Here is a 50494-nt window from a genome sequence, read left to right on the forward strand (position 1 = left end):
CCGATCCATCCCCCCGATCTCTCCAGCGCGTTCATCAAAGTAAAGTTCATCAGGCGGTGAAAAAGCTGGTCGATGACGTGCGCCCCAAGACCGACGGCATCGAAAAGGCGCGAAAAAGCGAACCATCGTGAATTGAACGGGATAGTTCGGCTCGGAAGGATGGACATTGCCCGCGCCCGATGGGCTCCCGGCCGTTTGTGGCGGCACGTTGGTATAATTGCTGGCGTAGGATACATTTACCGCATTCGGATTGCCCGCGGTGATCAGGCTGTTGATGAAGGGCGCGGCGGGATTGCCGAAAATTTGTTGCGTGGAATGATAGGTCGAGGGCTGGGTGAAGTTGTGGTTTTCCAGCGCAATGACGAAAACATCGCCGATTTGTCCAGCCTGAGCGGCGGAAGCGGCGGCGACAAGCGCCAAAAATGAAAGCGAAGCGGATTTGAACATGAGCGAACCCTGATTAAGGACGGGACGCCGGAAGCTTGGCCGCTAACGATGACAAGAAATTGATGTTTTCTTAATATTTAAGTGAAGCCCCAATGGAACGGCGTCGGAAAATGAATTCGCCGAACAAATCGCGATGATGGTATTTATATATCTGTATTATTAAGGTCTTCTGGTTTTTGGAGCCGGATCGAATGCTTCAGCAGGACGACGGCGACGACCAGCAAGGTCGCGGCGAGCGCGAACCAGGTCAGGGCGTAGGACAGGTGGTTATTGGGGATTTTGAGCACCGTTGCGCCGCCTTTCGGCCAGCCGCCGGGGTTTGGCGCCGCGTCGGCGTCAATCGAAAAAGGCGCGACGCCGGCAAGGCCCCAATGCGCGGCCAAAGCGGTGGGATCGCGGGTGAACCAGAGATTCTTGTCGGGCTCGTCGGCGGGCGTGAACCAGTTGCGCGCCTCGGGTCGGCGCATCAGCCCGGTGAGGGTCGTCTCTCCGGCGATCTGGCCGGCTGTGCGGCGCTCGGGGTCCCGCAGTTCGGCGGGAACGAAGCCGCGATTGACGATGACTGCCGAGCCATCCGCCAGTCTGAGCGGGGTCAGGATTTCGTAGCCCGGCCCATCGCCCGCCGCGCCGGTGGCGGAGGCGCGGAACAGATAGGATTCTATGGCGTGATCGAAGGTTCCGGTCAGGCGGACGCGGCGGTAATCGTAATCATCGGGATCGAGCCGCTCCCAGTTCTCGCGATCGGGCGGCGCGGTTGCGGGCGCGTCGAGACGGGCGGCGATTTGCGCCAGCACCGCTTCCTTCCAGTGCAGTCGCTGCAATTGCCAGATCCCGAGGCCGCACAGCAAAGCGACGCCGAGCAGGGTCGAAAGCAACAGCGCCCAGTGGCGGCGCAAAGTCGCGCCAAAACTCATTTCTCCAGCCGGCCCTCTTCGGCCTTGTGGTGATATTGCAAAGCCACCATGAAACTTTTGAGCGGGCGTAGCAGGCCGAGGCAGACGATGACGGTGAGCGGCAGGAAAATCGCCAGATGGACCCAGAACGGCGGCTCATAGGCCAGTTCGACCCACAGCGCGAGGCCGAGCACGAGGAAGCCGGCCAGCAGGATGACGAAAACCGCGGGGCCGTCGGCGGAATCGGCGAACCCATAATCTAGCCCGCATCGGTCGCAGGCCGGGGCGAGGGTCAGGAAGCCGTCGAACAGCTTGCCGTCGCCGCATCGTGGACATTTGCCGAGCAAGGCGGCGCGGGTGGGGAAGGGCGGCGCGGTCATTGGGTGTGCCTTCCTCCTCTCCCCGCCCTGCGGGGAGAGGGAATCGAGATCGAAACCTCACTTCTCGGCCATCACCGCGCCCCAGGAGCCCCAGACATAGATCGCCGAGAACAGGAACAGCCAGACCACATCGACGAAATGCCAGTACCAGGCGGCGAATTCGAAGCCGAGATGCTGGGTCGGCGTGAACTGGCCGGCTTTGGCGCGGATCAGGCAGACGATCAGGAAAATCGTGCCGACGATGACGTGAAAACCGTGAAAACCCGTCGCCATGAAGAAGGTCGCGCCGAAGATCGAATCCTTGAAGGCGAAGGGCGCGTGATAATATTCATAGGCTTGGATGCTGGTGAACAGCAGGCCGAGCAGGATGGTCAGCGTCAGGCCTTTCTTCAGCCCCTCGCGGTCGTTTTCGAGCAGCGCGTGATGCGCCCAGGTGACGGTCGTGCCCGAGGTCAGCAGGATCAGGGTGTTGATCAGCGGAAAATGCCACGGATCGATCGCCTCAATGCCCTTGGGCGGCCAATGGCCGCCGGTGAAGGCGACGCGCGCATATTGCTTGGCCTCGCCGGTAAACAGGCTGGCGTCGAAAAACGCCCAGAACCAGGCGACAAAGAACATTACTTCCGAGGCGATGAACAGGATCATTCCATAGCGCAGGCTGATCTGGACCACCGGCGTATGGTCGCCGGTTTCGCCCTCATGGATCACATCGGTCCACCAGAAGCCGAAAATGGCGAGCAGCGCGATGAAGCCGAAGCCGAAGATCAGGCCGCCGAGCTTCAAGCCGCCGATATCGATATGCTTCATCCAGAAAATCGCGCCGATGGCGGTGATGAGCGCGAACAGCGAGCCGAGGAACGGCCAGGGACTGGGCGCCACCAGATGGTAATCGTGATTGGGCTTGGCGTGACCGTCGGCCATGTTCATTCTCCCCTTACGCCCGATCTGGCGGGCGTATGATCAAAATTTCGCGTTCAGCTCTTGCCCGGCGGGCCGGGCGAAATCTCCGCCGCGCCGGAGTCTGCCGCCTTTGGCGGCGCAAAAAAAGTGTAGGACAGCGTGATGGCCTCGATCGACGCCATGGATTCGTCCTGTTCGAGCTTCGGATCGAGGAAGAACACCACCGGCCATTCCGCCGACTCGTGCGGTCCGAGTTTTTGTTGCGTGAAGCAGAAACAGGAAATCTTGTCGAACCAGGCGCCGGCCTGATCGGGCGTGACGTTGAACCGCGCCAGCCCGGAACTGGCGTGGCTTGAGAGATTTTCCGCCTTGAAGAACACCGTCACGGTCTCGCCGGGGCGCACCCGCACCTCGGCGGTTTCCGGAGTAAAGCGCCAGTCGAGGCCGGGCGCGACATTGGCGTCGAAACGCACCGAAATCAGGCGCAGGCCCCGCGTTGGCGGCGCGCTTTCGGCGGTCCGGGTCGCGCCGCCATAACCGGTGGCGGCGCAAAACAGCCGGTAGAGTGGAACCGAGGCAAAGGAGGCGGCGAGCATGACCAGCGCGAGCGCGCCAAGCGCGGCGGCGGTTTTCCGCGGCGCGCTGGATGGGTTGTTTGGACCGGGCTCGCGCTTCATGAGGGTCAGTCCGGCCGGATGAAGACGTTGGGGCCGAGCTTGACGATGGTCATGGCGTAGAAAATGGCGATCAGCGCCGCCAGCGTCACGGCGATGGCGATGTTGCGCTGGCGGCGGCGCTTCTCCTGCTCGGGCGTCAGCGGCTTGACGATAAATTCGGTCGGCATCACCAGACGACTCCGGTCCAGATCGCCACAATCCGCTCGAGCACCAGCACGGCGAACAGCGCGAAAAGATAGAGGATCGAAAAGCTGAAATTGCGCAGGGCGATCTTCTTCGCCCGATCGCCGTCCCGGACCCGGAACACCATGAAGCTGCCGAAAATCATGCCGGCGCCGCCAAGGGCCGCGACCGCGCCATAGGCCGATCCGGCGAAGCCGAGCATCCAGGGCAGCAGACCGACCGGCGCCAGCGCCAGCGCATAAAGCAGGATCTGCGTGCGGGTGGCGTTCGGGCCCCAGACGTTGGGCGCCATGGGTACGCCGGCGCGGCCGTAATCGCGCGACTTGACGAGGGCCAGCGACCAGAAATGCGGCGGCGTCCAGACGAAGATGATGGCGAACAGCACGAGGCTCGACAGGCTCAAGGAACCCGTCGCCGCCGCATAGCCGACCATTGGCGGCAGCGCGCCGGCCGCGCCGCCGACCACGATGTTCTGTGGCGTCGCGCGCTTGAGCCAGATTGTATAGACGACGAGATAGTAGAAAATGGTCAGGGCGAGAAGGCCGGCGGCCAGCCAGTTGGCGCAAAGGCCCAAAGTCAGCACCGAGAAAAACGACAGCACCAGTCCGAAGGCGAGCGCCTCGCCGCCGGCGAGCCGCCCGGAGGGGACCGGACGGCCGGCGGTGCGCGCCATCAGCCGGTCGATGTCGGCGTCATACCACATGTTGAGGGCGCCGCAGGCCCCGGCGCCGACCGCGATCGCCAGCAGCGAAATCAGCCCGAGCACAGGATGGACCGGTTGGGGCGCCATCAACAGCCCGGCCAGCGCGGTGAAGACCGCCAGCGACATCACGCGCGGCTTGAGCAGGGCCAGATAATCGGAGGGGCTGGCGCCGGAGGAGGCGAGGCCGACATCGCTTTCGGTAACGAGACTCATTTAACTTTCGCTCCGTTGGCGAAGGACGCGAAGTGGCCTTTTGCCGCTTGCGAAAACTTAATGGGCCGCGTCTTCGGCGATGCGCGGCAGGTCGCTGAACTGATGGAAGGGCGGCGGCGAAGACAGTGTCCACTCCAGAGTCGTCGCGCCGACGCCCCAGGGATTGTCGCCGGCCGGGACCTTGCGTTTGAAGGCGTCGTAGACGCAATAGAAGAAGATCAGCATCGAGCCGCCGGAAATAAAGGAGCCGATTGAGGAGACCTCGTTCCACAGGTGGTAGGCGTCGGGATAGTCGATATAGCGGCGCGGCATTCCGGCGAGGCCAAGGAAATGCTGGGGAAAGAAGGTCAGGTTGATGCCGATGAACAGCACCCAGAAATGCCATTTCGACAGCGACTCGTTATACATGTAGCCGGACATTTTCGGGAACCAGTAGTAAAAGCCCGCGAAAATGGCGAACACCGCGCCGAGCGACATCGTGTAGTGGAAATGCGCGACGACATAATAGGTCTCGTGCAGCGCGCGATCGACGCCGGCGTTGGACAGGACCACGCCGGTGACGCCGCCGACGGTGAACAGGAAGATGAAGCCGATGGCCCAGATCATCGGCGGGCGCAGGCTGATCGAGCCGCCCCACATGGTGGCGATCCAGGAAAAGATCTTGATGCCGGTCGGCACCGCGATGACCATGGTGGCGAAGACGAAATAGCGCTGGGTGTTGAGCGACAGGCCCACCGTATACATGTGATGCGCCCAGACGATGAAGCCGACGAAGCCGATCGCCACCATGGCGTAGGCCATGCCGAGATAGCCGAAGATCGGCTTGCGCGAAAAGGTCGAGATGATGTGCGAGATGATGCCGAAGCCCGGCAGGATCAGAATATAGACTTCCGGGTGACCGAAAAACCAGAACAGGTGCTGGAACAGAATCGGGTCGCCGCCGCCGGCCGGATCGAAGAAAGTGGTGCCGAAATTGCGGTCGGTGAGCAGCATGGTGATGGCGCCGGCGAGAACGGGCAGCGACAGCACCAGAAGGAAGGCGGTGACCAGCACCGACCAGGCGAACAGCGGCATTTTATGCAGGGTCATGCCCGGCGCGCGCATGTTGAAAATGGTGGTGATGAAATTGATCGCGCCGAGAATCGACGAGGCGCCGGCGAGATGCAGCGACAGGATGATGAAGTCCATCGCCGGGCCTGGCGCGCCGGCGTTGGAGGAAAACGGCGGGTAGATCACCCAGCCGCCGCCAAAACCCTTCATGCCGGGCGAACCCTCGAAGAACAGCGACAGGAACAGCAGCGTGAACGACGCGGGCAACAGCCAGAACGACACATTGTTCATGCGCGGAAAGGCCATGTCCGGCGCCCCGATCATGATCGGCACGAACCAGTTGCCGAAACCGCCGATCAGCGCCGGCATGACCATGAAGAAGATCATGATGACGCCATGGGCGGTGATGAAGACATTGTAGAGATTCTTGCCCGCGTCGACCGCCATGGACGGATCGGCGCCCTGCAGAAGGTGCGCGAGCGCCGGGAAAATCTGGATGCCGGGGTTCAACAGTTCGGCGCGAATGGCCATCGACATGGCCCCGCCGATGACGCCGGCGATCACCGCGAAAATCAGATAAAGTGTGCCGATATCCTTGTGATTGGTCGAATAGACGTAACGCCGCCAGCCGGTCGGATGGTCGGGCGCGGCGTGGGCGTGCAGGTTCAGGCCGTCGTGCAGGGAGTCGAATTGGGCCGACATGGTGGATTACCTCGAATTCGGTTCTCGGACGGCGCGCGCGCGGGCGCCGGCCCATTCAATGTGGGCGCGTTCAGTTGCCGCTCTGCAAGGCTTCGGCCACTTGCCCCGGCGCGGGCATGGAGTTGGGGACCTGGGCGAATTTCTTCTGCGCCTGCGCCAGCCAGAGGGCATAGGCCTGTTCGCTGACCACCCGGACGGCGATGGGCATGAAGGCGTGGTCCTTGCCGCAGATTTTGGAGCATTGGCCGTAATAGACGCCTTCGCGCTCGGCGCGGAACCAGGCGGTGTTCAGGCGTCCGGGGACCGCGTCGATGCGCACGCCGAAAGCCGGAACGGTGAAGGAATGGATGACGTCGGAAGCGGTCATCTGGATCAATACATTCTTGCCGACCGGCACGACGGCCTCGTTGTCCACCGACAACAGCCAGATGTCGCCTTTCGACGGGTCGATCTGGTCTTCGGGCTTGAGGAAGGAATCGAAGCCGAAACCGCCGCCCTGGTCCTTGGGATAGGCATAGGACCAGTACCATTGATTTCCGGTGACCTTGATCGTCACGTCGGGTTGCGGAATCACCAGCTGATGGGTCAAAAGGCGGAAGGAGGGGATGGCGATCACCACCAGAATCATCACCGGAATGATGGTCCAGGCCACTTCGAGCAAAGCGTGGTGGGTGGTGCGCGATGGCGTCGGATTGGTCTTTTCGTTGAAACGCAGCACCACATAGACCAGCAGCGCCAGCACGAACAGGCTGATGATGGTGATGATCGGCATCAGGATGTCATTGTGCAGGAACTGGATTTCCTCGGCGATCGGCGAATTGGGCGTCTGCATCCCGAGTTGGCCGGGGGCTGGAAACCCGTCGCCGGGCGCCTGCACAATGACTTTTTGGGCGTTTTGGGCTTGTTGCGCCAGCGCCGCAAAGGGCGAGCAGGTCGCCAGACTGAAAAGGCCGAACCCGGCGGCGAGGGAGTAGCGCCTGAGCGCGGACATCGCCGAATGAGCGCCGGAAACCGGACTTTTATTGCGCATTGCCATTTCCGTTCCGCTGGCGCGCGCCGCTGTGGCCGCGTGATCCCGCCGCCCGACGGCGGACTTTAAGACTTTCAGCCTTCCTCGACCCAACCACAAACTTTGATCTGGATCAATATGCCTTGCGGAGGAAGGCAGGGCGCCGAAGTCAGGTTGACAACGCCGTCACGCCCTTGTGCGCTGCCTGCATCCGCGCCAAGCGGCGGCGATGCCGGGCCTCGTCGCGCAAAACCGACCTGACTTTCGAGCCCTGCGGCAAAAGGTCGCGCCTGTCGTTGCGGGGCGCACGCCAATTCTCTCTCAAATCTCCCGAATCCATTCGCGGCGCTTGACAGGCGCGGCTCTTTTGATAGGCGTGTGGCCTCGGTCGCAGGAGCCTGAATCGCCAAGGGTCTGGCCGGTGCGGAAAATCGGAGGAATTATGGCGTTCGATCGCAACGGTCGCGGATCGGTCTTGAGATCTGTTTACGCGGCTCTGTTGGCGCCGGGTCCTTTTCCCGGTCCCTTTTTGCGTCCGATTTTCGGTCTCGCTTTCGGCATGGCTTTGGCCTTGGCCGCCTCGGCGGCCGACGCCCAGGGCGTGGTCAAGGGCAAATATGGCGATTGGGAAATGCGCTGCGAAACGCCGCCCGGCGCCGCGAAGGACCAATGCGCCTTGATGCAGAGCGTCGCCGCCGATGACAAGCCCAACGTCAATCTGGTGGTGATCGTGCTCAAGACCGCCGACGGCAAGAGCCGTCTGCTGCGCGTCATCGCGCCGCTCGGCGTCCTGCTCCCGTCGGGCCTCGGCCTCAAGGTCGATCAGGCCGATATCGGCCGCGCCGGTTTCGTCCGCTGCCTTCCCTCCGGTTGCGTCGCCGAAGTGGTGATGGAAGACAAATTGCTCGACCAGTTGCGCGCCGGCGCCAGCGCCACTTTCATCATTTTCCAGACCCCTGAAGAGGGAATCGGCATTCCGCTGGCGCTCAAAGGTTTCAAGGAAGGTTTCGACAAGCTGCCGTGACTGGAGCCGGCGCGGCCGAAATGGGGCTCGACCGGAAACCTGGGCTCGATAGAAACCCGGCTTGACTTGCGTGCGGCGCTCCTCAATGGTGGCCGCGTCAGATCAAGACCCTCCGCGGAAGAGTCCGCCGTAAATCGCCAGCAGGCGAAACCGGCGGCGCCGAAGGCGCAACCGCCCCGGAAACGCTCAGGCCCAAGGACCGCGAAGGGGTGACGCTCTGGAAAGCGGCGCCATGACAGGCGCCCACCGACGGGGGTAACCCGGTCGCCCGTTCAGGCGCGCCCGGGGAAATCTTTCAGGTCTCGAGACAGAGGGGGCGACTCGCTCCGCCGGTTTCGCCGGCGGCGACTCGCTCTGTGCCGGAGACCGCATGACCCATCCAGAAAATGAAAAGCCCGCGCGCACGCCGCTTTATGCCCGCCATCTCGCCCTTGGCGGCCGCATGACGCCTTTCGCTGGCTATGAACTGCCGGTCAATTACGTCGGCGGCATCCTTGGCGAGCATCTTTTCACGCGAGACAGCGCCGGCCTGTTCGACGTGTCCCACATGGGCCAGGCGATTCTCAAAGGGCCGGACGCGGCGCGGAAATTCGAGCGCCTCGTTCCCGGCGATATTCTGGGGCTTGCGCAGGGCCGAATCCGCTACACCCAGTTCACCAACGCGGAAGGAGGCATTCTGGACGACCTGATGGTGACCAGGCTCGCGCCGGACGCGCTGGGAGAACGCCTGTTTCTGGTGGTCAACGCCGCCTGCAAGGCGCAGGATTTTGACCGTCTGCGGGAAAGCCTGCCCGACCTCGCTCTCGAAATCCTCGACCAGCGCGCCCTTCTGGCCCTTCAGGGGCCGCTCGCCGCGCGGGCGCTGGAGCGTCTCGTTCCCGGCGTCGCGGCAATGGATTTCATGTCGGGAGAAAATTTCGCCTGGAACGGCGCCGACCTGTTCATCACCCGCTCGGGCTATACCGGCGAGGACGGCTATGAAATCTCGGTCCCGGCGGAACAGGCCGACGTGCTCGCGGGCGCCCTGCTGGCCGACGAAACGGTGCGCGCCATCGGCCTCGGCGCCCGTGATTCGCTTCGGCTCGAAGCCGGGCTCTGTCTCTATGGCCATGACATCGATCCGACTACGAGCCCGGTCGAGGCGGCGCTGGCCTGGTCGATTTCGCGCCGCCGCCGCGAGGAGGGCGGATTCCCGGGTGACGCGCGCATCAAGCGCGAGTTGGCGGAGGGCGTGACGCGCCGGCGCGTCGGCCTCGCGCTCGACGGCAAGGCCCCGGCGCGCGAAGGCGCGGAGATCGCCAATGCGCGCGGCGAGATCGTCGGCATCGTCACCTCGGGCGGCTTTTCGCCTTCGCTCGGCCGCCCGATCGCCATGGGCTATGTCCCGCCGACTTTTTCCGCGCCGGGAACGGCGCTGGCGCTGATGGTGCGCGGCCGGCCGCTGGCGGCCCATGTCGTCGCCCTGCCCTTCGTTCCCAACCGCTTTCACCGCGCCCCGAAAAACCTTTGAGTCCCCAAAACTTCAGATCCTGGAGGCCCCGATGTCCAAAACCTATTACAGCAAGGATCACGAATATATCCGCGTCGATGGCGACATCGGCGCGGTCGGCATTACCGATTTCGCGCAAGGCCAGCTCGGCGACGTGGTCTTCGTCGAATTGCCGCAGATCGGCGCCCGTCCGAAAAAGGGCGAACATGCGGCGGTGGTCGAAAGCGTCAAGGCGGCGAGCGAGGTTTATGCGCCGGTCGGCGGCGAAGTGGTCGAGGTCAATGGCGAGCTGGAGGATAATCCGGCGCTGGTCAATGAAGAGGCTCTGGGCAAGGGCTGGTTCTTCAAGATCCGAATCGCCGACGCCGCCGAGTTCGACGACCTGCTCGACGAGGAGGGCTACAAGGCGCTGATCGCCTCGCAGGCGTGAGGAGGTTCGGCGGGCCACCCTTCTTTCTCCCCGCCTTACCCCTTCATGGTGGGAGCGCGCCGTTTTGGCGCGCGGCTCGAACCAGGGGCCAACGCGTAATCCTGAAGCGCACGAAGCGCCATAGTCGCTGCCAACGATCCCCTCGCCCTCCAGACAGCCGCCCATAGACCGTCGTGAGACGGGCGTCTTTCGACGCCCTATGGGTCGCCTTCCTGAGGGCGCGGGGCATCAGGGTGGCGGGGCCGTTCAAGGCGAGGGGGTTACTGGCGCGACGTCGCCGCGCCTGGCGAGCAGGTCGCGGATTTCTTCGAGCAGCACGACCTCGCGCGGCGGTGGCGGCGGCTCGGCGGGCTTGGCGGCGACCAGCCTGTTGACGGCGCGGATCAGCAGAAACAGGGCGGCGGCGACAATCAGGAAATTGAGGGCGGCGGTCAAAAACGAGCCGAAGCCGAACACCGCGCCGAGTTTTTTGGCGTCGGCATAGGCCGGATGGCCGTCGATATGGCTGAGCGGGAGGTAGTAATTGGAGAAGTCGAGCCCGCCGAAGACGGCGCCGATCACCGGCATGATCAGGTCGCTGACGATGGAATCGACGATCTTGCCGAAGGCGGCGCCGACGATCGCGCCGACGGCGAGTTCGAGCACATTACCGCGCATGGCGATTTTTTTAAAAAACTTCTAACATGTGGCGCCTTCCCCCCGGGGCGGAGCGCCAAAACAGGGCGGTCGGCGAAAATTAATCTGTGGGCGAACGTCGGGTCAATCGCCTGAACCGTCCATCGTTCCCGTGGGAGAAAGGCGCAATCGACGCGGGACGCGCGCGTTATAAGGAGGCTTATGCTCGCGATCTGGATCAGCGTTTCGGCGACCTTGCTGTATTTCGGGTGTCTTCTGGCCCTCGCCTTCTATGGCGACCGCCACGCCGCGCGGTTCCAGCGCGGACCCGCGCGCAAGGTCGTTTATGCGCTCGGTCTTTGCGTCTATTGCACGTCCTGGACCTTTTTCGGCTCGGTTGGCCTCGCTTCGTCGAACGGCCTGGATTTCCTGCCGATCTATATAGGCCCGATGCTGGTGTTCGGCTTCGGCTGGCCGCTGGTGGCGCGGGTGGCGCGGCTCGCCCATGCCCAGAATTCCACTTCCATCGCCGATTTCCTTGCCTCGCGCTACGGCAAGTCGGAGTCGGTCGCCTCGGTGACGGCGCTGATCTGCGTGATCGGCGTCGTGCCCTATATCGCCTTGCAGCTCAAGGCCATCGCCGCGACCCTGAGCAATGGCTTCGGCCTTGTCGACCCCCTGGCCTCGGTCTCGGCCCAGGGGCCGGAGCGGCTGGCGTTCGGCGTCGCGATCCTGCTCGCCGGTTTCGCCATGGCCTTCGGCACACGCCGCGTCGACGCCGGCGAACACCAGAACGGGCTGATGCTGACCATCGCCGCCGAATCGATGATCAAGCTGTTCGCCTTTCTCGTCGTCGGCGTCTTTGTTGTCTGGTGGATGTTCGACGGTCTGGGCGATATTTTCCACCGCGCCGTGTCCATCCCGCGCATTCGCGCGGTTTTCGCGGCGCCGCCGGATTTTTCCGTCTGGTTCACGCTCACCCTGTTGTCCAGCGGCGCCATTCTGTTTCTGCCGCGCCAGTTCCATGTCGCGGTGGTGGAGAACCGCGACGAGGCCGACATTCGCGCGGCGGCGCTGACCTTTCCGCTTTATCTGGCGGCGACGGTGTTCTTCGTCGCGCCGCTGGCCATCGCCGGCCTGGTGATGTTTCCGCAGGCCATCGACCGCGACATCAGCGTCATGGCCTTGCCGATCCACGCCGGAAACGGCGTGGTGACGCTGATCGCCATGCTCGGCGGCCTTTCCGCGGCGACCGCCATGGTGATCGTCGAATCCGTCGCCCTGTCGATCATGGTGTCGAACGATCTGGTCATTCCGCTGCTGCTGCGGCTCGGCCGCTGGCGCACCGGCGCGGCGTCGGGCGAGGCGGGCCTGCGCATCCTGATCGTGCGCCGGCTGGCGATTCTGGTCGTGCTGCTGCTGGCCTATGGCTATTACCGGCTGTCGGGGGACACCCTGCTCGCCTCGATCGGCATATTGTCCTTCTCCTGCGTCGCCCAGCTGGGGCCGGCCTTCGTCGGGGCGCTGGCCTGGCGGCGCGGCACGGCGCTCGGCGCCATAGCCGGCCTGTTGACGGGCGTGACCATCTGGGCCTTCACCATGCTCGCGCCGTCGATCGACGCCGGCATGATGCGCGCGATCGTCGCTGCGGCGCAAATTCCGCCGCGCCCCGAGCTGTCGCCGCCCGATTTTTACAATTTGCAGATGTCAACCCTGACCCATAGCGTGTTCTGGAGCCTGCTCGGCAACACGCTCGCCTATGTGGTGTTTTCGCTGGTGCGCCGCCCGACGCCGCTGGAGCGGCTGCAGGCCGATATTTTCGTCAACCGCAATGCGGCGCCGATGGCGCAGGCGTTCAGGCTGTGGCGCTCCGCCGTGCCGGCCTCGGAAGTCGAGGCCGCCGTCGCCCGTTATCTCGGGGCCCAGCGCACGCGCGAGGCCTTCGAGACCTTTTTCGCCGGCCGGGGATTGAGTTACGACCCGCGCGCCGAAGCCGATATTCATCTGTTGCGCATCGCCGAGCATCTGCTCGCCTCGGCGATCGGCGCGGCCTCGTCGCGGCTGGTTCTGTCGCTGTTGTTGCGCCGTCGCAATGTCTCGAGCGCGGCGGCGCTGCGCCTCGTCGACGATGCTTCCGCCGCCCTGCTCTATAACCGCGATATGCTGCAACATGCGCTGGATTTCGCGCGCCAGGGCATTTCGGTGTTCGACGCCGACTTGCGGCTGACCTGCTGGAACCGCGAATTCCGCGACATGTTCGAACTGCCGTCGAGTTTCACCCGCGTCGGGGTGGCGATCGACGATATTTTGCGCTTCAACGCCAGGCGCGGCCTTTACGGACTCGGTCCCTCCGACGAATTGGTGGCGGGCCGGCTGGAGCGGCTGACCCATGCCGAGCCGTTCCGCGTTCCGCTGCCCTCTTCCGGCAAGGTGATCGAGACGCGCTCGGCGCGGATGCCCGACGGCGGCCTCGTCGTCACCTATACCGACGTCACGGAACAATTTGCCGCCGAACAGGCGCTGGAGGCGGCCAACGAGACGCTGGAGCGCCGGGTGCGCGAACGCACCGAGCAATTGACCCGGCTCAACCTCGAACTCGGCCGCGCCAAGGGCGAGGCCGAGGAAGCCAATATTTCCAAGACGCGCTTTCTGGCGGCGGCGGGCCACGACATCTTGCAGCCGCTCAACGCGGCGCGGCTCTACACCGCCTCGCTGCTGCAAAGGACCGAGGCCGGCGCCGGGAATGCCGAGACCGGGTCGCTGGCGCGAAATGTCGATTCCGCGCTCGAAGCGGTCGAGGATATTTTTACCGCCCTGCTGGAAATGTCGCAACTCGACGCCGGGGCGATGAAAGTGGAGTTTTCGAGTTTCCGCATCGACGAATTGTTCCGCCAGCTCCAGATCGAGTTCACGCCGCTCGCCGAGAAGAAGGGGCTCAAGCTGACCTTCGCGCCCTCGTCGCTGGCGGTGCGCTCGGACCGGCGGCTGTTGCGGCGGCTGTTGCAGAATCTGATCTCCAACGCCCTAAAATATACCCCGCGGGGCCGCGTGCTGGTCGGCCTGCGGCGAACCGCGCGCGGCAAGGCGCGGCTCGAAGTCTGGGACACTGGCATCGGCATTCCCGCCGACAAGCAGAAAGCGGTGTTCCGCGAATTCGAGCGGCTCGATTCCGGCGCCGGCGCCGCCCCCGGCCTCGGTCTCGGCCTGTCCATCGTCGAGCGCATGGCGCGGGTGCTCGGCCATGCCATCTCGCTGCGCTCGACGCCCGGCAAGGGCTCGGTTTTCACCGTCGCCGCGCCGATCGCCGCGCCGACGCCGGAAACGCCGCGTCGCAACGCCTCGCCGGCTCCGGCGCCGCGACTCTCCCCGCTGGTCGGGATGGTGGTGGTGGCGATCGACAACGATCCGCGTATTGTCGAGGGCATGAAATCGCTGCTCACGGCCTGGGGCTGCGTGCCGATCGTCGCGCAGGGGCAGCGCGAGGCGCTGACCGAACTGGCGCGCGAAAAATGCGTTCCGGACGCCGTGCTCGCCGATTATCATCTCGACGAAGGCGACGGCGTCGATGCGATCGTCGCCCTGCGCTGGAAATTCGGACCGCAATTGCCGGCGGCGCTGATCACCGCCGACCGCTCCGACGACATGCGGCTGCGGGCCTATGAAAAGGACGTGATGGTGATCAACAAGCCGGTGAAGCCGGCCATCCTGCGGGCGATGCTCGCGCAATGGCGCGCCTCGGCGCCAGTGGGCTCCTGAAGCAGGTTTTGGCGAGAACCGTGTTCCCCTTTTCGGCAATCCTGCTCTGGCGACCGTGCAAAAATTCCACCGATTTTCTTGCGCAATGTGCGAAGACGTGGACGCTGGTTTTTCACAAAAAACATTGCGAAAACAAAGCAATCTAGCGTCTATTGCGATTCGAGCGAATCGCAATAGACGCCAGAGCAGACGGCGGCGGTCCAACGGCGCGTTCAGACCGCTCCCGTTGCGTTAGCGTGTTGCGCCACCAAGCTGATTGACCGTTCATTCAAAAAAATAAACGAAATCATGGAATTAGTATTGATCGAAGATACTCCAGCTAATCCTGAAGCGGCGCCGTAATCGACACAACCCGTCTTCCCAAGGCTCCGTAATTTCCGCAAATACTTATTGCCAAGTTTGCATGACGCTGCGTGAATATGTAGCATTTTCCTTCTAGCGTGAGGTTACTGCCTAAGCGCTTGAAATACTTAAATTTCTCGCTCAAGGGGGGCGAAATGAAAAAGTTTCTGATTGGCTGCGCTTCATTTATTGCGATCGCGGCCGGGTCTTCGATCGGCGCGAACGCTGCGAACGTGACCGTTACCGATGTCGGATTCACGGGCGCCTCGGTGACGGTGTCCGGATCGATCAATGGTAATCCCATCAACAAGAGCGAGAATTCGGGGCTGATTACCCTGACCACCTCGGGTGGCCCCATTATCCCGGTGTTCTGCATCGACCTGTTCCACAATATCGGAATCGGCAGTCAAAACCCGGCGCTTCCCTATACTTTCGGGACGATCGTCGCGGACTCGTCCATCAATCCGGCCGGCTTGGGCGGCAATCCGCTCGTTGCGCCGATCCCGGGACAGATCCAGACCTTGGCCAATATAGGCTATTACGATTACGTGCATAACCTGGGGTCGAACGACATCTACGCCGCCTTGCAGGGCGCGATCTGGACAATCGAGTATAATACGAACGGCAATAATCTGACGGTCGTTGGCAGCCCGACAATCAACACCCTGATCGCCACCTACCAGGCTTACGCCGTGGCGCATCCCGCGCCTTACAGCGTCAGCCTGTTCCCGGGCGCGGATGGCCAGGCCTTCGGTTCCGGCCAGGCCTTCTCGCCTGGTGTGCCCGAACCGGCCACCTGGGCGATGATGTTGCTTGGCTTTGCCGGTCTCGGATTTGCCGGCTATCGCCGCAACCAGGGCGATCGGGTCAAGCTCTCCGCCTGACCATTGTTAATTCCAATATTCAAAAGGCCGCCGTAAGGCGGCCTTTTTTGTGCTCGTTTGTTCCGGCAAGATGCGACGGCGCTTGTCAAAACGCCGTCCAGACCCGTTCTGGCCCGTCCGTCCTTTGGCGGCGCAAACCGGCGCCAGACGCTTTCTGGCAGACGGGGACGGCCCGAAAACCGTCCCTCAATCGTCCCGGAAGGCCTCGACCCTGGCGTGGAAGTCGCAGACGCGCGGCGCGATTTCCTTGCGGAAGCGCGAGCCGTTGAACACGCCATAATGGCCGACGTCGCTTTGCACATAATGCAGGCGCAGTTCCTGCGGAATATTGATACAGAGTTCCTGCGCCGCCTCGGTCTGGCCGAGCCCGGTAATATCGTCCTTCTCGCCTTCCACCGTCATCAGTCCGACCCGGCGGATCGCGGTCGGGTCGACGGGGTGGCCGCGATGCTTCATTTCGCCCTTCGGCAGCGCATGATGGACGAAAACCGTATCGACGGTTTGCAGATAGAATTCGGCGGTCAAATCCATTACCGCCAGATATTCGTCATAGAAGTCGCGGTGCTTTTCCGCCGAATCGCCGTCGTTCTCGACGAGATGGTTGAACATTTCGAGATGGGCGTTGACATGGCGGTCCAGATTCATCGCCATGAATCCGGAAAGCTGGAGAAAGCCCGGATAGACTTGGCGTCCCATGCCGGGAAAGGGGAAGGGCGCGGTATGGATGCAATTCTTGCGGAACCAGTTCGGCCCGCGCTTTTCCGCCAGCTTGTTGACCGCCGTCGGGCTGCGGCGGGTGTCGATCGGGCCGCCCTTCAGGGTCATCGAGGCGGGCACATGCGGGCTGTTCTCGGCCTCCATCCGCGCGACCGCCGCCAGAACCGGGACCGAAGGCTGGCAGACCGCGAGCAGATGGAACGGTTGGCCGCCCGCCTCGCTCAGATGCTCGCACATGGCTTTGACATAGTCGATGAAATCGTCGAGATCGAACGGACCGAAGCTCATCGGCACCTGGCGGGCGTCGATCCAGTCGGTGATGTATACGTCATGGGTCTGGACGAAGGCCTCCACCGTCCCGCGCAGCAGCGTCGCGTAATGGCCCGACATCGGCGCGACGATGAGCAGGCGCGGCTGGCCGACCGCTTCAGGCGGCAGGAAATGGCGCTTGAAATGCAGCATATGGCAGAAGGGCCGCTGCCAGACCACTTCCTCTTCGATCTCGATTCCCTGTCCTTCGACGAAAGCGGTTTCGATGCCGAAGGCCGGCTTGCCGTAGCGGCGCGTCAAACGTTCGAACAATTCGGCGGAAGCCGCGAGATTGCGGCCGACCGCCGTGTAGGTCAGCGGATTGACCGGATTCTTGAAGGTCAGCCGGGTGACATCCGAAAGGGCTCGCGACGGCGCCATCGCCAATTGAGCCAACTCAAAGAAATGATAGGCGTAACGGTTCATTATGGGAGCCTCATACCGACGGACGTCCGGACTCGATTCGTCTTCGCGCGAAATTTTTCCGCCCATCCCCCGGACAAGGTCCCAAGGAGCAGGCAAAACAATGCTAATGGAGAAAAATCCGTCGTGCAATTGAGCCTTTCGACGCGGTGCAGCAAATGGCCTAACCTTGACCTTGACTGGCGCTCGGCGAAAGGCTTCGTCGAATAGTCAGGCTTGCGTTTTATCGCCGCCAGCCTGCAAAAACGAAAAATGCGCGTATTTTCTAGGCGCCGCGCGCGGCGCCCGCTATCATGGTCTTGTCGAGGAGTGCGCCATGTCGCAGATCAAGGTAGCCATTGTTCCGGTGACGCCTTTCCAACAGAATTGCACGATCCTGATGTGTACGGCGACCAACAGGGCCGCCGTGGTCGATCCGGGCGGCGATGTGCCGCTGATCCGTCGCGCCATCGACCAGATCGGCGCGAAAGTCGAAAAGATTTTTCTCACCCACGGCCATGCCGACCATGCCGGCGGCGCGGCGGAACTGCGCGAGATTTTCGGCGCGCCGATCGAGGGGCCGCATGTCGGCGACAAATTCCTGCTCGATGGCCTGGAAGCGGCCTCGTCGATGTTCGGTTTCGCCTGCCGCAACGTTGCGCCGGACCGCTGGCTCGTCGAGGGCGATGCGGTGACCTTCGGCGAGGCGAGGCTCGACGTGCGCTTTTGTCCCGGCCACACCCCCGGCAGCGTGGTTTTGATCAACGAACCGATGCAATTCTGTCTGGTGGGCGACGTGCTGTTCGAGGGCTCGATCGGCCGCACCGACCTGCCGGGCGGCGATCATGCGGCGCTGCTCCGCTCGATCGAGAACAAGCTGATGACTCTAAACGACAACATGACTTTCATCAGCGGCCATGGCCCGCTGAGCACCATCGGCGCCGAGCGGGCGCATAATCCGTTTCTCCAGCGACAGGCCTGATCGCGCGGCCCGCGCGGTCCAGAGAAAGTGTGTTACAATCATGGCTCTTTGCAACTTACTGGTCCACCTGACCGGCGACGAGAAATCCGACATCCGGCTGCGGTTCGCGGTCGATCTGGCGCGCAGCCGGGGCGCGCAACTGACCGGACTATTCGCCCGTATCGCGGCGCCGCATGCGGTGGGGCTGGTGAACGAATGGCCGAGCGCCGACTATAGCGCCGCCGCCGCCGCGAACGCCTTGGCTTTCGCCGCCGCGACGCAGGGAATCAAAGCCGAATGGCGGGATCTCAATCGCGGCGACGAGGCGGAATTCCTCCCGCAATTCGTCGATTTCAGCCGCCATTTCGACCTGATCGTGCTGGGCCAGCCGCGCGGCGACGACCCGCTGACGCCGGTCGCTCTCGCCGAGGAAGCCATCGTCCAGTCGGGTCGGCCGGTTCTGGTCCTGCCTTTCGCCGGGCAATTCGACCGGGTGGGAACGAGGCCGATTTTCGGCTGGTCGGATTCGCGCTCGTCGGCGCGCGGCTTTTACGACGGCATGACCCTTGCCCTGGACGGGGCCGAGGCCCTCGTCGTCGGCCTGTCGACCCCCGGCGATGATCAGGCTATCGCCTATCAGAAGGAGTCCCTGCGTCTCGCCGCCGCCCACCTCGCCTCCCACGGCATCGCGGCGCGGCCCGAGCAATTGGCGCTGAGCGAAATCGGCCTGATGGACGCTCTGCTCAACCTCGCCGCCGACCACGGCGCCGACCTCCTGTCGATGGGCGGCTTCGGCGGCTGGCGCTATCCGCTGTTCGCGCGCGGCAGCGGCTCGCGCTACATGCTCAAGCACATGACCCTGCCGGTCCTGTTCTCGCATTAATTGTATTTTTCCAGCCGCGACAAGCGTCGGCGGACGCGTTTCCCGCGTCAGCCGAAAGGACTTCTCTCGGAGTTCGTCTTCCGACGGGCCTGCGGCCGCGTTCGCTCCCGGGCGTTCCTGCGCGACGGCAAGACGACCCGGCGCAAGCGGGGCCTTGTTCAAATGGCGCTGAAAGGTCACTCGCAGACGCGGATGCGGCGGCGGCCAATGTAATCGCCATTTTCGTCGAACACCGCCCGGCGCTCCAACCAGCAGGCGGGGCCGGGTTCGGGACCGTAATAGGGGCCCTGGGCGGCGGAGGCCGCCGCCGCGCCGAGCGCCAGGCCGCCGAGCACGCCAGCCGCTGCGGCGGCGCCAGGGTTCCAGCCGCCGCCGCCGGCGCCATGGCCCCAACCGCCGGGACCAGGGCCGGGGCCGGGGCCGCGACCGGGGCCAGGCCCGGGACCGCGTCCCTGCTGCCAGCCGCCGCCATATTGCGCCTGGGCCGGTTCGGCGAAAGACAGGCCGAGGGTCAGCGCCACCAGCGCGCCCGCACAGCCGTTTTTCCAGAAAACCTTCATCTCTCTCTCCTGCGAAACCTTGCGTCCCGGCTTGAAACCAGCTTGATGCGCAGCATGATGCGATCCGCCTGAACAATGTCTGAACGCATGACGCCGCATATTGGTCCTTTCAAGACCGAATCGGTTCTTTTCAAGCAAAGCCCGGTCCGCCCATGACGCTCGAACAATCCTCCGGCGATCTCGCCGCCGACCGCCGCTTTCAATGGGGACTTGGCGCCGCCGGGCAGGGCGACTTCGAAGCCGCGCGCGATCTTTTCGCGCAGACTCTCGAACGCGTTCCGATGTGGGCGCCCGGCTGGTTCGCCATGGCGCAGGCGCTCGAATCGCTGGGTCGCCGCGCGGAGGCGGCGGGCGCCTATGAACAGGCGTTGGCGCTCGATGAGGACGACGCCCAAGGCGCCGCTTTGTGCCTCGCCCACCTTGGCGCCCGCGCGGCCCCGCCAGTTGCGCCGCGCGCCTTCGTCAAAATCCTGTTCGATCAATATGCGCAGAATTTCGATCGGCATCTCGTCGGCGCGCTCGGCTATCGCGGCCCGGAAATCCTGTGCCAGGCGGTCGAGCGCGCGGCGCCGGGCAAAATTTTCGCCCATGCGCTCGATCTGGGCTGCGGCGCCGGCCTGTTCGGCGCGGCGTTTCGCGACCGGGCGCGCGTCTTGACAGGCGTGGACCTGTCGCCGGCGATGATTTTTGAGGCCCGCGAAAAAAATCTCTACGATCGGCTGGCGGCGGCTGAAATCGTCGAATTTCTGCAAGCCGAGCCGGGCTCAAGCGCCGATTTCGCCGCCGCCGCCGATGTCTTCGTCTATTTCGGCGATCTCGCCCCGGTTTTCGCCGCCGCCGCGCGCGTGCTCGCGCCGGGCGGGCTTCTCGCCTTCACCGTCCAGAATGGCAAGCGCGAGGGTTTTTCCATTGGCCCCGACCGGCGTTTTTGGCATGGACGCGGCTACGTCGCCGCCTGCGCGCAAGCGAACGGGTTCGAGGTCGTGGAAATTTCCGCCGCCTCGACGCGCAAGGATGGCGGCGTCGATGTCCCCGGCTGGGTCGCGGTTCTAAGTCGAGTCTAGACCGGAACGAATCGCGGCTTTATTATCGTTCTCCTCGATCGCGTCGCGATCAAGGAGAGTCCCTCGCATCAGCTCGGCGGCGCGTTCGCGTCTAACCAAATCCCGCAGGTTTTCACCTGCGGGATTTGGTATATGGTGGCCGGGCAAAAATTTCCTGGAATAGGGATGAAGACATGAAGAAAGTTTTTCCGGACGCCAGTTCCGCGCTCTCAGGGCTGGTGAAGGACGGGATGGTGCTGATGGCCGGCGGTTTCGGCCTTTGCGGCATTCCTGAAGCCCTGATCGAGGCGGTGAAGGAATCGGGCGCGAAAAACCTCACCGTCATCGCCAATAACGCCGGCATCGATGGGGTCGGCCTCGGCGTGTTGCTGGAGACGCGGCAGGTCAAGAAGATGATCTCGTCCTATGTCGGCGAGAACAAGCTGTTCGCCCAGCAATTTCTCGGCGGAGAGCTGGAAATCGAATTCAATCCGCAGGGCACGCTGGCCGAGCGCATTCGCGCCGGCGGCGCCGGCATTCCCGCCTTCTTCACCAAGACCGGCTATGGCACGATCATCGCCGAAGGCAAGGAAATCCGGGTTTTCAACGACGAACATTATGTCATGGAGACAGGCCTCGTCGCCGATATATCGATCATCCACGCCTGGAAGGGCGACACCGAAGGCAATCTGGTGTTCCGCAAGACCGCGCGCAATTTCAATCCGATGATGGCGACGGCGGGAAAGATCACCGTCGCCGAGGTCGAGCATCTGTTCAGGGCCGGCGAGTTGAACCCGGACGAGATCCACACGCCCGGCATCTTCGTCAAGCGCATCGTGCATGTGCCGAACCCGACCAAACATATCGAGCAGCGCACCACGCGCAAGCACACCAGCCCGGCCGCCGCCGCCGGAGGAGACATCTGATGGCCTGGACACGCGAACAAATGGCCGCCCGCGCGGCGCAGGAGCTGCGCGACGGTTTTTACGTCAATCTCGGCATCGGCATTCCGACGCTGGTTTCCAATTTCATCCCCGCCGGGGTGAGCGTGCAATTGCAGAGCGAGAACGGCATGCTGGGCATGGGTCCCTTCCCCTATGATGGCGAGGAGGACGCCGACCTGATCAACGCCGGCAAGCAGACCATCACCGAACTGCCGACGACGAGCTATTTCTCCTCCGCCGACAGTTTTGCGATGATCCGCGGCGGCCATATCGACCTGTCGATTCTCGGGGCGATGCAGGTGGCGGAAAACGGCGATCTCGCCAACTGGATGATTCCCGGCAAGATGGTCAAGGGCATGGGCGGCGCGATGGACCTCGTCGCCGGGGTGAAGAAGGTCGTGGTGGTGATGGAGCATGTCGCCAAGGACGGGCCGAAATTCCTGCAGAAATGCAACCTGCCCTTGACCGGTTCGCATGTGGTGGACCTGCTGATCACCGATCTTGGCGTCTTTTCGATCGACAAGCACGGCAAGGGCGGCGCGAAACTGATCGAACTGGCCGATGGGGTCACGGTCGACCAGATCAAGGCCAATACCGAGGCGAAGTTCGCGGTGGCCCTCTGACGCATTACGGCGGGGTTTTCGCCCCGCCGCATTCCTGGAGCCGCTCTTGCGGCGATGATTTCTTGGATTTCTTGAGGATTTTCAGGCAAGACCGCTCCAGCATCGGCGTTGCAAGAGATGATCACGCGGCTCGCGATTTCCGGCTATCGTTCGCTGCGCAACGTCCTTCTGGAACTGTCCCAACTCAATGTCGTTTGCGGCGGCAATGGCGTCGGCAAATCCAGCCTCTACCGCTCGATCCGCCTGCTGGCCGACTGCGCGCAGGGGCGCGCCGTCCGCTCGCTCGCCCTCGAAGGCGGCCTGCAATCGACGTTATGGGCCGGACCGGAAGTTTTCTCGCGCGGCATGAAGCAGGGGAGCATCCCGGTTCAAGGCGTCGTGCGCAAAACTCCGGTCAGCCTGCGGCTCGGCTTCTCCTCCGATCTGTGGGGCTACGCCATCGATCTCGGCCTGCCCACGCCCGATGGGCGCTCCATGTTCAACGCCGATCCGCAGATCAAGGCGGAGGCCATGTGGACGGGCGAAAAGCTGACCCGCGCCAGCCAGTTCGCCCATCGGCGCGGTCCGTCGGTGCGTTTGCGCGATCCCGCCGGCGCCTGGCGGCAGGCCTATACGCAACTGGCGGGTTTCGACAGCATGATGACCCATTGCGCCGACCCTTCCGACGCGCTCGACCTATTGCTTCTGCGCGAACACATGCGCGCGTGGCGGTTCTACGACCATTTTCGCACCGACGCCGAGGCGCCCGCGCGCCGCCCCCAGGTGGGCACGCATACGCCCATCCTCGCCTCCGACGGCGCCGATCTGGCGGCGGCGATTCAGACCATATGCGAAGTCGGGCGCGGCGATTGGCTCGCCGAGGCGGTGGAGGACGCCTTTCCCGGCTCGAAGCTCGGCGTTGAAACCGAACGCGGCCTGTTCGCCTTGACCATGTTCCAGCGCGGCCTGTTGCGGCCTTTGCAGGCGGCGGAGCTTTCGGACGGAACCTTGCGCTATCTCCTGCTGGTCGCCGCGCTGCTGACGCCGCGCCCGCCGCAATTGATGGTGTTGAACGAACCCGAAACCAGCCTCCATCCCGATCTGCTGCCCTCGCTCGCCCGCCTGATCGCGCAAGCCGCGCGAGAGACCCAGTTCATCGTCGTCACCCATTCGCCGGCATTGACGCGGGCTTTGCTGTCCGGCGCGGCGGCGCGAGAGATTCGGCTGGAAAAGGAACTTGGCGAAACCATCGTCAGGGATCAAGACGCCGCGCCGTGGCATTGGCCGGAGCGATAAGGAGGCTGCAATGCTGTTTCCGCTCTATGTTTTCGACGCCTACGGCACTTTGTTCGACGTGCATTCCGCCGTCGCGCGCCACCGGGATTTTTTAGGGCCTTCGGCGGAGCGCCTGTCGCAACTCTGGCGCGCCAAACAGCTCGAATATAGCTGGACGCGTTCGCTGATGGGGGCCTATCGCGATTTCGACGCCTTGACCCGCGACGCGCTCGATTTCGCCGCCGCGAGTCTTGGCGGCATCCCTGCCGGGGCTCGGGAAAAACTGCTTGGCGCCTATGAAACGCTCGACGCCTATGCCGACGCCGCGCCGGTTCTCGCGGCGCTGCGGGCGAAGGGCGCAAAATGCGCGATTCTGTCGAACGGAACGCCGAGAGCGCTGGAACGCGCCGTCCGCTCGGCGGGGCTGGCGGATTTTCTCGACGATTCGCTTTCGGTCGATGCGCTGAAAATTTTCAAGACCGCGCCTGCGGTCTATGAAATGGCTTGCGCGCGGTATGGCTTGCCGCCCGAAAAAATTTCCTTTCAGTCGTCCAACCGCTGGGATGTCGCCGGCGCGACCAAATTCGGCTTTCGGACCTGCTGGATCAACCGGACCGGCGCTCCCGACGAATATGCCGATCTGCCGCCAGCGCGGGTCGCCGCGAGCCTGTCGGCATTGGTCGAGGAATAAAAAGAGGCCGCCGGAGTTACCCAGCGGCCCAAGTCTAGGGAGGAAACGCCCAAGGAGGGCATGCGGAACGGGCAAAACCCGTTCCACAAGTCAATGTTTATGCTGCGACGCACAAAACGTCAAGCGCTTTGCTGCAATGCACCATAAAATTTTAGGCGCGCCTTAGAGTGTTTGAATAAGTAGCTTATAAATCAAAAAGCTACAAGGAGGCGGCCCGCGACCGGCCCGCGCCCGGATGGGCGTCCTCTCGCCGCGCTTGTCGCCATGCGGCGGACGATGGACGCCTATTGCTGGGAAATCACCCGATATTCCTCGTCATTATAGCCGCGCTGGATCATGATCGCATGTTCGGCGCCTTTGCTGTCGCGCCATTTCGCCTTGCACAATTGTGGGCCGCATAAAACTTCGGGAAAGCGGTAGAGCGGCTTGCCGGAATTGATCATTTTGAGGCCATAATTGACATCCGGCTTCCAGCCCTGCGCCAGCAGGGATTCGCGCAATTCGCGATAGCTCTGCCCGGCGGCCTGTTGTGCGGCGCAGGCGAAGGCGACGAGCGCCAGTGAAAGACCGCAGGCCAGAGCCGCCCCAGTTTGCCGATTCGTCTTCATGCTGTCTCCCGATGCAGGTTTCATTTCAGTGAAGCACAAAAATCCTGGATTTTCGCGCAGGCTTTTTCGAGCGCCGCATTGGAGGTGGCGTAGCTGACGCGGAAATTCGGCCCCATGCCGAAGGCCGAGCCCTGCACGACCGCCACGCCCTGTTCTTCGAGCAAGGCCGTGACGAAATCGACATCGCTGGCGATTTTCCTGCCACCGGCGGACGTCCGGCCGATGGTTTCCGCACAGGAGGGATAGACGTAAAAAGCGCCTTCCGGGCGATGAACGGACAGATGGCTGGCCTGGTTGAGCATGGAGACGACGAGATCGCGCCTTTCCTCGAAGATTTTGCGGCTCGATGCGATGAAATCCTGCGGTCCATTAAGGGCCTCGACCGCCGCCCATTGCGCAATCGAACAGGCGCCCGAGGTCTGCTGGCCCTGGATCATGTCCATCGCCTTGATCAGCTGTTCCGGCCCGCCCGCATAGCCGATGCGCCAACCGGTCATGGCATAGGCCTTGGAGACGCCATTCATCGTCAGCGTGCGCTCGTAAAGGGCCGGCTCGACCTGTGCCAAGGTTTTGTAGACGAAATCGCCGTAGACGAGATGTTCGTAAATGTCGTCCGTCAAAATCCACACCTGCGGATGGCGCAGCAGCACATCGGTCAGCGCCTTGAGTTCGGCCTCGCTATAGGCGGCGCCCGAAGGGTTCGAAGGCGAATTGAGAATCAGCCATTTGGTGCGCGGCGTGATCGCCCGTTCCAGCGCTTCCGGTTGCAGCTTGTAGGCCTGTTCGGCGCGTGTCGCGACGATGACCGTCTCGCCGCCGCACAGCGCGACGATTTCCGGATAGGACACCCAATAAGGCGCCGAGACGATGACTTCATCGCCGGGATTGAGGCTGGCCATCAGGGCGTTGAACAATATCTGCTTGCCGCCCGTGCCGACAATGCATTGCGCGGGCTTGTAATCGAGCCCGTTCTCGCGCCGGAATTTCCTGGCGATGGCCTCGCGCAGCGGCGCTATGCCGGCGACCGGGCCATATTTGGTCTCGCCGCGCCGGATGGCGTCGATCGCCGCCTCCTTGATATTGTCCGGCGTGTCGAAATCTGGCTCGCCGACCGACAGGCTGACGATCTCGCGCCCCTGCGCCTTCAACTCGCGCGCCTTCTGCGTCACGGCAATGGTGGCGGAAGGTTTTACCCGGGAAAGCGCGTCGGCGATGAAAGCCATTTCTTGTCCTGAACAGCGGCAATTTTCCGCGCGACCTTAATGCGGGGAGGGAAAAAGGGAAGGTGGAATTTTCAGGCTCTGAACGCAGCTAAACAACGCCGTCATGCCCGCGCTTGTCTGGAGGAAGGAGCAAACGCCGAAGTCGGCGGCTTCGCGCTATTGGTATTGGCGGGAATCGGCTCATTTGAGACGCTCGGTCGTTGCCGTGATCGGCTCGTCATAAGGCAGAAGCAGTCGTTCCCGTGATGCGGCGAGCGGAGGCCCTCCAAAGGAAACCGTGGCCCGTAACGATAATTCCCTCTTGCAAAAGACCCACGGCGGAAAGAAGCTCACTCACGGACAATCGCGGTTAATAGATTTTATTGCGGTCCTCAATCCTGGCGCTGATCTGATCAGCCGCACTGCAAGCGCTGCTCTGCGTTCGCCTGCGAGTGCGGCCCGAAGCAATGGTCGGGCGGATCGCGGTGGACAAATTGTCCGATGCGTCCCGTCCCGGCGCCCGCAGTCGCCCGGGGCTCCCTATCGATCAGCAACACGGGAACCACCTGCGCGGCGACGGGCTTCGGCGCTGCGACCTTGGCCGGCGGGGCCGGCTGATAAGCAAGCATCGCCAGGCCGCCCAACAGGCCAGTGACCAGGAATAAACGATTCAACGGCGCTGATTGCCTCATGTCTTTTCCTCCATCCTCAAGTCGGGCGCCGTAGATGCGTCCACATGTAATTGCTCTGGATTGCTACAGCAACGTCATGGAAAGCAGCATCACGCCGCCATCCGAAGTGCGCCGGCCGCCGTCTAAATCGGCTGTGACTTTCTTGCGTTTTTCCTGATCTCGGCCACGCCAACCACTTGACCTGTTTGCGCCGCCGTTATTCGTTTGATAGCACTGACGGCGCTCGCGCAGGTGTGACATCGATCACAGCGTCGGCGCCGTGATCGGACCTGCGGCGGATGCCGTCTTGTTCCGGCGATAGCCGAGGAAACCGAGACCAGCGAAGCCGAGCCCCATCATCGCCCAGGTCGCGGGTTCCGGAACTCCGGCGACCGTGCTGATTTGGAAGTTCGAAACGGTTTCGACGGAAGTCCAGGCGCCCGAGCCACCAGTAAAACCGATGAAGACCTCCGGTCCAAGCTTTCCGATGTCAAAGATGCTGTTGCCCTTGACGGATTGCCCCGTGGTGCTGTTGAGCGCCGAATAGCTCAATTTGTCGTTGGCATAATTGAATTCTACATGCACCCTGTCGACGGATTGCGAGCCTAGATTGAAATTGCCGAGAGGTTGCGTTCCAGCATAGGGGCTATTGCTCGACGAAAAAATCGTCGCATGATTATTGATATAGCTCTGGAACCCGATGCCGACTGCATTCTGGATTCCGTAGGTTCCGATCGATCCGCCGCCGTTGCTGGTATTGCCTCCGGCTTCGGCGCCATGCGGATCGTTCTGAATCATGAACGAAAGACCATCAGATGGGGTAGAATACCATTTGTACTGGCTCAGCGTGAAGTCGAACGAGCCCGAAAACTGGCTGGGCGTAGGAACAGCCGCCATGAAGGCGCTGCTTGCCATATTGGTCTGGCCATCGATCAAAGTCAGTTCGTTGGCTGTCGCCGTGGCGCCCCCATTAAGAGTCAGCCGTGACAGGTCGATTGCCGCCGCTTGGGCCGTCAGCGGCGACAGAAGCGCTGTTGCAGCCGCAAAAATTAGACGTTTCATTTCAAGCCGCCAATCGTTTGATTTTGTCTGAGAGGTTCCCGCGATCAAGGAGTCCACTGCGGTGTTGATGATGTTCCGCAAGGTCGGCGCCATGCGCGGCGATTGGCTCGGAAATTTATAAATATATGATTTTATTAGGATTTTTTGTGGCTTGGCTCCCGGAAGAGTTTGTGCAATCCAAAATCGTTCGTGCGCGAATTGCATTTTGCAAACGCCTTGCCTCGAATTTGCGAATACATGAAAAATACGGTCGGCAATGTTGACCGACGTCGCCTCGGGAACCCTGCCGTCCTGTCCCGGTCCGTTCTCCGTCCCGAACCAGACCTTCAGCCTATGCCCGCAATCCGAAGTAACTCGCCATCCTTTGGCGCTTCTTCCGTAACCTCACGCCACCAGCCCCGCGATCGGTTTCACCGCAGCGCTGTCGGGAAAAATCGTCGTTCCCAGGAGCCCCGCCGGCGCCTCGAAATGTTCGGCCAGAATGCCCTTGAGCACGGCGCGCAGATCGGTGGTCGGCGCGAGGTCGCGGTTCTGGTAGAGTTTGGAATCCGCCAGCCCCGGCCAGTCGTAAATCCCGCGTCCGCCCTTGACCGCGCCGCCCGCCAGTAAAGCCACGGTTCCGACGCCGTGATCGGCCCCCGCCGTGCCGTTGATGCGCACGGTGCGGCCGAATTCGGTGATCATGACCACGACCGTCGAATCCCAGATGTCGCCGAGCCCGGCGCGCAACTCGTCCAGCGCGCCGTCGAGTCCGCCGAGCAGTTGCGCCAGCCTGCCGCCGGACGGACCTTCATTGGCGTGGGTATCCCATCCGTCGAAGTACATTGCAGCGATTCGCGGTCCCTCCGGCTGGCGCATGAGCCGCCACGCGCCTTGCACCATCTGCCGCATGGCGGGCGGCAAAGCGGCGGCGCCCTTCACCTGCCGGTCGCCGTTCCTGCCTCCCATGCGCGCCAGCGCCTCGACGCGCAGGCTCTCCGCCAGCGCCTTTTGCAGGGCCGCATCGCGTTGGCCATAAAGGTCCATCAGGCGATTGACGAGATCGTCCGAGGCCGGGCCGATGTTTTGCGGCCACCAGCCGAGCACGGGCGCGGCGCCGCGCATAATCAGCGGCGTTGTCGGCGCGATGCTTAGCCCTTCGCCGGAGGCGCGGTCGCCTCTTCCGGGCAGGGAGGCCAAAAAGCGGTTGAGCCAACCGTCGTTGACGCGGCCGGGAGCCGGCTGGCCGCTTTCCAGCACGTCCTGTCCGTCGAAATGCGAACGGTCGCGATAGGGTATGCAGACGGCCTGGACGAACAGGGCCTGTTTTGCGTCATAGAGCGTCTTGAAGGTCGGCATGGCCGGGTTCAGCGCGAACAGCGAGTCGAGGGGGAGAGCCGGCCTGTCGCCGCTGATTTTCAACGCAAGCCCGCCGCGCTGGCGCTCGAAATCGGGATCGCCGACCGGCGCGACAGTGGCCAGCCCATCGAGCCCCCCGCGCAGGAGGATGACGATCAGGCGCGGGTCGCGCGTCGCCGCGCTCGCCCATGTGGGGATCGTCGCGGCGAAGGCGAGACTGGCGGAGCCGGCGAGGAGGCGGCGGCGATTGACCGAAAAGCTCATCTTCTTTGCGCCTCCGGCGACATGAGGAGCAGCGCGAGGCCCTGGGCCCTGGTTTCGGCGCGCGATACGGTCAGCCGCGTTTCCGGGGAGGCGGCGGCGCCGAAGGCGACGTCGAGCAATTCGCGCGGGTCGGGCGGGTCCTTCAGGCGTTTGGTCCATTGCGCCGCGAGGTCGAGGCGCAGTTTCAAGCCTTGCGAAGAGATCCAGGCGGCGGCCTCGTCGGGGAAGCCGTTGGGGCCGGGCGGGTTCCACAGCGGCTGACCGAGCAGGTTCAAGGAACTAGTCACCTGGCGGATATCGATGGGCGCGCGGGCGAAAAGTCGGGCGCTGCCGATGCTGAACTCCCAGGGCGTGCGCATTTTTGTCGCCGGGGCGGCAAAGGCTTCGGGCGAATCGATCAAGGCGATGGTCATGGCGCGGAGATCGCCCTTCGTCTTGATAAAAGTCTGGCTCAAGCGATCGACCAGGGCCGGCGGCGGCTGGTCGGCGATGAAATGCCGCGCCAGTTTGAACGCGATATGGCGCGCGGTCTCCGGACGGCGGGCGAGAGCGAGCAGGGCGTCCTTCGCCTGGTTCTCTCCCCCTTGCGGATATTCGACGCCGAGTAATAGTTGCGGGGCGGGTTCGTGGACGCCGACGTCGAACATGAAAGAGCCGAGCGGGCTTTGAAGGCCGTTGCGGTCGGCGTAACGCCAGCCGGTGAGCATGTTCGAAAGGGCGATGACGTCGTCCTGACGATAGCCGCCATTGACGCCGAGCGTGTGCAGCTCAAGGATTTCGCGACCGAGATTCTCGTTGAGGCCACGCCTTTGTCTGACGCCCATCCATGAATTCCGCCCGATGCTTTGCTGATTGTCGAGGTAAAATATCATCGCCGGGTGGCTTTCCACAGCGACCAGCATGTCGGCGAATTTGCCGAACACATGAGGACGGATCGTCTCGCGCTCGAAAGCGCCGACCATGTGATAGAAATAGCCGCCCTTGGCCGTGGCGATGGCGAAATGGTTGGACCAGAAGGCGACCAGCCGTTCGACGAGCCCGGCGCGGGCGTTACAGGCGCGCTTGACCCTCGCTTCCACGTCGGCGCCCAGGAAGTCAAACGTCGGACCGGGTCTAAGCGACGCGTTGCGGGCGGCGCGCACCGCCTCCATCGCGTTCTGGGGCGCCGCCGGCGCCATCATGTTCGGGGGCGCCGTGGGCGCCATCGTGTTTTGGGGCGCCATGGGCGCCGTGGCGGCGGCATTGGCTATCTGGGCGGCCATCTGCTGCTGCTGCGCCTGTTTCGCGATATCGTTCACCTTCTTCTGTTCGATCTGCGCCTGATAGACGGAGCCGCTGTCGGGCAGGTCGAACTCGGCGACCAGGGCGGCGCCGGGCTGCTCCAGTTCGGCGAGGAGGAAGCCGCGCGGGTCGGATGACGCGTCGGCGAGGCCGCCATCTCCGCGTGGACCGAGTCCGAAACGGGTCAGGGCGACGAAGCCGGATTTTTCATCTTTCGGCGGCATCGGATTTATTTCGCTGTTTTTGTAGAAGCGACGACTGGATCATGCTCCATATTAACACGGTCCCAACAAAATGCGGCGGAATGGCGACTCCAGCGGTTCGCCGATCGTCCTTGCAAATCTTTTTGAACCACTCGCTGGCAAAATGACGGCATGAACGGAAAACTTCCTTTCGGCCGCCGTGGCCGGCCCGCGAAAATTTCGGCGCCCTCGGCGCGCGCGCCAAATTTGGCGCCGAGCCTGACGCCGGCGCAGCGCGCCCTGCTGTTCGAGGCGGGCGAGGCGCCTGCCGTCGAAACAGCGGCGATTTCATCGACCGAAATCGCACCCTGGTCGCGGCCCGCCGCCCTCGTCGCCAGCCTTGCGGTCACCGGCGTCGTCGCCGCCTTCGCTTTGGCCGGCGAGTCGCGCGAGCCGCTCGAGCTGGCCGGGTCGATTCTTTCCGTCGGCTCCAATCTCGCCGCCAATCTTTGGCTGACGCAAAAATTCTGCGCGCTCGCGCGCCTGCACGGCTTCGCCGCCTTCGCCCTGACCGGAGCGCTGCTCGGCCTCGGCCTGTCCTTTGCCGCCGCGCGGATCGGTCTGGGCGACACCGAACTTGGCTATGAAGTTGACGCCCTTTCCGGCGCCGGCGCGGCGCTGCTTTACCGGCTGCTGGCCGGACGCCAGAGCGTTTGCAAGCGAAGCGGAACCCGGTTCGCGTGAAGAAAACGTGTAAAAACAAGAACCTGGAGCCCCGATCCGATTCAATCGGATCGGAACAGGCTCCAGGCGGTTTCGCCCTTTCCTTGACGGCTTCGCCGTCCCATATTGCCGCCATGGCGAAAAAACCTTCTTCACGCGGCGGCAAGGCCGCCAGACCCGAAGTGCTGCCGCTCGGCGATCACCTGGCCGCGCTGCTCAATCCGGCCCTCGTCGGTCAGGGCTTTGAAGAGGCCGCCTCGCCCTTTCTCCCCGAGTCCTTGGACGACCGGGAGGCCTTGCGGCTCGGCCTCGGCCAGGAGCCGCCGATGCAGCGCGAAAAGCCGCGCCGCCGCGCTCCGCAGCGCGAAAACATGACGCTGGGCTCCGGCGCGACGGCGGAAATCCTGGAAAAATTGCTCGAAACCGGCGATCCCAATTTCCGCGCCGCGCAGGTCTGGAGGCCGCATCGCCCGGAACGGCCGGAAAAATCGGAAGGCGGCGTCCGTTTCGAACTGGTTTCCGAATACCAGCCGGAAGGCGACCAACCCCACGCCATCGACGAACTGGTCGCGGGCGTCGCGGCGGGCGAACGCGATCAGGTGCTGCTCGGCGTCACCGGCTCCGGCAAGACTTTTACGATGGCGCAGGTCATTGCCCGCACCCAGCGACCGGCGCTGATTCTGGCGCCCAACAAGACGCTGGCCGCCCAGCTCTACGGCGAATTCAAGAGCTTTTTTCCGCATAACGCGGTGGAATATTTCGTCTCCTATTACGATTACTACCAGCCGGAAGCCTATGTGCCGCGCACGGACACGTTCATCGAGAAGGAATCCTCGATCAACGAACAGATCGACCGGATGCGCCATGCCGCCACCCGCGCGCTCTTGGAGCGCGACGACGTCATCATCGTCGCTTCGGTGTCCTGCATCTATGGCATAGGCTCGGTCGAAACCTATACCGCCATGACCTTTTCGGTAAATCTCGGCGAAAAGCTCGACCAGCGGCAATTGCTCAAGGATCTCGTCGATCTGCAATACAAGCGCACCCCGGATTTTGCGCGCGGCGCCTTCCGGGTTCGCGGCGATACGGTCGAAGTCTTTCCCGCCCATTACGAGGACCGCGCGTGGCGCATAAGCTTTTTCGGCGACGAAGTGGAATCGCTCGCCGAGTTCGATCCGCTGACCGGCAAGAAGACGCAGGACCTCGAACTCATCAAGATCTACGCCAATTCGCATTATGTCACGCCGCGTCCAACGTTGTTGCAGGCGACATCGAGCATCAAAGCCGAATTGCGCCAGCGGCTCGAAGAGTTCAACGCCTCCGGGCGGCTGCTCGAAGCCCAGAGGCTGGAGCAGCGCACCTTGTTCGATCTCGAAATGTTGCAGGCTACGGGTTCCTGCGCCGGCATCGAGAATTATTCGCGCTATCTGACCGGACGGCGCCCCGGCGAGCCGCCGCCGACCCTGTTCGAATATCTGCCCGACAACGCCCTCGTCTTCACCGACGAAAGCCATGTCACCGTGCCGCAGATCGGCGGCATGTATAAGGGCGATTTTCGCCGCAAGGCGACGCTCGCCGAATACGGCTTCCGGCTGCCCTCCTGTCTCGACAACCGCCCGCTGCGCTTCGAGGAATGGGAGGCGATGCGGCCGCAGACGGTGAATGTTTCGGCGACGCCGGGTTCGTGGGAAATGAACCAGACCGGTGGCGTCTTCGTCGAACAGGTGATCCGCCCGACCGGCCTGATCGACCCGCCGGTCGAAGTACGCCCGGCGCGCAGCCAGGTGGACGACCTGCTCGGCGAGGCGCGCGAAATGGCGCAAAAAGGCTATCGTTCGCTGGTGACGGTGCTGACCAAGCGCATGGCCGAAGATCTGACCGAATATCTGCACGAGAACGGCGTGCGCGTGCGCTACATGCATTCCGACATCGACACGATCGAGCGCATCGAAATCATCCGCGACCTGCGCCTTGGCGCTTTCGACGTGCTGGTCGGCATCAATCTTCTGCGCGAAGGACTCGATATTCCCGAATGCGCGCTGGTCGCCATTCTCGACGCCGACAAGGAAGGTTTTCTGCGCAGCGAGACCTCTCTGGTGCAGACCATCGGCCGCGCCGCGCGCAATATCGATGGCAAGGTCATCCTCTACGCCGACAAGATCACCGGCTCGATGGAGCGCGCGATGGGCGAGACCAGGCGCCGTCGCGAAAAGCAGGTGGCGTGGAACGCGGAACACGGCATCACACCGGCCAGCATCAAGCGCGGCATCCAGGATATTTTAGGCTCGGTTTACGAGCAGGATCATGTGACAGTGGACGCCGGGCTGGCGGCGCCGGGCATTGGGCATAATTTTCAGGCTAATGTCGCCGATCTCGAAAAGAAGATGCGCGCGGCGGCGGCCGACCTCGATTTTGAGACGGCGGCGCGGATGCGCGACGAGATCCGGCGGTTGCAGTCGGTCGAACTGACGCTGTCGGACGATCCGCTGGCGCGCCAGAGCGATGTCGAGGCCGGCGGCGGCGGCTTTCGCGGCGAGAAGAAATATGGCGACGCCGCCAATCTGCCGACGCGCGTGCGGAAGCCAACCGACGCCGACATGGGGCCGCATAATCTCGGCGGCGGCGAGGCGCGGCCCAAAGGCGCAAGCTGGCGGCACAAGGGGCGCAGGAGGTAGGGCGTCGAGGACCGGTCTTGAAATGACGAAAGCCGCCCGGGGGGCGGCTTTCGAACGCGCGGAACGGTCAAGCCGGATCGGACCAAGTCGCGGGCAGCGGGGCGGCGCCCGCGGCCGGCGAAACTTCCTCCGAAACTTCCCTCAAGACACCCTCAAGACGCCCCCAAAAACCCCCAACCCCCAAAGAGCGTCTCAAGGGCGTCTCAAGGTCCGCGCGAGAACCGCAATTACAACCCGAAGGTTGCATTTGCGCCCGCGCGAAACCCGCCTTGAACCCAAGGACGGAAACCCTGCGTCACCCATGATGTTCAACATTAGTTCGTTGCCTTGACCGGCGGCAACGTCAGGAAGACCAGAAAGCTTGGCCGAACAGCGCCGTTCACCATGCGGTGGCGCAATAATGGCTTATAAATTCCGATTGATGCGGGTGTCAAAAAAATTTCTTCAGTAGTTTCCGCTATTGACAGGCTTTTTTCGTGAAAGAAAGCTTAAGCGTTGGCTTTAATATTTGTTTTTTACAGATATAAAATGTTGATTTAAATAGATTTTTAGATTTACTGGGGCGCGCCGCCAAAAATGTTCTCGAAGATATTCGCCGGCCTTGGCGGCGGCGGCGGGGCGGCGGCGACGGCTTCGGCCTTCACCGGCGGCGACTCGGCGTTGCGCATCAGGCCCAGCATGCCCTTGCTCTTCGCCGTATAGTAATAGCCCGAGGCGTAAAGCCGCACCGCGCGGTCCATGTCGCCCCCGGCCAGCGCCCAGGCGTTGGCGAGATAGGGCGAGGCGAAGGCGAGGTTGGTCTCGGGATCGAGCAGGCCGCTCGGCGCGCCGTGATAGCCCATCGAGCGCGCCGTCGCCGGGGTGATCTGCATCAGGCCATAATAGGACCGATTGACCAGATGGGGATGATAGCGGCTTTCGCGCATGATGATGCGATGGAGCAGGGCCAGCGGCACGCCGTGCTTGCGCGCATATTTGCGGGTGAGTTCGGCCAGTCCGGCCTGTTCGGCCAGCACGAAGCCGGGAACCTGCTCCTGTTCCAGATAGGCCCGCGCGGTGGGAGCGGCGGCGGCGGGCGGGCGTTCGGCGACTTCGCGGGCGTCGTCCAGCCGGGCGACGGGCGACTGCGCTTGCGGCTGGACCGAATCGGGCGCTGTCCCGGCTGCGTCGCGCGCCAGAATTTCGTCGTCGGGAAAGACCGGCCGCGCCGGCGGCAAGGGCGGGTGCTTCGGCGGATGTTTCGCCGCCGCCGCCTGGGCCGGGACGAGGTTGGCCCAGATCAGGGCGACGAACATGAGGCGCTGCGAAGGGTTGCTCATGTCGCGTTTTTGCCGCGAAAAAACGGTTTTGGCAAGGCGGGGGCAAGCCGCTCGCCTCTGGCCGCTCACCTTTGCGCCATGATGAACAGGCGCGGGTAGTGCAGAAGCACCTTGCCGTCGTCCTGCGGCGTATAGGCCATTTCCAGTTCCCGCCGGTATTGCGCGAGAAAACCGGCGCTCTCCTGCTCGGTCAGCTTTTCCAGAAACGGCCGCAGCGCCGAGCCTTCGAACCAGTCGACGATCGCCTCCGGCCCGTCGAGCGGATGGACATAGGTCGTCTGCCACAATTCGACCATGCGGGCGAAGGGCGAGGTCCAGGCGTAATAATCGTCGAGCGAACCTATCAGGGCGCGGCTTTTCGCCACCGGCGCCAGCTTGTCCGCCCAGGGCCCGTCCACCGACACCATACGCATCAGCGCATGCGCGGCATCCTGCAGCACATTGGGCATTTGCACCGCCAGAACCCCGCCCGGCGAGAGAAAGCCCATCAGCCGCGCCAGCAGTTTTTCGTGATCCGGCGCGAAATGCAAAGCCGCATTGGCGAAGATCAGATCGACCGGTTCGGCCGGCGCCCAAACGGCGAGGTCCTGGTGGATGAAATGCGCGGCTGGCAGGCGCTGGCGCGCCGCCGCCAGCATGTTTTCCGACGTGTCCACGCCGAAAATCTCGGCGCCGCGAAAATAAAGCGCCAGCATCGCCGCGCTATTGCCCGGCCCGCAGCCGAGATCGACGATCTTGCGCGGCGCGAGCGGGGGTATCCGCGACAACAGATCGCGCGCCGCTTGTCCGCGCTCGCGCTCGAATTTGAGATAAAGTTCGCTGTTCCAGTCGGACATGGTCGATTCTTAGCCGCTCCACCCATCCTTGCCGCCGGCGGATGATTTGTCTAGTAATTTAATCAACTATTCCACGCACGAAGAAAAACCTCCTCACGCCCGGGCGCCGGGCGCGCCGCGCAGCGCCATCAGCCCGCGCGACGGGTCATAGGCGATAATCGCGGCCAGCATGAACAGGCTTGCGCAGCCCGCCGTCACCGCCAGGGCCAGTCCGTTCAACTGTCCGTAAAGGGCGAAGCGGATCAGTTCGACCGCATGGGTGAAGGGGTTGAACTGGCAGACCAGGTAAAGCCAGGGGCTCCCCTCCCTGACCCGCCACAGCGGATAAAGCGCCGATGAGGCGAAGAACATCGGGAAGATGACGAAATTCATCACCCCGGCGAAATTCTCGAGTTGCCGGATCAGCGACGACAGCAGCATGCCGAGCGCGCCGAGCATCAGCCCGACAAGGATCAGCGCCGGCAGCACGGTAAGATAGCCGAGCGGCGGCGGCCGGATGTCCCAGAACCAGGCGATGGCGAGATAGGCGTAGACCTGAAGCACCGAGACGAAGGTTCCGGCGATCAGCTTGCCGAACAGCAGGAACCAGCGCGGGAAGGGGCTCAGCAGCAGCACCCGCATATTGCCCATTTCGCGGTCGTAGACCATCGACAGCGAGGATTGCATGCCGTTGAACAGCTGGATCATCGCCATCAGGCCGGGGGTGATGTAGACGTCGTACAAGATATAGGTGTCGTAGGGCGGAATGATCGAAATGCCGAGCACCTGGCGAAAGCCGGCGGCGAAGATGAACAGCCAGACCAGCGGCCGCACCAGCGCCGAGACGAAGCGTTCGCGCTGATGCAGGAAGCGCAGGCTCTCGCGCCAGACAATGCCCTTGAGGCAGATCAACCAGGCTTTGGGAGTCAGGCGCCGGGGCGGGGGGAAGGTTGCGGTCACGCGGCGATCCCCGGCGAAGGCTCGGCGGTCAGGGCGAGAAAGGCCGATTTGACGTCCGATGCGCCCGTCTGGGCCAGAAGATCGACCAGCGCGCCCGCCGCGCGCAACACGCCCTTGTGCAGCACGACGACATCGTCGCCGCTGTCCACCTCGTCGGTCAGATGGGTCGCCCACAGCACGCTCATGCCCTCGCTCGCGATCAAGCCGCGCACCAGCCGCAAAATGCCGGCGCGCGCGCCAATGTCGAGGCCCACCGTCGGCTCATCCAGCACCAGCAGGCGCGGGCGATGCAGCAGCGCGCGGGCGATTTCGACGCGCCGCATCTGGCCGCCGGAAAGATCGCGCGCCTTGTCGTTGGCGCGGTCGGACAATTCGACCGCCGCCAGAAGCTCCTTCGCGCGCGCCGTCGCCTCGGCCTTGCCGATGCCGTGCAGGGCGGCGTGGTAGTAGAAATTCTGCGCCAGCGACAGGTCGAGATCGAGCGTGCGCGCCTGGAACACCACGCCGAGTTGCGCCAGCGCCGCGCCCGGATGGTGCGACAGGTCGCGGCCGAACAGGCTTATCGACCCCTGTTGCAGCGCGAACAGCCGGGTGATCAGCGAGAATAAAGTGCTTTTGCCGGCGCCATTGAGGCCGAGCAGCACGCTGAAGGCGCCGGGCGCGACGGTGAAGCCGACGTCGTCGAGGGCTTTGCGGGGGCCATAGCTGTGGCTGACATGGCGGATTTCGAGCGCCGGGGTCATGGCTTCGTCGCTCCGCGCAAGATGACCAAATCCCAGGGCGCCTCGCCGACCTGCACCGATTTGACTACTTTCAGCGCCGCGACGTCGATCACCGAGACGTCGTTGGAAACGCCATTGGTCGTCAGCAGAAATTTGTCGTCGGGCGTGAATGCGGCGTGCCAGACGCGCTGGCCGACCAGCAGGATTTTCAGCACTTGTCGGGTTTTAACATCGACCGCCGCCACGCGATTGGCCGGGCCGAGTGCGACGAAGGCGAGCTTGCCGTCGCGTGAAATATTGATCCCCACCGGCTGAATGTTTTCAGCTTTGAGGCCGGGAACCTCGAACCTGACCCTGTCGATGATCTTGCGCGTCGCCGCATCGAGGATGACGACATTGCCGCCGATCTCCGCCGAGACCCATACTTCCCTGCCGTCCGGGGTGAAGGCGGCCATGCGCGGCCGCGCGTCCACCAGCACATTGGCCAAGACTTTACGTTTTTCGACATCGACGAAATGCGCCATGTTGGTGGTCTCGGTCGTGGCGACGACGAGTTTGCCGTCCGGGCTGACGGCGAGGCCTTCCGGCTCGACGCCGACCCGCACGGAGCCTAGCGGGTTCTTCGTCGCCAGATCGATGAAGCTCAGGTAATTGCTGTCCTCATTGGTGACGAACAGGGTCTTGCCGTCGGGCGAAATGTCGATCCGCTCGGGGTCGCGCCCGGCGGGAAAATCACCGGTGACGGTCAGGCTTTGCGGGTCGATCGTCGCGATCTTGTCGTCGTCGCCGAGCGCCACATAAAGGGTCCCGCCGTCCGGGCTGGCGACGAGGCCGCGCGGGCGCTGGCCGACGGCAATGGTTTTCTTCACGCTCAGCGTTTCGGTGTCGAGCACGGTGACGCTATTGCCCTTTTCGTTGGTGATGAAGGCCAGATCGGCGCGCGCCGGGGCGGCGGACAGCGCCGCAAGCAGGAGTGCGCGCCAGAGGATTGAACGAAAATTTATTTCAGACGGCATTTCGACTCCGGTCGATCGGTTCCGAGCGTGTCCAGTTCGGAGAATTGATGCATGAATCCATCCTGCGGCGAAAGCGAAACCACATTGCGCCCGTCCGACAGCAGGATGGGCTGGCGCAATTGCAGGTTCCAGTCGCGCAGGGTCAGTTTCCGGCCCTTGAAGGCGGCCAGAGCGAAATCGGGCGACAGCAGATGGGCGCGCAAGCTGGCCGGGTCGCTCGCCGCGCCATGCGAGGCGGCCTCGCCGATCATGCGCGCCGCCGTCCAGCCGTTCATGTCGAGCGGGCTCATCGGGCGAAAGAACCTGCGCTCGAAGCGCTGCTGCAACTGGGTCGCGCCCCAATTCTCGTTGGAGGCGTCCCAACTCGCCGGGACAAGGCCGGCGGAACCGGCGACGGGGCGCGGGTCCCAGTTCCGATAGGGCAGATATTCGGCGAACACCGCGCTCTCATCCGCCGCGACCAGAACGTCATGGGCCGGCGCGCCTTGGGTGAAGGCGGGCATTTCCCTCTGCACCTGGGTGACGCCGCTGTCCGAGCGCCGCGCGCCGCCGCGATCCTCGTAAACCCGCTCCTCGACGATTTTGGCCCCCAGACGCGCCGCCGAGCGTTGGAGCGCTTCGGCCCACAGGCGGTCGCGCGGATGCGAGCCCACGACCAGAAACCATTTGCGCCATTGTCTCCACACCAGATATTGCGCGAGGGCGTCGGCCAACATCGAACGCGTCGGCGCGACGTGGACGATATTGAGTCGGCAGGATTCCTCGCGCAAGAAGTCGTCGGGAGCGCCGATGTTGAAGATCAGCGCCTTCGCGCCCGCCGGGCTGTCGGCGGCCTTGAGCAAGGCTTCGGCCGGCAGGTCGGCGAGAATGAAGCTGGCGCCCTGTCCGGCCAGGTCGGCCAGTGCGGCGGCGGCGTCCTCGCCTGTTTTCAGCCGGCGCGAGACCAGCGCATAGGACTGGCCCAGAAATTCCCCGGTGACGGCGTCGTCGTCCACGCCGATCTGCGCCCCGGCCTCGCCGTCGTTTTCGGCGGGGACGAGCAGGCGCGAAATGGCCGAGCCTTTTTCCGCGCGGCGCAGATAGCCGATGACGATTTTCTGTTGCGCGGCGGATTCCGCCAAAGGCGTTTCGGCCACGGGCGATTGCGCCGCGCGCGACGGCGCGGCCCCATTGGCAAGTGCGAACAGCAGGCCGATTGCCAGACAGCGCCCGGAAAACCGTCGTCCATTCACCAAGGCGCCTCCCCGGCGGCTCTGCCGCTTGCCGTTCCATGATTTAGCCCTAGCGACAGGAAAGTCTAGCCGTTCCGGCGCCTCCGCCGCAATCTTTCCATCCCGGCGCCTTATAACAATTGTGTTTCGATCAATGCGCGGAGGTTGCGGAAGGGATAGGCTCAAATCCTCATCAGCCTTTCCAAGACGTCCTTTGGGGTGAAACTGGCCGATGGCCCAAAAAACCGATTTCGACGCCGAGTGGATGAAACTTCTTTGGCCCGGTCTGTTGGCCGCCGAAGCCGGCGCCGCCGTGGCCCGGCGGATGCTCGGCGCCTTTTCGCCGCCTGCCGCCGCGCCGGCGCCGCCGCCCGAACCGGTCTGGGCCACGCCAAACAACATCGTGCTGGAGCTTGCCGCGGCCAGATTGCGGCGATTTTCCGTCGCGGCGGTCCAAAGCGGGCGGCGGCCGGTGGTGGTCTGCGCGCCCTTCGCGCTGCATGATGCGCGGATTGCGGATCTTTGCGAGGGCCACAGCCTGATGGCGACGCTTGGTGCGGGCGCGGCGCCGCTCTATCTGGTGGACTGGCTTTCGGCCAAACCGGCGCAAAGCCAGCGGGGCATCGACGATTTTCTTTCCGATCTCAATATATTCGTCGATGAGATCGGCGGCGCGGCGGATTTCGTCGGCCTTTGCCAGGGCGGCTGGCTCAGCCTGATCTATGCCGCGCGTTTCCCTGAAAAAGCCGGCAAACTGGTTCTCGCGGCGGCGCCCATCGACATCGAGGCCGGCGAGTCGCGGCTTTCCGCGCTGGCGCGCTCGACGCCGATCGAGAGCTTTCGCGAACTCGTCCGACTCGGCGAAGGTCTCGCGCGGGGAGGGCAGGCGATGCGATTCTGGCGCTTCGAAATGCAGAACCTTGAGCGGATTCACCAATGGCTGCAAAGCGAGTCGCCGCCCGATTCGCCGCAATTTCACGCCAAGGTTGAAGCTTTTCGCGCCTGGAGCGCCCACGTTCTCGACCTGCCGGGCGCCTATTACCTCGAAGTGGTCGAAAAATTCTACAAACGCAACGAACTGGCGCGCGGCCAATTCGTTGCGCTCGGCAAGACCATCGATCTCAGAGAAGTGCGCCATCCGATCTATCTGATCGCGGCGCGCGACGACGAGGTGACGGCGCCCGAACAGACTTTTTCCTGCGCCCGGCTGGTCGGGACGCCGCGCCCGGCGATCCGGCGAAAAACCGCGCCCTGCGGCCATTTGTCGCTGTTCGTTGGCGCGCAGTCGTTGCAAGAGCTCTGGCCGGACGTGGTGGACTGGCTGGCGGCGCCGTAAAATGGCTTTTGCAGGTTTTATCGCTATATAGAGCGCTGTTTCTCTTTCAGGATTTTTCCTTGTCCGAACCCGAAGCGGCCTCGCCCGCGCCCGAACCCGTGCTCTGCGCGCATTGCGCCAAGCCGGAATTTCTCTGTATCTGCGAGTCCGTCGAACCGTTGCAGACCCGCACGGCCCTGTTGATCCTGCAGCATCCTCAGGAGCAGGACCGCGAGCTTGGCACGGCGCGGCTCGCCCATGTCGCGCTCAAAAATTCGACGCTCAGGATCGGCCTGTCCTGGCCGAGCCTGTCCAAGGCGCTCGGGCGCGAGGCCGATCCGGCCGAATGGGCGGTGCTGCATCTGGGCGCCGCAACCGCCGACCTGCCGCGCGACCGCGAAGTGGTGGTGCTCGACAAGAAGGGCGCTCCGGTTCCCGATCAGGACAAGGCGCTGGCCGGGATCAAGGGCGTGGTGATTTTCGACGGCTCCTGGGCGCAGGCCAAGACCTTGTGGTGGCGCAACGCCTGGGTGCTCAAGGGGCGCCGTCTCGCGCTGAACCCCCAAAATCCTTCGCTTTATGGAAAGTTGCGCCGCGAACCCCGCCGCGAAGCGCTCTCGACCATCGAGGCGGCGGGCTTGACGCTGGCGCGGCTCGACCGCAAGCCGGAAATCGAAAAATCCTTGAGCGTGGTTTTCGCCCGATTGCTCGACAAATACAGGGCGGCTCTGGCGCAAGGCCTGATCGGCCAGCCGAAACCCTCAGGCAAACGGCGCGCGCCCCGGCGCCTCAAAAAGCCGAAATCAGCGCCGCCGGCCGCGTGATTTTTTAATAAAGTTTCCCGCGAACAGGGCGTCGAGGCCGAAGGCCGCCGCGAGACCCGCGCCATAGGCGAGAAAGTTCCAGTAGGAAAAGACTTTTCCGAGCAGCCAGGCGCCGACCGGCGTCAGGCGAAACACGTCGAGCGCCGGCGTATGGCTGAGTTTCGAGACCTCGACCAGAACGCAGACCAGCGCGGCGACGAACAGGATCTGGTTTTGCGGACGCGAGCGCAACAACAGCGCGACCAGGAAATAGACCAGCGCGGCCCACAAGGCCCAATAGCCATAGTGGATGTAAGAAGCCGGGATATGGTGGGACGATCCATGGAGACGCAGCCAGGCCCCGCCGGCGATGACGGCGAGCGCAAGGAGGAGGCGTTTGGCGGGCAGGGACGCGAGAATCATCGCCCTGTGTCGCCAAAAAACAGGTTTTGTGCAAGACGAGAAGGCGGGGATTTCGCGGGAAATCCCGTTGGTTTTCCGGTCCGGCGAACTATGCTAAAGGTTTTCTCCGCTTTCCCCGACATTGAAGGACGCCGCATGTCGCTGGCATTCGAGGCCGCGCCGCAGGGCTTGGTCCAGACGACCGACCTGAACGCCAAACCGTCGCTGCTGGGCCTGACCCGCGCCGGAATGGCCGAGGCCTTGCGCGCCATCGATACGCCCGAACGCGAAATCCGCATGCGCGTGGCGCAGCTCTGGCACTGGATTTATTTTCAGGGCGCGCGGAATTTCGACGTCATGCTCAATGTCTCGAAAGTCATGCGGCAGAAATTGGCCGAACATTATTCACTCGCGCGCCCGCAGGTGGTCGAGGAGCAGGTTTCCGTGGACGGCACACGCAAATGGCTGATCCGCATGGCCCCGGTCGATGCGCTCGATAAGGGCGCCGAAGTCGAATGCGTCTATATTCCCGAAAGCGACCGCGGTACGCTTTGCGTGTCGAGCCAGGTCGGCTGCACGCTTAACTGCGCGTTCTGCCATACCGGCACGCAAAAGCTGGTGCGCAACCTGACAACACAGGAAATCGTTGCGCAACTGGTGGTGGCGCGCGAAATGCTCGGCGATTTCCCCGGCCTGACGCCGCCGGACAATGGGATGATTCCCTCGGGCGAGGGCGTGCGCGCGGTGTCCAACATCGTCTTCATGGGCATGGGCGAGCCGCTCTATAATTTTGAAAATGTCCGCGACGCCGTCGATATATTGTCCGATGGCGACGGGTTGTCGCTGTCGAAGCGCCGCATTACGGTTTCGACCTCGGGCGTCGTGCCGGAGATCGAGCGGCTCGGCGCGGAATCGGGCGCGGCGCTCGCCATTTCGCTCCATGCGGTGCGCGACGAATTGCGCAATAAACTGGTGCCGCTCAACCGGAAATATCCGATAAAAGAGTTGATGCAGGCCTGCCGCGACTATCCCGGCGCGTCGAATGCAAGGCGGATCACCTTCGAATATGTGATGCTCAAGGGCATCAACGATTCTCCAGCCGAGGCGCGCGAACTGGTGCGCCTGCTCAAGGGCGTTCCGGCCAAGATCAACCTGATCCCGTTCAATCCCTGGCCCGGCGCGCCTTACGAATGTTCGGACTGGGAGACGATCGAGAAATTTTCCGACATTGTGTTCAACGCCGGCTACGCCAGCCCGGTGCGCACCCCGCGCGGCCGCGACATTCTCGCCGCCTGCGGCCAACTCAAGAGCGAGACGGAAAAGCTGCGCGCCAGAGCGCGGCTGGCGGCGGAACTATAACAATCCCCTCACCCTGAGGAGCCTGCATTAGCAGGCGTCTCGAAGGGCGAGGGAGTCGTTGGCCACGACGTTCCCGCCGCGATGTTTAGCAGGTTTCGGCCGCTGCCCTTGGTGAGAAGCGCCCAGCGGGCGCTCCTCACCATGAGGGTTTGGGGACGAAGGATTCCTCACGCCCCCACCACCTCCAGATGAAACGGGATGTTGCCGCGCGTGGCGTGGCTGTAGGGGCAGACGTTCTCATGCGCCTCTTCGACCAGTTTGCGCAATTCGGCGGTCGGGAGCGTCGGCGACGCCACTTTCATCTCGACCGCGATCCCGAACCCGCCGCCTTCGCGCGGCCCGACCGAGACCTTGGCCGTCACCGTCGCATCGGTCAGCTTGACCTTGTGCTGCGAGGCGACGAATTCCAGCGCGCCGCCGAAACAGGCGGCGTAGCCGGCGGCGAACAAATGTTCGGGCGTCGTCGTGCCGGGGCGTCCGGGGCCGCCCATGCCTTTGCGCACGGAAAGATCGACGCTGACCGATCCGTCGTCGGTTTCGGAATGGCCATTGCGGCCGCCAGTCGAATGGGCGATGGCGTGTTCGAGCGGTTTGATCGTATAGGCGGTCATGACAGGCTCCCCGGGTTTTCCCGATCCTCCTTTAACCCGTCAGCGCCTGTCGAGGTTCCGCCATCGCCGGATGGAAGCGATCTTTCGGACGTTTTGGAATCGAGCTAGACTGGACGAATCATGCGGCTCTGAAGCCTGCCTCCGCAACAAAGCGCGGCAGGGAACGCCCGGCGGACGGCCTCAACCCGTCGTGGCTGGTCGTGAACCGGAATTGCCGCTCGGGCGCCGCAAGGAGAATGAACCATGTCGCTATCCTGCCGCTCGGAACGCAGCCTCGTCAGTCACGACGAATACGCCATCGTCCTGCTCAGCCACCATCCCGCGATCTACGACGCCGGCAGCGATGCGTTGCGCGACGCCCGCAAGCAATTGCGCGCGCTGCAGGAACGCGAAGCCACATTCTCCAGGCAGAACCGCCGCGCGGCGCGCGGCAAGGCGGAGCCGCGCGGCGGCAATTTTCCGGGAACCTATGAGCGTCCCAAACAGCGCAAGCAGGTTTTCGCCGCTGCGGTCAAACGCATCAACGGCGAACTGGACCGCCGCGCCAAGATCGAGGCGCGCAACGCCAATGTCGAGGCGGCGCGCAAGGCGCTGGCGCTGCGCCGCGCGGCGAATTTCGCCACCCATCCTGCCGCCGGCGACACCGCCAACCCCGGCTTTAACCCTGTGTCGGTCTCGCGGCGGCGCCCGATCGTCACCGGCAAGCGGGTCGGCAGCGTGTCGCAGGCGGTCAAGGCTTCGCAGGCGCGCCGCGACTCCCGCTGATCGCGATTGCTCGCCCCGAGACAGGAACATCATGGACTGGTCGGCGCAGCAGGAACAGGCGCTGGGCGCCGTGGCCGGATGGATCGCCGCGCCCGGCGCGCCGCAGATATTCCGCCTGTTCGGCTATGCGGGCACCGGCAAGACCACGCTCGCCCGGCATATTGCCGAACATGTCGACGGCGACGTGCAGTTCGGCGCCTATACCGGCAAGGCGGCGCTGGTGTTGCGCTCGAAGGGCTGCGGCGAGGCGCGCACCATCCACTCGATGATCTACCGCCCAAAAGATACGGACAGCGAGGAGCCGAGCTTTGTTCTCAACGAGGACAGTCCGGCGTCGAAAGCCAGCCTGATCGTCATCGACGAATGTTCGATGGTCGATGCGGAGCTTGGCCGCGACCTTCTGTCGTTCGGCAAGAAGGTGCTTGTGCTCGGCGATCCCGCGCAATTGCCGCCGGTCAAGGGCGGCGGTTTTTTCACCGATCACGAGCCCGACATCATGCTGACGCAAGTGCATCGGCAGGCGGCGGACAACCCGATCGTGCGACTGTCGATGACCGTGCGGGCCGGGGAAAGGCTGAAGATCGGCGATCATGGCGCCATGCGGGTGGTGTCGCGCAACGCCATCGATGCCGATCTGGTGAAAAACGCCGATCAGGTGCTGGTCGGCCTCAACAAGACGCGCCGCGCCTATAACAAGAGGCTGCGCGAATTATTGGGTTACAAGGGACTGATGCCGGAAGTCGGCGAGAAACTCGTGTGCCTGCGCAACGACAAGACCAAGGGCCTGCTCAATGGCGCGGTGTTTCGGGTCGCCAAGTCGCTCGGCTTGCGCCAGCGCCGCTTCCGCTTTTCACTCACGGCAGACGACGCCTCGGGCGCAAAGCCGATCCGGGTCGGGGTGCTGCCGGCGTTTTTCGAGGGCGGGGAAGAAAGCCTGTCCTATGCGCAGCGGCGCGAATCCGACGAATTCGACTTTGGCTACGCTTTGACCGTGCACAAGGCGCAAGGCTCGCAATGGGACCATGTCGTGCTGTTCGACGAGAGCTGGGCCTTTCGCGAGAACCGCGAGCGCTGGCTCTATACCGGCGTCACGCGCGCGGCCAAGACCCTGACAGTGGTGGTGTGAAGGCAAAAAGGCCCCCGCCGAAGCGGGAGCCTACGCAAAGTTCAAGCAGCTTTCGCGATCAGGCGGCGACCGCGCTCGACTTGCGCGTCTTGCGAAGGGAGGCGAAGCCGAGGCCGCCGAACCCGAGCAGCATCAGCGCCCAGGTCGAGGGCTCCGGCACGGCGCCGACGCCGCCGACGCGATCTACGACGAGGTTGAGCGCGCCGGCGGAGAACTGCTCGCTGAACCAGACGTCGCCGGCGCAGGCGAACCGACCGAAGCGGACCGAACAGGCCGCGCCGTTGAAGTCGAGGCCGGCGAAATTGCCTTTCAGGCTTGCGAATTTCAGGATCGTGAAGATCTCGCCCACCTGCAGGCTGAAGCCGGACGCCGTCGTGATGTCGAGCAGGCCGTCTAGCGTCGCCAATCCGGTGACGTCAAGCTGGCTGTAGCCCTTCCCGGCCGTCAATCCGGCGAAAAGTTCTTCCAGCGCGCCATCGGAACCCTGAAAATAAGTCCCGTTAACGGTGAGAATGCCCGGCGCGCCGTCGCTGTCGCCAGGCGCGACCACGCCGCGGTTGACGACCGGACCGACGACGCCGGTTCCGGCCAGCGCGCCGCCGGCATTGACGCTGGTCGCCGAGACGATGGAGCCGGAAACGATCAGCGCGCCGCCGTTGACCGTGGTCGGCCCGGCATAGGTGTTGGCGCCCGACAGGGTCAGGGCGCCCGTGCCGTCCTTGGTCAGGCCGCCGGGGCCGGAAATATCGTTCGACCAGGTATCGGCGGCGTTGAAGCCGCCAAGCGCCGCGTTCTGGGTGACCGAGACCGTCGAGGCGAAGGCGCCATAACCCCCCGCCGCCTTATAGAGGTCGAGACGCGAATAGAGGCCGAAGGCCGAGCCATTGTCGAGGAAGCCGCCGCCGGGGCCTTCCGTCGAGGTCAGGACGTCGTTGCGCTGCGCCTGGGTCAGATAGGAAAAGCGCGTCGCCAGCAGGTTGCCCGCTTCCGGCGCGATGGCGTTGACGTTTTCGACGACATTGGCGGTGTTCTGGTTGACGACGGGCAGGCCGTAGGTCTGGGTCGATTCATAGAAGGCCTTGTTGGTCGCGGATTTGGCGAAGACGCCGCTGTCCTGGCCAGCGCAAGACGCGACCGAAGCGCCACAGCCCGCCTGAAGGGCGCCGGTCAGGTCGGCCTTCGCGGCATTGAACAGGCTGGAATAATTGTTCGCCGCATTGAGCGAGACGGTCGTCGTGCCCGCATTGTTGCTGTTGGAGTAGGTGACCGTGGTCAGATAGGTCGGGTTGTTCGCCAGCATCTGCGCAAGGTCATAGGCGGAGAGCGTGCGCCCGGCGATCACGTCCATCGCATAATGCCCGCCAATGACGATGCGGCTGTTGCCATATTCCGCGCCGCGCGTGACCATCTGCTGGTAGCGCTCGGGAACCAGCAGGGCGAGCAGCAGCGATTCGGTATAGCCGTAAGTGGTGTGGCCCGAGGGAAAAGCGGGACTGTTGGTCAGGTTCTGGCCATAGAGCGTGGCCGGGGTCGGCGAGCCGGTCAGGTAATTCTGGTTGCTCGACGCATTGCCGAAATAATCCGCGCCGCTGTAGATCGTGACGCCGCCGGGGACCGTCTGGAAGGGGCGGGAATTGCCGTAGGCATCGGCGACGGCCTGGCCGTTATTGCCATAGACGCCAAAGACATTGGTATGGCCGCCGGCGTTGCTCAGGATCGTCTGGGCGGCGGCGTTGACCGGGGCCGAGCCGTTGGTGGTCAGGTTGGCGAAAAAATATTTGCCGGCGTTCGAATCCGATCCGGCGATCGAATAACTATAATTGATGAGGTTGTTTACGGAGGGGGAAATTCCCGTCCAGACATTCACCTGCTGCGAGAAATTGTTCAAGGTCCAGCTGGTCTGGGACTGATAGGAGGCGGCAAGCTTTGTGCCGAGGCCGTCGGCGAGCTGGTAGGCGTTCGGGGTGGTCAGCACCGCGTCCTTGAGCGCCTGTCCCTGCTGGGCGGCGAAAGAGCCGAGCAGCAGCGGCTGGCCGCCGGTCCCGTTCTGCACCCCGGCGGTAATGGACAGGTTGGCGTTCAACGCCGCCTGCCCGGCGGCGGTATTGGGCAGGGTCGCGAAAGGAACGAGACCTTGCAGCGCTTGCAGATTGATCGCCGTTTGCGCCAGCGAGGGCGAAGCCCAAAGGCCTGCGGCGACAATCAAGGCGAGATGGGAAATTGGTCTGGCAGTCATGCAATCGGCTCCCTTTTCAAAGCTTGGCCGTTTTTTTAGGGGCGTCATGTTGCGGGGCTGCGACACAATTTTGACATTATCGCGACGGCGCCCGACGGCGGTCGATAAGCCATCGCTGTCGTCATCCGGACCTGAACGGGCGGAGCTATGATCTAGACGCGGATCACGGGGCCGAAAATCGCACTGGTCATCTATATTGGCCCAACCTAAAGGTCGTTCCGTCGTCATATCTGCAAGTTAAGGCATTGAATTAAAGGTTTTATTTGTGCTTTAATCGGTGCGCGGCGCGCGCGGAAGCGCCATGTCGGCGCTGACTTCTTCGACGATGACCAATTCCCTTTTCGTGGCAAACCTTCGAGCCGAAAGGCAAAAGCATGAGCGTGGCCAAGAATCTTACCAATGGCGTTGCCAACAAGACGATTTCGAACCGAACCTGGTCGCAATTGCAGGTCGGCGACACGGCTTTCCTGGACCGCGTCTGTTCGGAGCGCGACCTGTTCCTGTTCGCCCATGTCTCCGGCAACATCAATCCTTTGATGCTGCCGGCCGACGAGGGCGCGCCCGCCTCCGAGCAACCGGCGCCGCCGCCAGTGGCCCCTTCGATGTGGATCGGGTCGCTCATTTCCTCCGTGCTCGGCAATCTCCTGCCCGGTCCCGGCACGCTCTATCGTTCCCAGACCTTGGAATTCGTCGGCCGCGTCCATGTCGGCGACCGCCTGCGCGTCACGGTCACCTGCCGCGAGAAGCGCGAGGCGCCCGCCGTCGTTTTCGACACCGTCGTTTCCAATGCGCAGGGCGCGCTCGTTTGCAACGGCGTTGCCGTGGTCGATGCGCCGCGGTTGAATGTCGAGACTCCGGCGCGCGCATTGCCTTTGGTGATCCTCGGCGAGAAGGATCATTTCGCCCATCTGATCGCGCTGGCGGCGCAATTGCCGCGTCTCAAAGTCGCGGTGGTCTGCCCGGAGGACCATAATTCGCTCGGCGGCGCGCTGCTTTCGGCCGAAAAGGGCATGATCGAGCCGATTTTGATCGGCGACCCCGAGCGCATCGAAAAGGCCGCCGCCGAACTGGGCGCCGATCTGTCGGGCATAAAAATCGTCGCCGAACTCAATCGTCGCATCGCCGCCGACAAGGCCGTCGCCATGGTGCTGGCGGGCGGCGCCAGCGCGGTGATGAAGGGCGATCTTCATTCCGACGACCTGCTCGCCGCCGTGGTCAAGAAGGACGGCGGCCTGCGCTGGCATGGCCGCATCAGCCATGTCTTCGTGCTCGATGTGCCGTCGCTCGACGAATTGCTTTTCATTTCCGACGCGGCGATCAATATCGCGCCCGATCTCGTCACCAAGGTCGATATCGTGCAGAACGCCATCGATCTGGCGCGCGCCTGCGGCCTCGAGGTCCCCAAGGTCGGGATATTGTCGGCGGTGGAAGTGGTCAATCCGAACATTCCCTCGACGCTCGACGCGGCGATCCTGTCGAAAATGGCGGAGCGCGGCCAGATCACCGGCGGCATGGTTGACGGTCCCCTGGCGATGGACAACGCCATCGACATGGAGGCGGCGCGCACCAAGGGCATCACCTCGCTGGTCGCCGGCCACGCCAATGTGCTGATCGCGCCCAATCTGGAATCGGGCAACATGCTGGCCAAGGAACTGACCTTCGTCGCCCATGCCGAGGCGGCGGGGCTGGTGGTGGGCGCGCTGGCGCCGGTGATTCTGACCAGCCGAGCCGACAACGACCGCGC

47 protein-coding genes and 2 riboswitches are annotated in these 50494 nt (G+C 63.5%); of the genes, 20 read left to right on the forward strand and 27 right to left on the reverse strand.

All coding sequences use genetic code 11. The annotated features are described in order from the left end of the window. The 9 genes from QZY01_RS00450 to coxB all read right to left on the reverse strand — a co-directional run. Window positions 1–447: hypothetical protein (locus QZY01_RS00450; protein ID WP_294532021.1), on the reverse strand; the 447-nt coding region annotated here is incomplete at its 3' end. 143 nt (window positions 448–590) lie between these two features. Beyond that, a complete protein-coding gene (locus tag QZY01_RS00455; protein ID WP_294532024.1) occupies window positions 591–1361 on the reverse strand; it encodes an SURF1 family protein in 771 nt (256 codons plus the stop codon). Continuing rightward, complete coding sequence (locus QZY01_RS00460; protein WP_294532026.1) at window positions 1358–1720, reverse strand: DUF983 domain-containing protein; 363 nt, start codon at window positions 1718–1720, stop codon at window positions 1358–1360. The genes QZY01_RS00455 and QZY01_RS00460 overlap by 4 nt, the downstream gene beginning before the upstream one ends. Window positions 1721–1777: 57 nt before the next feature. Continuing rightward, window positions 1778–2641, reverse strand: a complete 864-nt coding sequence (locus tag QZY01_RS00465) for a cytochrome c oxidase subunit 3 (RefSeq protein ID WP_294532028.1) — start codon at window positions 2639–2641, stop codon at window positions 1778–1780. Between the two features lie 53 nt (window positions 2642–2694). Further along, window positions 2695–3297 carry a cytochrome c oxidase assembly protein gene (locus QZY01_RS00470; RefSeq protein WP_294532031.1) on the reverse strand — a complete coding sequence of 201 codons (603 nt, stop codon included), beginning with the start codon at window positions 3295–3297 and terminating at the stop codon, window positions 2695–2697. 5 nt (window positions 3298–3302) lie between these two features. Further along, window positions 3303–3464, reverse strand: coding sequence for a hypothetical protein (locus QZY01_RS00475; RefSeq protein ID WP_294532034.1), 162 nt, complete (start codon window positions 3462–3464; stop codon window positions 3303–3305). Beyond that, the gene (locus QZY01_RS00480; RefSeq protein WP_294532036.1) at window positions 3464–4396 is read right to left on the reverse strand and encodes a heme o synthase; all 933 of its coding nucleotides are present in this window, start codon (window positions 4394–4396) and stop codon (window positions 3464–3466) included. Before QZY01_RS00480 ends, QZY01_RS00475 begins: the two co-directional genes overlap by 1 nt. 57 nt (window positions 4397–4453) lie before the next feature. Next, on the reverse strand, window positions 4454–6148 hold the full coding sequence (gene ctaD / locus QZY01_RS00485) for a cytochrome c oxidase subunit I (protein WP_294532039.1): 1695 nt from the start codon (window positions 6146–6148) through the stop codon (window positions 4454–4456). A gap of 70 nt (window positions 6149–6218) precedes the next feature. After that, entirely contained in the window at window positions 6219–7178 is a 960-nt protein-coding gene (gene coxB, locus QZY01_RS00490) for a cytochrome c oxidase subunit II (RefSeq protein ID WP_294532042.1), read from the reverse strand. A gap of 538 nt (window positions 7179–7716) precedes the next feature. Between coxB and QZY01_RS00495 the strand changes: the two genes are divergently transcribed. From QZY01_RS00495 to gcvH, 3 genes are all read left to right on the forward strand, one after another. Then, window positions 7717–8181: an invasion associated locus B family protein gene (locus tag QZY01_RS00495; protein WP_294532136.1), complete on the forward strand. Its 465-nt coding sequence runs from the start codon at window positions 7717–7719 to the stop codon at window positions 8179–8181. Between the two features lie 105 nt (window positions 8182–8286). Continuing rightward, window positions 8287–8393, forward strand: a riboswitch (glycine riboswitch). A 3-nt stretch (window positions 8394–8396) separates the two neighbouring features. Then, window positions 8397–8494, forward strand: a riboswitch (glycine riboswitch). Between the two features lie 57 nt (window positions 8495–8551). Next, on the forward strand, window positions 8552–9691 hold the full coding sequence (gene gcvT / locus QZY01_RS00500; protein ID WP_294532044.1) for a glycine cleavage system aminomethyltransferase GcvT: 1140 nt from the start codon (window positions 8552–8554) through the stop codon (window positions 9689–9691). 31 nt (window positions 9692–9722) lie between these two features. After that, window positions 9723–10100 (forward strand): glycine cleavage system protein GcvH, encoded by a 378-nt coding sequence (gcvH, locus tag QZY01_RS00505; protein ID WP_294532047.1) that lies wholly within the window; start codon window positions 9723–9725, stop codon window positions 10098–10100. Between the two features lie 246 nt (window positions 10101–10346). On the opposite strand, the gene mscL is transcribed toward gcvH, so the two are convergent. After that, window positions 10347–10763, reverse strand: coding sequence for a large conductance mechanosensitive channel protein MscL (mscL, locus tag QZY01_RS00510; protein ID WP_294532147.1), 417 nt, complete (start codon window positions 10761–10763; stop codon window positions 10347–10349). Window positions 10764–10937: 174 nt separating this feature from the next. Here mscL and QZY01_RS00515 point away from each other — a divergent pair, with 174 nt between their 5' ends. Together QZY01_RS00515 and QZY01_RS00520 are read left to right on the forward strand one after the other, a co-directional pair. After that, entirely contained in the window at window positions 10938–14471 is a 3534-nt protein-coding gene (locus QZY01_RS00515) for a PAS domain-containing hybrid sensor histidine kinase/response regulator (protein WP_294532050.1), read from the forward strand. A 497-nt stretch (window positions 14472–14968) separates the two neighbouring features. After that, window positions 14969–15697, forward strand: coding sequence for a PEPxxWA-CTERM sorting domain-containing protein (locus QZY01_RS00520; protein ID WP_294532053.1), 729 nt, complete (start codon window positions 14969–14971; stop codon window positions 15695–15697). Window positions 15698–15883: 186 nt separating this feature from the next. Here the strand turns inward: QZY01_RS00520 and phaZ are convergent, their stop codons facing one another. Then, window positions 15884–17149, reverse strand: coding sequence for a polyhydroxyalkanoate depolymerase (gene phaZ, locus QZY01_RS00525; RefSeq protein ID WP_294532056.1), 1266 nt, complete (start codon window positions 17147–17149; stop codon window positions 15884–15886). A 313-nt stretch (window positions 17150–17462) separates the two neighbouring features. Here phaZ and QZY01_RS00530 point away from each other — a divergent pair, with 313 nt between their 5' ends. Continuing rightward, window positions 17463–18107, forward strand: a complete 645-nt coding sequence (locus tag QZY01_RS00530) for an MBL fold metallo-hydrolase (RefSeq protein WP_294532059.1) — start codon at window positions 17463–17465, stop codon at window positions 18105–18107. A 40-nt stretch (window positions 18108–18147) separates the two neighbouring features. Beyond that, window positions 18148–18969 carry a universal stress protein gene (locus QZY01_RS00535; protein ID WP_294532062.1) on the forward strand — a complete coding sequence of 274 codons (822 nt, stop codon included), beginning with the start codon at window positions 18148–18150 and terminating at the stop codon, window positions 18967–18969. A gap of 176 nt (window positions 18970–19145) precedes the next feature. On the opposite strand, the gene QZY01_RS00540 is transcribed toward QZY01_RS00535, so the two are convergent. Continuing rightward, entirely contained in the window at window positions 19146–19529 is a 384-nt protein-coding gene (locus tag QZY01_RS00540; protein WP_294532064.1) for a hypothetical protein, read from the reverse strand. 152 nt (window positions 19530–19681) lie between these two features. On the opposite strand from QZY01_RS00540, the gene QZY01_RS00545 reads away from it, so the two are divergent. From QZY01_RS00545 to QZY01_RS00565, 5 genes are all read left to right on the forward strand, one after another. Further along, window positions 19682–20593: a methyltransferase domain-containing protein gene (locus tag QZY01_RS00545; protein WP_294532067.1), complete on the forward strand. Its 912-nt coding sequence runs from the start codon at window positions 19682–19684 to the stop codon at window positions 20591–20593. Between the two features lie 173 nt (window positions 20594–20766). Beyond that, window positions 20767–21498, forward strand: coding sequence for a CoA transferase subunit A (locus QZY01_RS00550; RefSeq protein ID WP_294532070.1), 732 nt, complete (start codon window positions 20767–20769; stop codon window positions 21496–21498). Then, window positions 21498–22139 carry a 3-oxoacid CoA-transferase subunit B gene (locus tag QZY01_RS00555; protein ID WP_294532073.1) on the forward strand — a complete coding sequence of 214 codons (642 nt, stop codon included), beginning with the start codon at window positions 21498–21500 and terminating at the stop codon, window positions 22137–22139. Before QZY01_RS00550 ends, QZY01_RS00555 begins: the two co-directional genes overlap by 1 nt. A 117-nt stretch (window positions 22140–22256) precedes the next feature. Then, a complete protein-coding gene (locus QZY01_RS00560) occupies window positions 22257–23414 on the forward strand; it encodes an AAA family ATPase (RefSeq protein ID WP_294532076.1) in 1158 nt (385 codons plus the stop codon). Window positions 23415–23424: 10 nt separating this feature from the next. Next, entirely contained in the window at window positions 23425–24084 is a 660-nt protein-coding gene (locus QZY01_RS00565; RefSeq protein WP_294532079.1) for a haloacid dehalogenase type II, read from the forward strand. Window positions 24085–24368: 284 nt separating this feature from the next. Here QZY01_RS00565 and QZY01_RS00570 read toward each other — a convergent pair whose 3' ends face one another. The 6 genes from QZY01_RS00570 to QZY01_RS00595 form a co-directional block, all read right to left on the reverse strand. Beyond that, window positions 24369–24692: a hypothetical protein gene (locus tag QZY01_RS00570; RefSeq protein WP_294532082.1), complete on the reverse strand. Its 324-nt coding sequence runs from the start codon at window positions 24690–24692 to the stop codon at window positions 24369–24371. A 20-nt stretch (window positions 24693–24712) separates the two neighbouring features. Continuing rightward, the gene (locus tag QZY01_RS00575) at window positions 24713–25915 is read right to left on the reverse strand and encodes a pyridoxal phosphate-dependent aminotransferase (protein ID WP_294532085.1); all 1203 of its coding nucleotides are present in this window, start codon (window positions 25913–25915) and stop codon (window positions 24713–24715) included. Between the two features lie 392 nt (window positions 25916–26307). Beyond that, window positions 26308–26586, reverse strand: a complete 279-nt coding sequence (locus tag QZY01_RS00580) for a hypothetical protein (protein WP_294532088.1) — start codon at window positions 26584–26586, stop codon at window positions 26308–26310. Window positions 26587–26829: 243 nt separating this feature from the next. Beyond that, window positions 26830–27831: a PEP-CTERM sorting domain-containing protein gene (locus QZY01_RS00585; protein ID WP_294532091.1), complete on the reverse strand. Its 1002-nt coding sequence runs from the start codon at window positions 27829–27831 to the stop codon at window positions 26830–26832. Window positions 27832–28011: 180 nt separating this feature from the next. Continuing rightward, entirely contained in the window at window positions 28012–29229 is a 1218-nt protein-coding gene (locus tag QZY01_RS00590; protein WP_294532094.1) for a DUF1501 domain-containing protein, read from the reverse strand. After that, the gene (locus tag QZY01_RS00595; protein WP_294532096.1) at window positions 29226–30734 is read right to left on the reverse strand and encodes a DUF1800 domain-containing protein; all 1509 of its coding nucleotides are present in this window, start codon (window positions 30732–30734) and stop codon (window positions 29226–29228) included. Before QZY01_RS00595 ends, QZY01_RS00590 begins: the two co-directional genes overlap by 4 nt. Window positions 30735–30884: 150 nt before the next feature. Between QZY01_RS00595 and QZY01_RS00600 the strand changes: the two genes are divergently transcribed. Continuing rightward, window positions 30885–31436 (forward strand): hypothetical protein, encoded by a 552-nt coding sequence (locus QZY01_RS00600; protein WP_294532099.1) that lies wholly within the window; start codon window positions 30885–30887, stop codon window positions 31434–31436. A gap of 113 nt (window positions 31437–31549) precedes the next feature. Further along, a complete protein-coding gene (gene uvrB / locus QZY01_RS00605; RefSeq protein ID WP_294532150.1) occupies window positions 31550–34090 on the forward strand; it encodes an excinuclease ABC subunit UvrB in 2541 nt (846 codons plus the stop codon). Between the two features lie 554 nt (window positions 34091–34644). On the opposite strand, the gene QZY01_RS00610 is transcribed toward uvrB, so the two are convergent. From QZY01_RS00610 to QZY01_RS00635, 6 genes are all read right to left on the reverse strand, one after another. Continuing rightward, window positions 34645–35409, reverse strand: a complete 765-nt coding sequence (locus tag QZY01_RS00610; protein ID WP_294532102.1) for a transglycosylase SLT domain-containing protein — start codon at window positions 35407–35409, stop codon at window positions 34645–34647. A 65-nt stretch (window positions 35410–35474) separates the two neighbouring features. Beyond that, window positions 35475–36245, reverse strand: coding sequence for a trans-aconitate 2-methyltransferase (tam, locus tag QZY01_RS00615; protein ID WP_294532104.1), 771 nt, complete (start codon window positions 36243–36245; stop codon window positions 35475–35477). Between the two features lie 93 nt (window positions 36246–36338). Next, window positions 36339–37184 (reverse strand): ABC transporter permease, encoded by an 846-nt coding sequence (locus QZY01_RS00620; protein ID WP_294532107.1) that lies wholly within the window; start codon window positions 37182–37184, stop codon window positions 36339–36341. Then, window positions 37181–37927 (reverse strand): ABC transporter ATP-binding protein, encoded by a 747-nt coding sequence (locus tag QZY01_RS00625; RefSeq protein ID WP_294532111.1) that lies wholly within the window; start codon window positions 37925–37927, stop codon window positions 37181–37183. The genes QZY01_RS00620 and QZY01_RS00625 overlap by 4 nt, the downstream gene beginning before the upstream one ends. Further along, a complete protein-coding gene (locus tag QZY01_RS00630) occupies window positions 37924–38922 on the reverse strand; it encodes a PQQ-dependent catabolism-associated beta-propeller protein (protein WP_294532113.1) in 999 nt (332 codons plus the stop codon). The genes QZY01_RS00625 and QZY01_RS00630 overlap by 4 nt, the downstream gene beginning before the upstream one ends. Then, on the reverse strand, window positions 38907–40058 hold the full coding sequence (locus tag QZY01_RS00635; protein ID WP_294532152.1) for an ABC transporter substrate-binding protein: 1152 nt from the start codon (window positions 40056–40058) through the stop codon (window positions 38907–38909). Before QZY01_RS00635 ends, QZY01_RS00630 begins: the two co-directional genes overlap by 16 nt. Window positions 40059–40365: 307 nt before the next feature. Here QZY01_RS00635 and QZY01_RS00640 point away from each other — a divergent pair, with 307 nt between their 5' ends. Together QZY01_RS00640 and QZY01_RS00645 are read left to right on the forward strand one after the other, a co-directional pair. Beyond that, on the forward strand, window positions 40366–41469 hold the full coding sequence (locus QZY01_RS00640; protein WP_294532115.1) for an alpha/beta fold hydrolase: 1104 nt from the start codon (window positions 40366–40368) through the stop codon (window positions 41467–41469). A 59-nt stretch (window positions 41470–41528) separates the two neighbouring features. Next, window positions 41529–42272 (forward strand): tRNA-uridine aminocarboxypropyltransferase, encoded by a 744-nt coding sequence (locus QZY01_RS00645; protein WP_294532117.1) that lies wholly within the window; start codon window positions 41529–41531, stop codon window positions 42270–42272. Here the strand turns inward: QZY01_RS00645 and QZY01_RS00650 are convergent. Then, complete coding sequence (locus QZY01_RS00650; protein WP_294532120.1) at window positions 42252–42674, reverse strand: DUF2809 domain-containing protein; 423 nt, start codon at window positions 42672–42674, stop codon at window positions 42252–42254. The genes QZY01_RS00645 and QZY01_RS00650 overlap by 21 nt on opposite strands. 135 nt (window positions 42675–42809) lie before the next feature. Here QZY01_RS00650 and rlmN point away from each other — a divergent pair, with 135 nt between their 5' ends. Next, window positions 42810–44012 (forward strand): 23S rRNA (adenine(2503)-C(2))-methyltransferase RlmN, encoded by a 1203-nt coding sequence (gene rlmN / locus QZY01_RS00655; protein ID WP_294532122.1) that lies wholly within the window; start codon window positions 42810–42812, stop codon window positions 44010–44012. Between the two features lie 167 nt (window positions 44013–44179). Here the strand turns inward: rlmN and QZY01_RS00660 are convergent, their stop codons facing one another. Continuing rightward, a complete protein-coding gene (locus QZY01_RS00660) occupies window positions 44180–44623 on the reverse strand; it encodes an organic hydroperoxide resistance protein (RefSeq protein WP_294532125.1) in 444 nt (147 codons plus the stop codon). Between the two features lie 243 nt (window positions 44624–44866). Between QZY01_RS00660 and QZY01_RS00665 the strand changes: the two genes are divergently transcribed. Continuing rightward, window positions 44867–45388, forward strand: a complete 522-nt coding sequence (locus tag QZY01_RS00665) for a hypothetical protein (protein WP_294532127.1) — start codon at window positions 44867–44869, stop codon at window positions 45386–45388. Window positions 45389–45419: 31 nt separating this feature from the next. Continuing rightward, window positions 45420–46514 (forward strand): AAA family ATPase, encoded by a 1095-nt coding sequence (locus QZY01_RS00670; protein WP_294532128.1) that lies wholly within the window; start codon window positions 45420–45422, stop codon window positions 46512–46514. Window positions 46515–46572: 58 nt separating this feature from the next. Here QZY01_RS00670 and QZY01_RS00675 read toward each other — a convergent pair whose 3' ends face one another. Next, entirely contained in the window at window positions 46573–48750 is a 2178-nt protein-coding gene (locus QZY01_RS00675) for an autotransporter-associated beta strand repeat-containing protein (RefSeq protein WP_294532131.1), read from the reverse strand. 374 nt (window positions 48751–49124) lie between these two features. On the opposite strand from QZY01_RS00675, the gene QZY01_RS00680 reads away from it, so the two are divergent. Continuing rightward, window positions 49125–50494, forward strand: a 1370-nt coding sequence (locus tag QZY01_RS00680; protein ID WP_294532133.1) for a bifunctional enoyl-CoA hydratase/phosphate acetyltransferase, incomplete at its 3' end; no start/stop codon positions are given.

The organism is uncultured Rhodoblastus sp. (assembly GCF_903903185.1).
GTDB lineage: Bacteria > Pseudomonadota > Alphaproteobacteria > Rhizobiales > Beijerinckiaceae > Rhodoblastus.

Coding starts and splice junctions, on each gene's coding strand:
- QZY01_RS00515 (WP_294532050.1), top strand. CDS start 10,938: ATGCTCGCGATCTGGATCAGCGTTTCGGCGACCTTGCTGTATTTCGGG.
- QZY01_RS00565 (WP_294532079.1), top strand. CDS start 23,425: ATGCTGTTTCCGCTCTATGTTTTCGACGCCTACGGCACTTTGTTCGAC.
- QZY01_RS00600 (WP_294532099.1), top strand. CDS start 30,885: ATGAACGGAAAACTTCCTTTCGGCCGCCGTGGCCGGCCCGCGAAAATT.
- QZY01_RS00560 (WP_294532076.1), top strand. CDS start 22,257: ATGATCACGCGGCTCGCGATTTCCGGCTATCGTTCGCTGCGCAACGTC.
- QZY01_RS00555 (WP_294532073.1), top strand. CDS start 21,498: ATGGCCTGGACACGCGAACAAATGGCCGCCCGCGCGGCGCAGGAGCTG.
- QZY01_RS00640 (WP_294532115.1), top strand. CDS start 40,366: ATGGCCCAAAAAACCGATTTCGACGCCGAGTGGATGAAACTTCTTTGG.
- QZY01_RS00595 (WP_294532096.1), bottom strand. CDS start 30,734: ATGCCGCCGAAAGATGAAAAATCCGGCTTCGTCGCCCTGACCCGTTTC.
- QZY01_RS00465 (WP_294532028.1), bottom strand. CDS start 2,641: ATGGCCGACGGTCACGCCAAGCCCAATCACGATTACCATCTGGTGGCG.
- rlmN (WP_294532122.1), top strand. CDS start 42,810: ATGTCGCTGGCATTCGAGGCCGCGCCGCAGGGCTTGGTCCAGACGACC.
- tam (WP_294532104.1), bottom strand. CDS start 36,245: ATGTCCGACTGGAACAGCGAACTTTATCTCAAATTCGAGCGCGAGCGC.
- phaZ (WP_294532056.1), bottom strand. CDS start 17,149: ATGAACCGTTACGCCTATCATTTCTTTGAGTTGGCTCAATTGGCGATG.
- QZY01_RS00575 (WP_294532085.1), bottom strand. CDS start 25,915: ATGGCTTTCATCGCCGACGCGCTTTCCCGGGTAAAACCTTCCGCCACC.
- QZY01_RS00610 (WP_294532102.1), bottom strand. CDS start 35,409: ATGAGCAACCCTTCGCAGCGCCTCATGTTCGTCGCCCTGATCTGGGCC.
- QZY01_RS00675 (WP_294532131.1), bottom strand. CDS start 48,750: ATGACTGCCAGACCAATTTCCCATCTCGCCTTGATTGTCGCCGCAGGC.
- QZY01_RS00460 (WP_294532026.1), bottom strand. CDS start 1,720: ATGACCGCGCCGCCCTTCCCCACCCGCGCCGCCTTGCTCGGCAAATGT.
- QZY01_RS00670 (WP_294532128.1), top strand. CDS start 45,420: ATGGACTGGTCGGCGCAGCAGGAACAGGCGCTGGGCGCCGTGGCCGGA.
- QZY01_RS00470 (WP_294532031.1), bottom strand. CDS start 3,297: ATGAAGCGCGAGCCCGGTCCAAACAACCCATCCAGCGCGCCGCGGAAA.
- QZY01_RS00660 (WP_294532125.1), bottom strand. CDS start 44,623: ATGACCGCCTATACGATCAAACCGCTCGAACACGCCATCGCCCATTCG.
- QZY01_RS00540 (WP_294532064.1), bottom strand. CDS start 19,529: ATGAAGGTTTTCTGGAAAAACGGCTGTGCGGGCGCGCTGGTGGCGCTG.
- QZY01_RS00495 (WP_294532136.1), top strand. CDS start 7,717: ATGGCTTTGGCCTTGGCCGCCTCGGCGGCCGACGCCCAGGGCGTGGTC.
- QZY01_RS00585 (WP_294532091.1), bottom strand. CDS start 27,831: ATGCAATTCGCGCACGAACGATTTTGGATTGCACAAACTCTTCCGGGA.
- gcvT (WP_294532044.1), top strand. CDS start 8,552: ATGACCCATCCAGAAAATGAAAAGCCCGCGCGCACGCCGCTTTATGCC.
- QZY01_RS00475 (WP_294532034.1), bottom strand. CDS start 3,464: ATGCCGACCGAATTTATCGTCAAGCCGCTGACGCCCGAGCAGGAGAAG.
- coxB (WP_294532042.1), bottom strand. CDS start 7,178: ATGCGCAATAAAAGTCCGGTTTCCGGCGCTCATTCGGCGATGTCCGCG.
- gcvH (WP_294532047.1), top strand. CDS start 9,723: ATGTCCAAAACCTATTACAGCAAGGATCACGAATATATCCGCGTCGAT.
- QZY01_RS00520 (WP_294532053.1), top strand. CDS start 14,969: ATGAAAAAGTTTCTGATTGGCTGCGCTTCATTTATTGCGATCGCGGCC.
- QZY01_RS00665 (WP_294532127.1), top strand. CDS start 44,867: ATGTCGCTATCCTGCCGCTCGGAACGCAGCCTCGTCAGTCACGACGAA.
- QZY01_RS00590 (WP_294532094.1), bottom strand. CDS start 29,229: ATGAGCTTTTCGGTCAATCGCCGCCGCCTCCTCGCCGGCTCCGCCAGT.
- QZY01_RS00455 (WP_294532024.1), bottom strand. CDS start 1,361: ATGAGTTTTGGCGCGACTTTGCGCCGCCACTGGGCGCTGTTGCTTTCG.
- QZY01_RS00580 (WP_294532088.1), bottom strand. CDS start 26,586: ATGAGGCAATCAGCGCCGTTGAATCGTTTATTCCTGGTCACTGGCCTG.
- QZY01_RS00570 (WP_294532082.1), bottom strand. CDS start 24,692: ATGAAGACGAATCGGCAAACTGGGGCGGCTCTGGCCTGCGGTCTTTCA.
- QZY01_RS00535 (WP_294532062.1), top strand. CDS start 18,148: ATGGCTCTTTGCAACTTACTGGTCCACCTGACCGGCGACGAGAAATCC.
- QZY01_RS00625 (WP_294532111.1), bottom strand. CDS start 37,927: ATGACCCCGGCGCTCGAAATCCGCCATGTCAGCCACAGCTATGGCCCC.
- QZY01_RS00480 (WP_294532036.1), bottom strand. CDS start 4,396: ATGAGTCTCGTTACCGAAAGCGATGTCGGCCTCGCCTCCTCCGGCGCC.
- QZY01_RS00530 (WP_294532059.1), top strand. CDS start 17,463: ATGTCGCAGATCAAGGTAGCCATTGTTCCGGTGACGCCTTTCCAACAG.
- ctaD (WP_294532039.1), bottom strand. CDS start 6,148: ATGTCGGCCCAATTCGACTCCCTGCACGACGGCCTGAACCTGCACGCC.
- QZY01_RS00650 (WP_294532120.1), bottom strand. CDS start 42,674: ATGATTCTCGCGTCCCTGCCCGCCAAACGCCTCCTCCTTGCGCTCGCC.
- QZY01_RS00630 (WP_294532113.1), bottom strand. CDS start 38,922: ATGCCGTCTGAAATAAATTTTCGTTCAATCCTCTGGCGCGCACTCCTG.
- uvrB (WP_294532150.1), top strand. CDS start 31,550: ATGGCGAAAAAACCTTCTTCACGCGGCGGCAAGGCCGCCAGACCCGAA.
- QZY01_RS00550 (WP_294532070.1), top strand. CDS start 20,767: ATGAAGAAAGTTTTTCCGGACGCCAGTTCCGCGCTCTCAGGGCTGGTG.
- QZY01_RS00545 (WP_294532067.1), top strand. CDS start 19,682: ATGACGCTCGAACAATCCTCCGGCGATCTCGCCGCCGACCGCCGCTTT.